Source organism: Desulfopila inferna, from assembly GCF_016919005.1.
Lineage (GTDB): Bacteria > Desulfobacterota > Desulfobulbia > Desulfobulbales > Desulfocapsaceae > Desulfopila_A > Desulfopila_A inferna.
Window position 1 is genome coordinate 519,043 of record NZ_JAFFQE010000003.1, and the last position, 57,671, is coordinate 576,713.

Sequence of the window (57,671 nt, forward strand, 5' to 3'; positions counted from 1 at the left end):
TTTTAGAATATCCATTGTCTCTCCTGTCTATTTGATTTTCCCTATATTCAGATCACTTGACTTTAGAGGAACCTCATCGTTGCCAATCTCCCCTTTTTCCTTTTTTTCTTCTAACGAGGCAATATTTCCTTCCTGAAACAAATAGGTTCTCAGTTCTTCATCCCATCCATCCATATTTCTCCTAAGCCATTCAAGGGCCATGCATGCATGCTCGATTTCCTCATCGCGATTATGAGCTAAAATGGCTTTCAACTCTTCATCCTGGGCAACATCGTATCGCTGCTGATACCAGTTAATCGCTTCAATTTCTTCCTTTAGACTGTTTAGAGCTCTGGAAAAATCCTTGGTTTCATGAGTTAATTCTTCGGCCGGTTCATGATATTCTGACATATTACCCCCTCTTGGGCTTTGGATTTATTGTTCCGGCGGCAGGCATGCCGGTTTATAAAAAAAGAGTTAGTTTTAATATTAGACGGATAGAGAAAAAATCAAACTTAAAATAAGCAATTAATGTGTAAGGACATTGGCAGCCTTGGATATACAGAAGGCATCTTGAAACCAGCCAAAAACTACGATGCAGAGGATCGGGCTTTTTTTTTACGACGTCACCAATGGAGATGATCTCGTAAAAAGTCAGAGAAGATTGCCGAAATGGAATCAGAAAAAAGATTGGTGGACGTATTCTGTTTTTTGATGTGACACAGCGGGTGTCCTGTTACGAGAACGAGAGGGGTATTTCAAATGCGGTAAAGAATAATGCCATCATTCCCGCTGCAAAGTCGTTTTCATCCAGCTGATAACTGCGGAGAGGTAATTTTTACCCTTTTTACCGTCTTCTTCTCTTGCAAACCAGCCAAGTTCCGTAAAGATCGATAAATTCCACAGGGAACCGACCAGCCCCTCATGCAATAGAATCAACTCCGCATGCTGCAGGGCAATGGTTGTATCGCTCTGGCTGTCACGGGTAAAAAAAGTAACATTGCCGTCCTGTGAGGCAGCGATGGCAATAGAGCCCGGCTGGTCATGAGCAAACTGGGCGGCGGATTGATGGCGGGTGCCACTAAGGCTGGAGAACCTGCCGAGACCTTCGGTATAATCTTCAAAAGGATTCACCAACCGAAGCTGAGAAGAAGAGACCATGAGGTTCAACGGGGTGATTTTGGCTCCGAAACAGTAGACGAAGCGGTCAAATGTCATGACCAGGGCGCCATCCACGGCTGTCAACCGGGCGATACGGTTACATTGTTGCTGGACCTGCTGCCATGACCCGATCCAATCCTTCTGCTGCGGCAGGCTCATTTCGTCGATCAGGTGGCTGATCTGGTCGAGGCCGGGGCTGTCGTTCGCCAATGCCGGTCCGGGCATGATGTCTGCATCGAGAAAATTGGCGCCGCCGGTATATTTGATCGGGCTCTTGATTGAAGGTTTCCAGTTGTTGTTTTCCGGAACCACCAGTACCGTTCCTCCCCGCCCATGCGCCCGCATCTGCTGGGCTATTTTCAAAAGAGCGTTGTAGCGCAGCAGATTAAGAAGCCTGAGGTCACTGGTTTTAGCCTGTGCGGAAATCTTCGGCATCAAGGACTGCATAGCCACGTTCTGGTCCAGGAATACCGCCTGGTTCCCTGTTACCGCGGCTAGGCTGCGGCCGCTGTAGAGGACCAGAATAAGCCCGGGCCCGAGAATCTGTACCCAGAAATCAGGCTTGATGAGTTCGTGTCGGGCGGAGGTAAATCCCCATATTCTCAGAAAACCGGACTCGTCCGGCCAGACCCCGATGTCGGTTTTTGGATTTTCCAAAGCCGGTCCGAGCTTCACCAGCGTCCGGTCGGAAAAATCCAGGGGCGTATCGAAACAGAAGGTGTCCGGAGTGTGTTCCGCTTCTCTGAGAATCAAAGAAGCAGTCACGGAATTTCCCTCCTCTGTGGCAAAACTCGCCCAATACGATACCTCTATGATCGAGGTCAGATGTTCCTTTGTCGGAATATTCCCACTGAGGAAAACACTGTGGAAAATCGAGGCATCGGCTTCATCCTTATCCTGTTGTCGGCCGGCTATTTTTTGCCAGAGTTGGTCGATGAAATGTTCACTGAGTTGAAATGCGGATGTGCCCATGATACTCCCTGGAAGAATGAATACGGCCTGCTCATGCACACCCATATTGCCTCGTTTTCGGGAGATAATCAACTGCAAATAAGCATTCGCACACTAGAATCGGGCAACCATTTGAATTTTCTATTTATCCAGCATAGCCAGCCAGCCACCGTGACCTGGGCCGGAATCACTCTTCCGCAACCCGAACAACCATTTTGCCGAAATTCCTGCCTTCAAGCAGGCCGATAAACGCCTGCGGTGCATTTTCAAAACCGTCGACGATATCCTCACGATACTTGATTTTGCCTTCGTTAAACCAGGTGTTCATCTGCTTGAAGAACTCATCAAAACGGCTGCCGTAGTCATCAAAGATGATAAAACCCTGCATTTTGATGCGCTTGGTGAGCAGCGTTTTGGTCAGCAATGGCAGGTGATCGGGACCTGCGGGAAGCTCTGTATCGTTATAGTGCGCAATCAGCCCGCACAGAGGTATGCGGGCTCGGACGTTGAGCAGAGGCAGAACAGCGTTAAATACCGCTCCACCGACACTTTCAAAATAGACATCGATGCCCCGCGGACAGGCGGCGGCCAACTGCTGGGGAAAATCATCGCTGTGATGATCAATACAGGAATCGAATCCGAGTTCATCAACGACAAAACTGCATTTCTCCGGACCACCGGCAATACCGACGGCACGGCAGCCTTTAAGCTTGGCAATTTGCCCCACTACGGAACCTACTGCTCCACTGGCGGCGGCAACAACTACAGTCTCGCCGGCTTCCGGCCGGCCGATGTCGAGCAGGCCCATGTATGCCGTAAAACCGGGCATTCCTAGAATCCCGAGGGCTAAAGAAGGTCTGGGCATCCCGGCATCGAGACTGGTGAGCCCGGTGCCATCTGTAATCTCATAATCCTGCCAGCCACTGTATCCCAGGACAAGGTCGCCGACTCGATAGTCGGGATGCTCGGAAGCAACGACTCTGGAAACGGTTCCCCCAACCATTGTCTCACCAAGCGCCACCGGCGGGGCATAAGACGGCGCATCGCTCATCCGGCCGCGCATATAAGGATCAAGTGAGAGATAGAGGCTGCGCAGCAGGATTTTTCCGGAAGGTATTTTGGGAACGGTGCTCTCTTCAAGACGAAAATTATCGGCGGTCGGTGCTCCGACCGGACGCGAGTTCAGTACAATTCTACGATTGACGATCAATTCCTCAGTCATTGTGCCTCCTTTTTTTGTAAGCGGTTGATCTGCATTACTGCATTATATGCATAGTTGCGGTTTCGTGCAGGGAACAGCTCCTTTTTAACCGAAATGTGCCGCTGACAAGGGCAGCAGGATTGCATGAACGCTTCATACTGATTATTTTTGCTAGAACAATAATGCAACGATAACTGTTTTTAACCTTCAAACAAGGGGCCTGAAAATGGAAAACGTCAAAGTGCGGGAGCTCATGATACCAATGGATCAATTCCCAAGAATATCCTCAAAGGCCTCTCTGCACGAGGCACTTTCAACTCTTGAGAAGGTGCAGGAAGCATTTTTGACAGAAGGCGCTCAACAACGAATCCTGCTGGTCGAAAATACCAGTGGCAAGGTCATCGGCAAAATTTCACCCATTGATATATTTCGTGGACTGGAAACAAAGTACACGGAAGTAAATTATGAGGAAAACCTCCGCAAATTCGGCCTCACCTATGTATGGGATTCGATGCAGGAAGATTATAACCTATGGCATAGCCCGTTTGAGGATCTCTGCCGTAAAGCCGGACAGGTTCATGTCAAGGACTTCGTCAACGTTCCATCCAATGGTCAACTGGTCAATACCGAGAATAAACTTTCCAAATGCTTCCATCTCTTCGTCATAAACCGACATGACGCCCTGTTTGTAAAAGAAGATGAAGAATTTGTCGGAATGCTGCTCTTTGCCGATGTCTTTTCAAAAGTTTCACAAGCAATCAAAACATGCTCTTTTTAAAAAGAGGACGAATTTTGAAAAACGCTCCTTCTTGATTACACGGTGGCAGCGTTGGCCTTCCTTCGTCAGCGCCACCTGCCGGATTACCGCAAAATCAAAACTTCTGTGCAAATTCAAGCATTTACTTTTTCGGGGCGTTTTTTCAAATAGCAAAAACAAGGGCAGATCTCAATTCCCGTTTTTTATCTTGTGTTTTTTTGCGAAAACCTTTCTGGTAAAGATTATTCAGGCTGAGCCGAACAGAGGATTCAGCTTTCAGTCACACCCAATGATCCAGATATCTCCTTCAAAATGTTCCTTCAAAATATTCCCATCCAATCATGACCAAACATATCTTAAAGAAATGCAGCAAATGCGGCCAGAAGTTACGATTTCCTAAGGACATCGGAGGGATGCTCATGAAGTGCCCCTCGTGCGGCAAAAAGTTTTATTCTGATTTCAAGATAGGCAGCGGCAGCAGGAAACAGTCTGTAGCCGTCACTATTTTCGAGATGCCGACAAAAATCATGGAACGTATCATCCGTTTTTTTTCCAGATAACGATAAAAGGAATACTCCCCTCCTCGTTAAACATGAGCAAGCTTGAGGCCAATAATACCGACACATATAAAGCCAATACTCACCAACCTCAGCGGATCCGCTGAATCCCCAAACAGGATGATCCCAAGGATCACGGTCCCCACTGCACCAATGCCCACCCAGACTGCATAAGCCGTTCCAACCGGCAGAGATCTCATCGCGACTCCCAGCAACACAAAGCTTACGACCATCGCAAACACCGTACCAACGGTAGGCCATAATCGTGTAAAACCTTCACTGTATTTGAGACCTACAGCCCAACCAACCTCAAACAAACCTGCTATGACTAGAATTAGCCAATTCATAAACACTTCTCTTTTTAAGGGGCCGTCCCCGTTTGTACTTGAGAGGTGAGGTCGTCCCCACCACGTCAGGAAGGGTTAACGGCGCATCACCGGCACCAAATCACGTGGCCAGGGAACCACGGAAAACGACGACCGATATGATGTCGGTCGGAAATAATGGACACCAAATATCTCACGCTGCAAGATTCTTTTCGTAATGTTTTTTCTCATAAGCAGTTGGTGAAAGATATCCCAACCGTTTTTGCCTTCTCTGTCTGTTGTAAAATATTTCGATATATTCTGTAATGTCCCGAATCGCTTGCTGTCTTGTTTCGCAGGAATGATGATGGACAAGTTCGTTCTTCAAGGTACCCCAAAAGCTTTCAATTGGCGCATTGTCGTAACAATTACCCCTGCGACTCATTGAAGCCTTCATTTTAAACTGTTTCAACATTTTCCTATATCTGTGAGAGCAATACTGGCTTCCCCGATCAGAGTGATGGATCAGGCCTGCAGGAGGATGCTTTTTTGCCACCGCTCTGAAGAGAGATTTCATAACCAGAGCTTTTGTCATTCGCTGCCAGCCAAGGCGCTGTTTCGGTTTCACCGCACAAACCACTTATTATCCATCAGAGCTCTTGCTTCCGATGTCAGAGGGATAATGTCACTTTTGTCTAAAAGGTCCAGGTTGAACTTCCGGTTCAAGGCGGCAAAGTGCCTTAATCCGAAGGCGATCTTGTTGAGATAGGAAAAAACCCCGATCGCCCCCGTGGAAAATGTATTTGCCTGAGTGCCGTATATGGCACGCAAGTCAGGAAGATCACAGAAAATGTCTTCAATGGTTGAACCATAGGGTTTGAATCTTTCCGGCACCTGTCCTTTTTGTATTTGTTCACCAATGGTTTTACCGGTCATGGCAGCGGCCATGGATGCCCGGCACAGCCCGATTCCCTGGACATGACCATCGCCGTATGCCAAACCTTTGAATACCTGATCCTCACTGGCAAATCCACCGGTCATCACCATGGCAGGCAAACGGCATCCTTCAGAGTGCAGTTTTTTACAAATGCGGACCACTGCATCCTCGAGACAGATTGTGGGCAATGACCATTCGTTCATCATCTTTGACGGACTGTAGCCGGAACCACCTCCTGCGCCGTCAAATGTGATCATATCCACTTTCGCCTTACAGGCGATCCGGATCACCTCTTCGATATCCGCCTTGTCGTATCCCGCCATCTTAAAATAAATGTTGTCAGCGCCGATATCCCTTAACATGGCAATATGGTCCATCAAGGATGTCTCGGTCCACAAAGGCAGTCTGCCATAGGTGTAGAAATTGGGACAGATCCCGTCTTCGTACGCTTTCTGGACCAATGGATCACTGGGGTCCGGATGCACCAGATTTCCCTGCCGCTGTTTGACAAGCGCGGTTTCAAGGTTTTTTAAGCGTATGGCCGGCTGGGTTCCTTTAGCGCCCTGCCCGAATTTGATCTCAATGGCTTTGGTCCCATATTTTTTTATGGCGATTTTCGGCACACCCAGCAGATCATCATCCACATTGCACTGCAGGACAATCTGCCCATACCCTCTGTCATATTCAGCAAAGCAGCCAAGGGCTTTTTCCAGCAATGGAAAATCCGTTACCTGTCCCCGATCAATTTTCAGATTCGGTTCATTGTTCCTGGCATGTTCCCCTATGACACAGGTCACACCGGCCATTGCCGCTCCGGCAAAATAGTCTTGCCAGTTAAGCTTGATCAAGGCAGGCAGGATAACGGGCATGGTCATCTTAACCGTGTTGTAAAAACCATAGGATCGTTCCAGTTCAACATTGAAAATGGTGGCTTCATCGCAGGTCTCGTAAACTCCCTGCGCGCCGAACACCCGACCGTTGATATTGAAATGGGAAAAATCAATCGGGTAATCTTTTTCCGATGCAATTTGATTATTGCCTGTCGTGGTCGGGTAAACCGTCTGCGCCCCCAGTACCGATGCCTGTGCCACCTCGCATGTACCGCTGCAATCCTGCGTGCACAATGAGCACATTCCCGACTGCGGAGAGATAAACGCGCTCCTGTTTTTGGCCATGGTAAATCCAGAACTTAATCTCGGTGAGTATGACATTTGTTATATGCCCCCAAAACTGTGTTTTAATTCCGAACCCCAGCTATTCTCCAATGGAAAAAAAGAAATACCAGTTTTTTATTCTTCGCCGTTAATGCCAAGCGCTTCATGAGAACTCCACTTCTTGACATATACATGAAACATACTCCGAGCAATGGAAAACATCAAAGAAATAACATGGTCTGCCCCTGTCCCCTACGGCTCTAAAAAACACCGTGTTATCGATGGGATAAATTAAGTGCTTGCTGTCATCCGACAGTATGTGTTAATTCAGAAGAAGAAACACTGGAAAGAGATACATCGCTGCCTTTGACTGATACTAAGAGCCCCTTTCGTAGTGCTCAATAGAGGTTATTGCATGAACAAAGAACCAAAACCAACAGCAGAATTGATTAAACTCCTGGAAGAGCATGAAAAATCAATAGGCGCTCTCTATGAAGCCTTTGCTTCTTTGTTCCCCCTCTTCAAAAAAGAATGGTTGGATTTTGCAGAAGAAGAATATCTTCATGCCGGCTGGATCAAAAAACTGCACACACACCAGCAGCATGGCAAAATTGCATTTCAACAGACCAGGATCACTATACAATCGATTAAAACAGCTATCAACTACCTTGAAACACAAAAGGATAGGGCCTTAGCGGAAAAACCCGATCTCGCCAAGTGTCTGGATTTGGCCATCAATGTCGAAAAATCGTTGCTCGAGGGCTCATTTTTCAAAGTTTTTCAATTAACAACACCAGAGACGCAAAAGATCCGAGAAAAGCTGGAAAAAGCAACAAGAACCCATATCAACGAGCTTGGCCAGTGGCGGGCAGGAATGCGATAATTGAGCTGATTTATCAACAACAAAGGTGAAACCAGAGGCAACACACGTTTTTCAAAATTTTCATGTGTGAAAACCGTCACCTGTCCCCTGTTTCTCTAAAAATGAGGCCAAATATTTTGCTTGCCTAGCCTTATCTACATACAGAGTCATGCAGAGAATTGATCCCTGTTCTATTTGTGTTCTAAAAAAGATGCCGAGGAAAAAGGTCATGGAAGAAAAAGCCGCATATGAGAAAATGGGACTGTTTTATCTGGGACGGCAACGGGCTTTCGATGGAAGTGAGGGGGAAGCGATGCCTATGCTGTTAAAATCGAAACAGCTGACAACGCATGGCACCATCATCGGCATGACCGGCAGCGGCAAGACAGGCCTCGGGATCGCCCTTCTCGAGGAGGCCATAATGGATGACATCCCCTGCCTTATTATTGATCCCAAGGGAGATATGGCTAACCTTTTGCTTACCTTCCCGGAGCTTCGGGCAGTGGACTTCGCTCCCTGGGTAGATGCGGAGGAGGCGGAGAGAAAGGGAATGACCGTTGACCAGATGGCTGCAGAAAAGGCACAGCTGTGGCGTAACGGACTGTTGGAGTGGGGGCAGCCTGCAGACCGTATAGCCCGACTGCGGGAGAAAACCACCTTTACCGTGTATACACCGGGCAGCAGAGCGGGGACATCGGTGTCTATTCTGGAGGGGTTCGCGCCGCCTTCCGAAGACGTAATGCTCGATGGTGAAACGCTTAACAGTCTGGTCGATTCGGCCGTCATCTCCCTGTTGTCGCTGGTCGATATTGGCAATTCGTCGTCCGGCAGTCGTGAGTATGTGCTGCTGAGCGCTATCTTCCTCTTTTCGTGGAGAGCGGGCAAGAAGCTTGACATGGAGACGATTATCGGCAGTATCGCCAGTCCGCCTTTTGACAAGATCGGCGTTTTCTCGCTCGATACCTATTACCCTCAACGGGAGCGCATGAAACTGGCTTTTGCGCTTAATGGCATGCTGGCCAGCCCTGGTTTCACCTCATGGCTGGAAGGCGAACCGCTAGATATTGGCAGGATGCTTCGGGATGAAGAGGGAAAACCGCGCACGGCGATCTTTTCGATTGCCCACCTTGACGACTCCAAACGCATGTTTTTCGTCACCATGCTGCTGGGCAGGCTCATCGACTGGATGCGCCGACAGCAGGGGGCGTCCTCGCTGAAAACACTTCTGTACATGGATGAAATCTTTGGATTCTTTCCTCCGAGCGCTAATCCTCCTTCAAAAAAACCAATGCTGCTCCTGCTCAAGCAGGCGCGCGCCTATGGAGTCGGCGTGGTGCTTGCCACCCAGAATCCTGTGGATCTCGATTATAGGGGATTGTCCAACATCGGTACCTGGTGGGTGGGCAGACTGCAGACCAGACAGGACCAGGACAGGGTACTGGAGGGGATGGCTTCCGGCAGCAAAGGTGTTGACAAGGCCCTGCTGCGAAAGATTCTCGACAACCTGCAGAGCAGGCATTTCCTCCTCAGTTCCGCCCACCTTGAAGATCCCATGCTTTTTCAGACACGCTGGGTGATGTCCTATCTCAAAGGTCCGTTATCAGGCACCGATATCGGAAAACTCCACGAAGGATATGAGAGCAAACGGCCAGAGAACATGGCTGTCTCGCCCGTGCCAAGCCACGTCGATCAGTCCGGGGAGACTCTGGGGCATTCTCCGGTGATGTCCCAAAAGGTTCTGCAGCTTTACCATCTTCACCCTGTTACAACAGAAACCTACAGTTTTGAAGCATGGCTGCTGGCCAGGGCATCGGTCAGATTTTTTAATGTAAAGCGTAATATCGACGAAGTGAAAATGGTGAATCTCAAACTGTTCGTCGATACGAACTGTCACGAACCCAAGTGGTCTCGTGCCGAGGAATTCGGTTATGCAGCTGAGGAGTTGCTCAGCAAGCCTCCATATGGCGCACGCTACTGTCCTGTTCCGCAGAGTATTGCCGCAATGAAGGACGAACGGCACCTGCAGAAATCTCTTGGCGACTACCTTTACCGGAACGAGGCGTTGGATCTGTATCATGCCGAGGGGCTTGGACTGGAATCGGATCCAGGCGAATCCCTGTCGGCATTTCGGATGCGAATCAGCGATCTGCTTGTTGAAAGAAGGGAAGAAGAACGGCAGGCACTTGAGGAAAAGTATAAAAAAACCGAACAGCGTATCGAAGAGCAGCTTATCAGAGCCATGGAGAAGGTGGAAAAGGAAAAAGGAGATGTTACAGCCCGCAAAACGGATACTCTTCTTTCTTTTGGGACGGCAATCCTGGGCGCCTTTTTCGGGAGAAAGAGCCTCTCAATTTCCTCTATGTCGCGTGCTTCCACCGGTATCAAGAATGTGGGAAGGCTGTCGCGCGATAAAGAGGATGTCAAACATGCCGAAGAGATGGTTAACCGGCTCCGGGAGGAAATCGATCAACTGGCTGCTTTGCTGGAAAAGGAGACAGCCGAAATCGCCGAACGTCTGAAGGCGGAAAATTTTCCCATTGAGACCTTTGCTATCAAGCCGCGCCGGCGGGATATCTTTGACGTCAATGTTTCCATTCTCTGGGAGATGGTACTCTGAGACAAAGCCTGTCGAACGTCCTTCGGAGCATAAAGGAGGAAACCGGCGCCATCCGCGTTTTGCCGGCGTCCACACAAGGCAAGGGCGAATAGAAACCGGCATGTAGTCTCCTTCCTAAAAAGATTTCCTCTTGCCATCCGGACTTCTCCGGCGTAATGAGACTCCGCCAGCCTGCAGGGTGAACAGATTTTTCTCGCCTGCAGCAGGCGCAGCCTCATTAACTTTCCCCGGTTCCCTTTTACAGAGTAACAAGGGGATCCGTCAAACCAAACACATAAATGGCCAGCAAACCAAGAACCCCTGTAAATAAAATATAATACAAGGTAGGAATGATAGTCATGCGTAGTGTCCGGCCTTCCTGGCCGAGAAGACCAACTGTCGCCGAGGCTGCGACAACATTATGAATAGCGACCATATTTCCCGCCGCAGCACCAATTGCCTGCAACGCAACCATGACCGCCCCGGAAACTGTAAGTGCGTTTGCCACTTCAAACTGAAACTGGCTCAACATCATATTACTGACGGTGTTGGAACCGGCGATAAAAGCGCCGAGAGCACCCACCGTCGGGGCAAACAGCGGGTAAACTGAACCGAAGGTTTCGGCAACAAAGCTGGCCATCGCCACAGGCATGGATACCAGGTCGGCGCCGTTGACTCCGGAATTAATCAGAATGCGCACCATCGGAATAGTGAAAACCAGCACAAAACCAGCGCCGATAAGGGTTTTGCCCGCATCTCCCGCAGCAGAAGCAAGTTGCGAGAGCTTCATTCTGTGTAAAAACAAAGTTACAAGGCAGACAAACAGCAGGATGCCGCCAGGCAGATAAAGCGGTTCGATGGAGGCACTGACACCTGTTTCACCAAGGATATTCTGCAGGCCGAAGGAAAAGCTCAACAGCAATGCCTTAAAATCTGCAGAGACCCGGCTGGCGACCAGAATTATCGCAACGAGCAGGTATGGCATCCAGGCCAGGGAGAGGGATATTTTACGCTCATCCGCACGTGGCGGTTTGGGGGTAATGGTACCGAACCACATCTTGGGCCACTCTTCCTGAGGAGCAAAATCCCAGATGGTTTTCGGCAAAAGAAAACCTTTTTTGGCAGCCGGTACGACAATGGCCATGCCGACGAGGGCGCCGACGAGGGAGGGAAATTCAGGTCCCAGAAAAACGCCGGTAAGACCGTATGGTATGGTGAAGGCCAGACCGGTAAAAATAGCGAAAGGTGTCATCGCCAATCCCTCTTTCCAGCTTTTGTTGCGGCCGAAAAAACGTGTAAGCATAATCACCATCATAAGGGGCATCAAGGTACCGACAATGGCATGGCCGATTGCCACCTCCGAGGTGATGAGTTGCAGAAATATTTCCCAGCTCGATCCTCCATCAGCAAGCTGCCGGCTGAGGGCTATGTGATCAAGCCCGTTTGTAACACCAATGAGAATTGGAGTTCCTACGGCGCCAAAAGATACCGGTGTCGACTGGATCATCATACCGATCATAACCGCGCCTAGAGCCGGAAACCCTATAGCGACCAGCAGTGGCGCGGCGATGGCCGCCGGAGTTCCGAAACCTGACGCACCTTCAATAAAACAGCCGAATAGCCAGGCGAGAATGAGAGCCTGGACACGCCGGTCTGGACTGATATTGGTAAAACCTGCCCGAATCGTGGAAATCGCGCCAGAATTTTGTAGAGTATTGAGCAGCATGATGGCTCCGAAAATAATCCAGAGGACGGCGGCAGTAACAACCATGCCCTGAATCGTAGAAGCAAGAACTCGATTGAAGCTCATTTCCCAGAAGAAAAGAGCAATTCCCGCCGCAGTGAGATAAACCACCGGCATAGCCCGTCTGGCCGGCCAGTGAAGACCGACAAGCAGCACAGCTGCCACAATAATTGGTGTTGCTGCCAGTAAGGCTTGTATCGCTGTTGACATAAAACCACCTCCTAACGAAAAATTTATTCTATTGAACGGAAGCGCTGCCATACATGAAAAACCGCTTCAAAATATTCAGCCCAATTCCATGTGCTGAAATATTATAACTGCTTCCATTTCTTTTTATGTTTTTGGTGACAGCACTACGAAAGTTTCGATATTGAACCTGTATCCTGTAAAAATATCGAATTGCAGGATCGATTCAAACAGACTGATTGAAGCGCACGATCACCTGTTCCACTGGATCTATTGAGAAGCCTGCGGATCGATCCAGGCTTCTTTTTGCGACATACCTTTTCGCATACCTGTCTATCACTTCACGCAGATCATGGGATGCCACCTCAATCAACACTGCCACTGCACCTTTCAGAGACAAAGATGTCAAAAAAGATGTGGATCCAAGGCTCAAGCAATCCACCGAGTTTCTCCGGAGTGACAGCAGGGGTATTTTTGGGCAAAGGTTATACCAACACAATACCTATTGTCAACCCATTAAAAATAGGGAGCAACAACCAACCAGTCTACCGACAGGTGAATTGGTATGAAACAGGACCAAAAGATAATTGGACCTACCAAAGAGGCGCAGGGGCTAATTAACTTGGCCCGCACCCTTCCGGCTTCTCGATTCCCTTCAAGCTTTACCGTCCTTCGCAATATTCTGAATTGATGTATCTTAGGCATAACACAGCGAGCTTTCGAGCATCCGCAGCCGAAGGCCGCGCGTAGTGTTGCATTGGATATGTGTCCTTAATGACCTGCCCAGTCAGCCAGTCGGCTTGGTGCGAGGCCGAGAAAATAACGGCATTAGCAATGTCGGAAGGTGCGTCAACTCGCTTGGGAGGATCTGCTTATTTACCTGCTTGGCTACCCTTGGGGTCGGGTCTCAACAAGCAATTAATTTTTAATCGATAATGTTCCAAAGTAGGTATTCTCAGGCCCTGTATCGGTTTTTTTATTATTTCTTATGCCAGCTTTTTCGCACACATAAAGAACGATGTAACCCTCAAAAAGGTTAACTTTTCAAAGATATTATTATTAATTTTAGTTAGTTTGCTTGGCCCGACCCTCTGACTATTGGCCCCAGCGACCTGGAAGAGTCCAGAAAAGCCAAAATTATCATGCCCATCGCGAGCGATTGCCATTAAATGTGATAGCCCCCGAACGTTTCACAGCGGTTGTTATCGGAATTTCACAGCTCTGTGTCGCAGCTCGTCTTAATGTTTATTCCTGTCAGGCAATCTGTAGCTGGTGCTCCTTCCGCCGCCAGGGTTCTGAATGAGTATTCCTCTATCTTTCAAATCCTGAATATCTCTCAGCGCCGTGTCGTTTGAGCACTTGGCCTACTTGGCGTATTTGGAGGTATTCATATCCCCCTTAAAATCATCTTCCAGCATTCGATTGATGATCAGGCGCTGGCGCTCATTGACAGGCCTTTGATTTATTGTGTCCCATAGCTGCGCTTTGAAGAGAACATGATTTTCCAGTTGATCGTAGTAATCCTTACGCTCAGCCTCAATTTGAGAGGACAAGCTGTAAAAGCGATCCTGAGTGGCGTCGGAGCCAGCCAGTGCCATATCACCAATCGCTCTTGCAATCCGCCCATTCCCATCTTCAAGAGGGTGGAGAGTAACAAAAAATAAATGGGCCATGCCTGCTTTCAGGACTGGGTCGATCTCATGGCCGTTATTCGGCTTTTCCGGGCGTTGTATTCCTTACCGGTTCTACCGGCAATTAGCTTTATAGATTGAGGAATTACGTCACGACCTCTTTCATCAAATACGAGTAGATGCATACGTGGCTCGACCCCATTTCGAGATCGCACCCCGATAGAATGAAACCACGAACGGATATCAGCCACCGGCCATAAGAATACCGCCGATCCCGCCTGATAACCCCTGGCAAAAAGCCGCCAACGCCACGAAAGCCGCACTCGCGCTCATTGTTTGATCTTGCCTTTTGGTAATGAAATTAAGACGATTCGCGGCGGCGAGTACCGCACCGCCGAACATGATCTGCTTTTTAAATCCAATGTCCCAAATAACCAGCAAATAAGGAGCGGAATGTAGCGACGTGTAGAATGTGTCTTTATTTGTCTGACTCAATTTGCCCTGTTATAGGTTTTCTACAATCGTGTTTGTGCTTCGAAGTGGCAAAATATTTTCTATATGGAATCATCCATGTAACACAAGATATAATCCACACTAAACTGCCAAGTATTGCTAAAATATCTCCATTTTTAATACCTGATAAAATAAATATTGCGCCAGAAATACAAAATCCTACTAAAGCAAATAGTTCTAGTTTCCAATCTTGTTCATATTTTTTTGTTCTTTCCCAATTTTTAGAATCAAAATTTTTATTAATTTTAGTCATAATTAAAGAAGGGGTCAAATTTTTGCATGACTCTTGTTGAGTTTAAGGTTTATTTTTTCAATCCGGCTACGGAGCTCCTTGTTTTTAGAAAGCTGCTCTTCCATCCTAGTGACAATACTGCTCACCGAACTGTATGTCAAAAGCTCAAACTCCCGCCCAATCTCTTCCAATCGCAAACCGCATCTTTTTCTGGCAAGATATATCGACACGTTGCGAGGCTCGTTCACCTGCCCTCGTTTTGATTGCTTTAAGTGCCTTTGTTCAACCTGATAGTGTTGGCAAACCACCAGTTTTATGTTGTCTATTGTTGGAGCAAGGTGCCTTGATTGAGGGATCTCTTTTTGATTTTGAAGCTGGTGATATGTGGCCTTAACCCACTCGATAAAATCTCGTGAGCCGAAAAACGAAGCAAGGTTTTTCTTGCCGAAAAAATCAGTGACTTCGGCAGAGTCTTCGCCTTTTACAAAGATCTTATACTGTTTTATCGCTTTATGTTGTTCACGGTCAAACATGCCGAGCAGGAATCCTTTATGCAACCAACCCCATTTTTCCGTGGAAAAAATATACCCCTGATGGCTTGACCAGGGATAATCATCAAGGGTATCGCACATGTTTGCCCTTACAGGATTTCTGTGAATGTAACGCAACAACTCCAGCAGATGACTATCTTCTTGTACAAGAACACTCTTATAGCGTCCGCGAAACAATTGTCCATCTATGTTGTGACGTCGGTTGTATCGCTGAGTATAAACACCGTTAAGGTGTCGTATCGCCCGCGACAGGTTTCCGGCAGGTGTCTGCACAAGAATGTGATAATGATTCGACATCAGACAAAATGCAGAAACCATGAGGTCAAACATCTCAGAGGCTTCCTGCAATAGAGCAATAAAAGTCTCATAGTCATCGTTGTCTGCAAAGACATTTTCGCCACGCCTTCCACGGTTCATCACATGATACCAGGCGCCGGGGTATTCTATTCGAAGAGGTCTGGTCATGGAGAAAAGTTTATTATAATCAGCCGAATGAGTCAAGCAAAGACTTGACCCTTATTTCTTATTTTATTGGATGCGTTCATGCCGCAACATTCACGATCATGATTTGATAGACACCGATGATGGCAGTTGCGATGCGGACTGCTCCTTGAGGGTGGCGGTGAGAGCGGCCTGCCTTAATCGGACAGGCAGGGAGAAATGGCAGACGGCACGATAATACTGTTAATCGTTCAGGTCATTTGCCATGTTTATCGAAGTGTAGGGAATTTGGAGATAGCGAAGTACTGTTGCAGTTTTTTTCCAGGAATGGCGATAGAGCAGATCTGTGAGGTTTAAACCGATACCGAGGTAAATATTCCGTTCCCTGTCCTCGTCCGGATCGCCGAAGTTGCGGGCATAATATCCCAGATGAATCTCCACATGGCGCAGGAAGCTCTGCTTCATGGCTGCGAATCCGTTCAGCTTCAGTGCCAGAAGATATTTGGAGTTCTCATAATCGGTAAAAACATCAGTCTGCTCAAATTTTGGTGTGTACTCCCAGCGAAAATCGAGCTTCTCGGCGAGGTCGGGCGTGGTGTAGAGCACATATCCCAGGAGTGCCCCAACACCATTGGCAAGCAGATCCTCGTAGGAAAATCCATAGCTGCTGAAGGAATCTCCCACTTCCATATACCCCATGATGGCAAATGAAGAGACTGCACCGTAGAGCGCAGCTTTATCCTCCGGATATCCCCAATGACTGTAGAGAGCGGCCAGGGCATGGCTGAAGGCATAGTTGCTGTAGGCGTGGCCAATTTTATCGGCTCCGCCGTCGTCAGTCGAATTGCCGAACCAGCCTTCCGATTCAGCATGGGGAGAGCGAGAGAAATAATCCCACTCCAGGACTCCCCACAAGGTCACCAGACCGGTTCCGCTTGCCACGACCGGCAGCATGCCGGTTTTCTGCTCCTGCACAGAGATGGACGATGTCATATCTACCTGTTCAGCATGAAGGGACCGGTACGCAGTCGGCCCGAAATCCTCCGCCCTTAATGATCTCATGCCCAGCAATAGCAGAAGGATGCAGAAAAAGAGACGGAAAAGAGTTGTCATTGCTCTTATCCTTTTGTTTTTTAAATTGGCAGCAAATGTGCCACCTCCTAAAGGTGGCAAGGCATAGGTCCATCACAATAAGCAGTTCTTTCCACGTTGCCGAAACTCCGCAAAGGTTATTTACGAGGCTGGAATGCAAAAAAACCTGGGTGAACAAGGGGAAGACCGTAGGACAGAGCTTTTCTCTGGCCATAGGTTTGCTCCTTTGACATGAGGTTATGGTTGATTGTCAATGGCTCGAACACCATATGCACGGGTAATAGGCCCGGGACAGCATGGTTACCTGAGCATCTTGCTATTTTTTATGCTTTTACAAATTTATGCATATATTCGTTTTACATCAATCCAAAGAGAAAATTCTTTACGCAATCGCCTAGAATATCAGTGTTATATCCACCTTCCTGGCAAACTAAGGTTGGTAATCCCAGTGACTTAAACTGGTTACCAATTGAAATATAATCTTCTGTATGAAGCTTAAAACCACCTATCGGGTCCTTCATATGCGTATCAAACCCGGCAGCAATAATTAAATACGCTGGTTTAAACTCACGTATCTTATCAAGAATTCTATCAACAGCCGCACTATATTGCGCTATTGAGGAGTCCTTGAGTAAAGGTTCATTATAATTTGTGCCAGCTGCCTGTCCCTTTCCTTGTTCATTCGCGTATCCCCAAAAATATGGATATTCATTTGCAGGATCGCAATGAATTGATGCTGTAAATACAGATTTTATTTCATCAAAAAACTCCTGGGTTCCGTTTCCATGATGATAATCGATATCCACAATAGCTACTTTTCCCTCAGGCAATAAATACTCAGCGGCAGTAGCTGCATTATTAAAATAACAATACCCCCCAAAAACCCGCGGGCCGGCATGATGGCCGGAAGGCCTGCATAAGGCATATATAGTTTTCTCAAGCCCTTCGCGCAGCATTTCAGCACCGGTTAATGCGGTCTCAGCTGAAGCCCTGGCAACTTCGTAGGTTTTCTTTTTAATAGGGGTAACGGCATCAGTACACCATATTCCACCCCACAAAGGTGAATCTATCTTTTTCTGAAGGTTGGCACCTTCCCCGGGAAACAGATCCGGATAAAATTCTTCTTCATCGTTTTTTAAACTTAATCCTGTTTTAAGGATGTAATCGTGGTATGGATGAAGCTTGGAAATCAGCCGTTCCGGAAATTTTTTTGCAGTTGTAAATTCGAATCGCTTGTCCCCACGAAGAGCTTTTTTTATGGATTCAACACGAAGAGGAGTGTCCTTAACTTCGTAAGCTTCGGGTCCGAGCTGATACTTCCAATGTGGATTATGTAAGCTGTCGTTATATTTTTCTATTACTTTCATGGATGTATTTTTTGTGGGTTTAATAATTCGAGAATACGCTGATGTGGAACTGCCGGACACTCTCGTTTTTCACGTCCATTCATTCCATTAGAGCAAAAAACGGCATTTATAACTGACTCTTCGGTTGCTTCTACCACTGCTTCGTAAACCAGATTTATATGATTATCCGAAATACACTTTAGATGAATAAAATTACTTTTAGAACTATTGGCCCGGGGCTTACGATTACCGGTGCTAAAGGCAATAATTATTTCACCACTCGTTGAAGCAGCATAAGAACCGGTACGTCCAAGACCAAGGGCAGCTCGTTTTGCCACTCGGTTCAACTGGCTGTTAATCAGAGGGATGTCGGTAGCAACCACTACAATAATCGAACCTTCAGATGCTTCGCGACGTCCGGTTTTATCAAATTCCTTATCGAGAATTCTTCCGACAACACCTCCATCAATTGTCAGATTGCGCATTTTGCCAAAGTTGGAAAGGACAAGCACTCCAACAGTATAGGTGTCATCTTCTGCTATATTGATAATACGGGACGAAGTTCCAATTCCACCGGCAAAATCAAAACTTGTCATACCGGTACCAGCACCTATAGAACCTTGTTTTACAGGACCCGAAGATGCTGACTGGATAGCCTTGATAGCATCCTGTCCCGAACATGTCCCTACTCGAATATCATTCAAAAAAGAATCGTCAGCTTCTCCAACAACAGGCAAAATCACATCGGTTTCGGTACCAAGTTTTGGGTATTTTTTGATTTTGTGATTAACCACCCCGGTGTGTACCCTTCCAACAGAATGTGAGTTAGTTAAAAGAATTGGTGTTTCTAGCCAACCTGTCTCTAAAACCTGTGTCAAACCAGCAACTTCTCCAACTCCATTTAATATAAAACCACCTGCTGCTATCCTATTTGTATACGTTTGTCCGGCAGGCATAATGGCTGTAACCCCCGTGCGTATCTTGCTGATTTCTGTTCCACCGGGAATTTGAACATTATCTTCAACACGTGAGAAATGGCCAACACGTACGCCTTTAACATCTGTAATGGCATTATTTACTCCAGGAGGCATACGTCCAATTTGAATTCCAAGTTCCCTGGCATTAGGCCGTGGAGTTTCATAGGAAAAATCATCTTTTTTAGGTTGCTTTGCAGATTTGATAGCAAGACCGTAACGGCGTGCAGCCGAACGAATAATTAACCGCAAGGCATCGCGAAATTCGAGGTTACGAGATTTGGCCGCAGTCATGAGAGACGCATCTGGGTGAAGACTTGGCAAGGGATTAAGTTCAATAAAATAAGGTTTCCCTTTAGAATTTAATCGAATATCTACCCGGCCAACATCAGGACAAGACATGATTTCAAAAACATCGCGAGCCATTTTTGTTACCGCTTTTTCTTCTTCGGTATTTATAGGTGCAGGACAGATAACACTCACTGATTTTGCAGCTTCGCCACCTTGCTTCATGTCATAATCGTAAATGTTGTATTTACTCCCTGTTTTTTTAACATCAAAAGTATGTTCGACAATGTCAAGAAGCTTTCCGGGGAAACTCTCCAGAAAGGGAACACTAAGTTCGCGGCCGTCGATATACTCTTCAACAACAAGACCTGCAGGATAATGGATCAAAAGACTATTTATTCTTGCGAGAGCTTGCTCCATTGTTTCAACTACTGAATCTTGGGTAATTCCTTTACTTGACCCTTCTGAATTTGGTTTAATCATCAAGGGATAGTGTAAATCGTCGGGTATTATGCGCTCTTTTTCTGTTATTAAAACGCCTCTGGGAACACTAATCCCATGAGAAGACAAAACGGTTTTGGCAAGATGTTTATCAAGATTAAGATGAAGAAGAGAAGCGTTCCCACCTGTAAACGGAATACCCATCTGTTCGTACAACCCGGGATAAAAGGCTTCCCGGGAACTGCCTATCGTTCCTTCTGCCAAATTAAAAACAAGGTCAGGTTCACTTTCAAGCAGGCGCTCAATTACTTTATCTGGTTTACCGGAAACCTCAACCAAGGTAACTGTGTGTTGAAGGCTGCTGATTGCCTCGCTTATTCTGGTAATGTCAGCTACAGTTAAAAGTTCAGCTGTAGCTTCAGTGTCATCGGTGCGAAGGTTGTATGCAATCGTTATTCTCATAGTATTATCTTTATCTGCAGTTTCCTGTGAATTTTCATGGTATCAACCCTGCTCCCTTAAGGCTACCATGTGCAGCAACGTTTTGACCAAAGATTTTTGCTGTCTTTGCCATGGCAGTGGGCAAATCGGTTAAAAATCCTGACCCAATGCTTCCTCTGCTATAATTCTTCGTACATCAGAAAAGGCAAAACCTGATCGTGAAATGGGGTCAAGCCCGCTCTTGGCTTTTATGCACACTCTTGGCAATTACATCATGTTCTTTCATCGCTTCTTGTCGCCATCAAGTCTGGCTTTCATATTCGCCGATCCGTACCAAAAGCATTTTACCCGTCAGGGAGCCAACCGATAACCCCTTTTACAATTGCTCCCTGATGGTTACACTCCTCTATGACAAAGAAGATTTGCCTTATCAGTTGGATCCTCCTGCGTAAAACGGGATTTTGGCGGGTTGAGCTCCTGCATAAGGTGCTTTGAAGCCTTCGGCATCCCAAAACAGGAAAGTTAGCCGAAGTCAGCAACATAAGAGACTTGATTCCAGGTATTCATAGAGAAAATAATCATTATTACGAGCTCATGAGGAGGATCCCATGTATATACTGCTCTTTGGTCTGATATTATTTTTCGCCATCCATCTCCTGCCGGCATCCGTTTCGCTGCGACAGCAGGCGGTACACCGGCTGGGAGAATATGGCTATAAAGGTGCTTTTGCCCTTATTGCACTTCTTGGTCTGGCGCTTGTCGTCTACGGCATGAGCGCAAGAGAATATATCATCATCTACCAGCCGCCGGTCTGGGCACGGCATCTTGCCCTGGTCTTCATGCTGCCGGCTGCTATTCTGCTGGTTGCGGCCTATATGCCCACCAACCTCAAAAGATTCACCCGGCATCCGATGCTGTGGGGAGTGACGATCTGGGCCACCATCCATCTGTTGGCTAATGGCGATCTGGGATCGATTGTCCTCTTCTGCAGTTTCCTCGTCTATTCGCTGTTCGATATGTGGTCGGCTAACAGGAGGGGGGCGAGCAAAAGCAATGAGACCAAACCACTGCGTTACGATGCAGGAATTGTGGTTACCGGTACGGCAGTGTATGGACTACTATATTATCTACACCCGTATTTTTTTGGAGTTCCTGTGATATAAGCCAAATTCAGCTGTGACGCTATTGACTTGATTTGAGAGGAGTGTCCATGACACTTCAAGGTTATATCTCTTTTTCGCTTCGAAGAGCCATCGCAGCCAAACCTGCCGGTCTCGACCAAAACGAAGCAAAAACTCTTTCTGGGATTTCCCCGCTGGATTACATGAACTGGAACGTCTACAGATGCGATTCTCGTGAATCTGGCCATATTGCTCCGATTGTTTACATTTCCAAATAGTAATAAACCAGATTTATTTTACTCTGACCCCATTTACCAGCCCCATTTCACCACCTCTCAGTATAACCGGAAAAATTGCAAGCGTCCGGGGAATGAATACTGTTTACTCTATACAAGCCTACGGAGTACTCAGACGACAGGCTAAGGATCCCGGCTGTCATCCATTGAAACTGTAAATTCCCTTACAAAGGAGATCCTATGGCAAGCGAACTGGCAAGAAAAGAATGCGTCCCCTGCAAAGGAGGCACCTCTCCCCTGCAAGGTGAGGACATTGACTTACTGCACAGGCAATTGGCAGCTGATTGGCAGGTGGTGGATGGTCATCATCTTGCGAAGGCATTCTCGTTCAAGGACTTCCGCCAGGCCCTGGATTTTACCATCAAGGTAGGCCAACTCGCCGAGGACCAGTGGCATCACCCTGATATCCACCTCACCTGGGGGAAGGTCAAGTTAACCATCTGGACTCACACAATTAACGGGCTGACGGAGAGTGATTTTGTCTTTGCGGCAAAGGTGGAGGAATTATTGCGATAGCACATTAAATCATGGGCGATCTCCCAAAGCTCCAAGAATATGATATATGCAACCTGCTATTATCCAAGCAGGCGCGCCAGACTTATTTTAATCTGACCCTTTTTTCTCACCGAATATACCTCAAAATGCGACTGAGGATGGTTAGAAACAGATTATCGTCATGCCGTCGTTATGGTTTCTCACAGGAAAACATCGCATCGCGTTGTATTCATCAGCGCCGATATCGCAGCCGGTCAGCTGGCTAAACCCTGGACGCTTGTCTCCATCAATGTCATCATAGGGTGTTAATTGCTTTCCAGATAGTGGCACAGGGTGAACCACTTGAACCGCAGGATGCAGAATCATTACCAAGTGTACTGACATGGAAAATCGCAGAATACGCCTGTGTCTGAAACAACAATGACACAGCGACACACAGCAAAGCAACTGATAGTCTTCTCATGGTTTGATCTCCTCGAATCAGCAATATTGCCAATGAAAACCGGCGAAAACGTGAATTGCCATGTAACTGCAGAATGTATCGTTGTTTGTTGCACTCCGCAAGGCCGTTAAAAAAGCAAGGATTCCTAAGCGGGTTACCTCGCATACCTTCCGCCACAGCTATGCAAGCCATCTCCTGCAGGCGAATTACGATATCCGCACGATTCAGAAATTGCTGGGCCACAGTGATATACGGACAACGAGGATCTATATTCATACGGTCAAGAGCGTGACGATCAAAGAGGCAAAAAGTCCATTGGATTTGTGAGGTTCCGGTATGTCGTGCGTAAGACCACACTCAGACCGTTGCCGGCCTGGCCGCCTTTCAATGGCTCGAGCACGATATGCACGGGTCATAGGCCCGGGCCAGCATTTCCAGCTGCCGGCCGGTACTCTCTTTGTCCAGGCCCGCAAGAGAAGGTAGCAAGGCATTGAGATCAGCCTCCAGATTTGCCAGATTCTGCGCCGTGGGAATGACCATGTTGGCAGAGGTGCATTTCCCCTTGTCGTTATATTCATATTCGTGAAAGAGAATACCCCGCGGTGCCTCCACCGCGCCGACGCCGCGACCGGAAATCGGCGTAACTGCCGGGATATCAGCATCTGCTGGATAATCAGTGCTTAAAAATTGATCGATAAGATCTATGGAGTCTTCGACACAGTGAATCATTTCAACGATCTGCGCCGTTGTATTACTGAATGGATTGAAGCAGGGCGTCTTAAGACCCAGTTGCACTGCAGCCTCCTGCGCCCCTGGCGACAACTGATCGGAATTGTTGTTGAACCGCGCCAGGGCGCCTACCATATAACTCTCCTTGTGCCAGCGGGCATATTTGGCGGTTGAATAGGAAACTACCTCTTCCCGGATCTGCTGCCGATACTGTTCAACCGGAACGGTCTTGCCCTCACTGGAATAGAGATCGCCTTCATAAAAGGCATAATGATGGGGATGACGGAGACTGACATACTCGGTTTCCCGTTCCATTTGCGGTATCCGGCCGCTAAACAGGGATACGGTTTTGTGCAGATCGACCAGGCCATTTTCCAGTCTATCACGCAAAGCGGTAAAATCATCCTCGTTGTGTACAAAGGTGAAACCATTGAGGCGCATGGCCACCGGATGGGTGTGACGACCGGCCACGGTATCACAAAGCGCGTAGCCCAGTTCTTTTAGACGGTTCCCCCGCCGCATGATTTCCGGATCCGCTTTTGCCAGTTCAAAAATGCTCGCTGCCTTGAAGAAATCGGGCCCCGCCAGAAAATAGAGATGGAGTGCATGGCTGCTTATTATTTCGCCATAACAGGCCAGGCGACGGAGCAATTGTGTCCTCGGGCTTACCTGGATGGCAAAGGCTTTCTCCGTGGCTTTCAAGGCAGCGCAGGCATGGCTGATTGCGCAGATGCCGCAAACACGGGAAGCGATATGGGATACCTCCTGATACCCCCGGTTGCGGACCAGCGCTTCGAAGAACCGCGGTGCCTCGGTGACGGCAAAGCGGACCCTGTTCCCGGATATATCCAGCGTCGCGTGCCCCTCGACACGGGTCAGGGGATTGATGTTAATCTTCATATTGGTAGTCCTTGCGTTCAGCTTTCGGCCAGGTATTGTAGGTGCCGAACATTTCGAGGATGTCCGCTTCCGACAAACCATGCGCCGAGATCACCCGCTCCATGATGGGGTGGCGTCCTGCACCATCGGCGCCGAGTGCCCTGACCGCACCTTCGAGATTGGCGCCGTCCACCAACCCCCGGCAGCCCCGGCAAGCATCACCATAACGGGTACAGATGGCATTGCAGCCGCAACGTGTCAGCGGTCCGAGACAAACCTGATTCTTTTCATAGACGCATGGATAATCATTCAACTTGCATTCCACGCAAACCGGGGAGTTCGGCGGATCATATTTCTGCCGGGTCAGGATGGCTTTAAACACCTTGACAAATTCAGGAGCGCTCACCGGGCAGCCGAGTGTCTGATAATCGACATCGACCACCGCGGTGATCGGTCGTGCCGTGATAATTCCAGCAGGAAATGTTGGATCGCCGTACACCGTTTGTCGTAATGTATCCAGCGGCCAGTCATTACGAATGGCGTTGTGACAGCCGATGGTGGCACAGGTACCCAGCGATACCAGGATATCTGCAGTCTCGCGGATTTTTTGTATCCGCTCGATATCCTTCTGCCAGCGGATACTGCCCTCGCAAAAAGCGATATCGTAGTCATCGGAGGCTCCGGTCATAACCTCACGCCAGTTCACTACCTCCACATGCTCCAGCAGTTCAAAGAGGGTTTCGCCAAGACGGAGAACGGCCAGCTGGCATCCTTCGCAACAGGCGAAATCGAAAAACGCGACTCTGGGCTTTGAACTCATCTAGACCTCACTCCTTTAATTATCGGGCAGCGTCGCCTCAACGGCCTCGCTTCGTGACTTCAACTCCGAATAGGAAAAGACGGGGCCATTCTGACAGACATAAAGATCATTGACCTGGCAATGACCGCATTTGCCTACCCCGCACTGAAAACGTCTTTCCAGGGAGAAATAGATGTCTTTCTCTTCTACACCTTTGTTGAGGAAATTTTGGGCGGCAAACCGGAAGACAACGGGAGGACCGACGACAAAGGCCACGGTATTGTGCGGATCGAAATCGACATCCTTGATTATATCAGGGACAACGCCTACCCTTCCCTGCCAGGAGGCGTCGGGGGTGTCGACGGTTTCATGAAGCTCTGTCCGTACGTCATCGTGCCAGAGTTGAAGGTCCGCGGCAAACAGCCTCTTTGCCGGAGTTTTTACGCCGTTGGCAATGATCAAGCGGCCATAATCAGAGAGATTTTCCCGACAATCGGCAATCACGGAGCGCAGGCAGGCCATGCCGGTACCACCTGCCACGAAGAACAGATCCCGGCCCAGGACCTGCTCGAGGGGAAAACCATGCCCTAAGGGGCCACGGACGCCGACGCGGTCTCCAGGTTTCAGGCGGTGAAGAGCATTGCTGACCCGGCCCACGGCAGAAACACAGATGTCGAAACTATCGCTTTGAGAGGGCGAGGAGCATATGGTAAAGGGAGCCTCGCCGTATCCGAACACCGAAATCTGCACAAACTGTCCCGCAACAAAGGTCATTTTGCCTTGGGGTGCCGTCAGCGCCAGGATTTTCACGCCCGGAGCTTCATCGATCACATTCAGGACATCGACCTGTTGAGGTATATAATCGACAGGTACTTCAAGGCCGGGGACTACCATCACCTCTTCTCCTTTGCTCTTTTTATCAAATCATTGCTAACGTCCACGATATTGATGTCTGCAGTACAGGCTCGGCTGCAACGGCCACAGCCGGTGCAAAACGAGTGACCGAATTGTTTATATAGATAGAGAAACTTGCGATACCATCGGTGTGCCACCCGTTGACGGCGCTCGCCACGGGTATTGGCCCCTCCTGCCAGCAGGGTGAATTCGAGCAGCTGGCAGGATCCCCAGCTGCGATAGCGCCTGCCGCTTGTCAGATTGGTGTCCAAGGTGTCTTCCACATCAAAGCAGAAACAGGTCGGACATGTCGTATTGCAGGATCCGCAGCTATAGCAGCGTTGAGCTGTCTGTTCCCAGACCTCCGTCAAATCCACCGTATCGAGTATTTCGGCGAACTCCTCCGATCCAGCCTGCAGACTGAGAGTAATTGCCGCCTCCTTTTTATGGAGAAATTCCTCGCCTTCCTGGATATCCCGGGGCTGCGCCGGTTCCGTGCGGATTCCCCGGAGCAGGTCTTTACCTTTTTCTGAATAAATTTCTGCCAGGAACCCGGATGTTATCGGAGTTAAAAACAAATCGCAGGCGTCACGACTGCCGGATGTTTCCATGGAGGTGCAGAAGCAATATTGGTCGGGCAGGCAATCTATACCGACAACAGTCGCCGGGCTGCGGCGTTTCCGCCAGGGTCCGTCGGCGGGAGGATGGGCATAGGCGGTATCGAGCAGACTCAGGGCAGCCAGATCGCAGGGATGCACCCCAATCAGAAGAAAAGGTTCCTGATGCTCTTCATTTTTCGGGACAACCGGCCCGGCAGCAGCAAAATTGAATAGTGTCTCTCTGGTTGGGAAAAAGGCTTTTTTCGGGGGGATGGTGGTAGTTACATACCCACTGGCCAACCGTTCCGCCAATCGCTCCACATCTGCGTCCGCAGGATCTATCCAGTCGAAATAATAGAACCCCGGCTGATCCTGCCGCGCAAGTGGACCGATAACCGCTTTGCTCCGCAGCCATTGCCGAAGAAGGATCGGCAGATCGTCGAACGCCAATATATGTTTCTGTGGTTGCATACGTTTCTTTTTGAGCGCTCAAGTGTGAGCGGTTGAGTTGGAATCAGAAACGTGCCGATCATCAGGCTATTTAAAACGTTAGGTCGCGCTGGCATAATGTCAACGGCACAACAGGGTGGCTTCTTTTTGAGGAGACACCTGCCGCGACCTCTGTTGATAAAAACAGTAATAGCAGATTGAAAGATAGTTCAGAAAAAGAGGCCTGCACTGCACATTCTCTACTTTATTCAGGCTCGTATCTTTCACGAATTTCACGGATCTCGCCTCTATGTTCCAAAAATATGGCGACTAGAGATGGGTCGAAAAAGATGCCGTCATTGCAGCGGATATATTCAACCACCTTATCCTCCGGCCAGGCCTTTTTATACGATCTTTCCGATGATAGTGCGTCGTAGATATCGGCCAGCATGGTGATTCTGGCGAAGATATCGATCTCGTTCCCTTTCAATCCATTGGGATATCCGTTACCGTCCCATCGTTCATGGTGCTGATAGGCAATCGAGCGGGCAGAGGCAAGGAGTTTCCGGTTTGAGGTCTGCAGGATGTCCCGGCCTATTGTCGTATGCTTTTTCATTCTTTCGAACTCTTTGTCCGTCAATTTCTTGTGCTTATGGAGGATGCGCTCTGAGACCCCTATTTTGCCGACATCATGTAGCGGAGAAGCTGCCTCCAGAATTTCCAGTTCCTCTTCAGACAGGCCCGCCATTTCCCCAAGAAAACGTGAAATTTTTGCTACACGTTTGACATGATTTCCTGTTTCCTTCGAATGGTTCTCGATTACCTCCCCCAGAATAGTTACCAATTCGCGCTGAGTTTCGATGATTTCCCTGTTGAGATCAATTATAGCACGATCTCTTTTATTTATGTTGAGTTGTTTGATACGATTTTGCAGGAGCAGCAGCAAAAATACGGTGAGCACACTAATTATAAGCACGGCAGGAATGAGAATCTGCTTATGGGTCGCATAGAACGACGGAGGCTTATGCAGAAACTCCACCTCATCAGGAAGACGCTCCAGCGGGATCTGCAGCAACTTCAGAACGTTGTAGTCGTACAAATTCCTGAAAGACGAGGATGGCTCCACAAACATGGACCCATCCCTGATTCCTTCCAATAAAGCAATAAGAGACTGTGCGGCCTTCTCCCCCTGCCTGAAGCCAGAGAGAACACGGCCTCCCACCAGGCCTTCGCCAATCTGGAATTGCCAGGAGCCATAGATCGGTATACCGGTTCTGCGGGCGAGAAAGGTTGCCACATACCCCTGCCTGAATGATCTGCCCGTTCCATCGCTGACATAAGGCAGCAGATAGATGAAGTCATCAGCATCAATTGTGGCGACATGGGACAGCAACTCTTCAAAGGCCATGGGCGAAACGATATTAATTTCAATATCCGCCGACAACTGGGGTAAGAGTTCCACAACTTCTTCAAGAAGCGCATAACCGGTAGTGGAAGAATCATAGATTACATAGGCGTTTTTCGCTTCGGGATTCTGTCGCATAGCCTGCCTCAGGGTTTCGGCATGATCGGCTTTTTCGATTATCACGCTCGAAGCAATTGTGTTTGGCACAACCGAATCAACACCGTTTATTCCTGTTGCTACGAAAGTAGCTGAAGGAAAAAGCGTTTTTCCATATTTTTCTATAAAATTCAAAGCATTATTGTCGGACACGATAACTCCGTCAAAATGCACTATCTGATATTTTGTTAAATAAAGTTCAGCCAGCTCCTGTAGATATTGTTCATCAAAGATATTTTTGCTGTCCATGTATTCGACGCGTACGGTATTGGTCCAGTCAAGGCTCCTGAGCACGGTCATGATGCCTTTGTTGACCTCAACGGTCCAGCCATAATCAGGACCATAGGAGTGAAGAACAAGAATCGACGTATTCCTGAGGGAGGAAAACTCGGGAGGCCGATCCACTGGATATCCCTGATGAAATGGTTGGGATACCGCAATGACCAGAAGGACTGTAAGGATGAATATTTTTACAGACATGGACGTACCCCGAAATCCGACACTTCTAGGTATAGCTGGCCATCTGAGTCTGAGAGCTGCGTGGATACTTTTTACGAATCCGTCATATCTTACTGATTACTACAGAGGCAAGCTCTTTCGATTTTTTCAGGTTTCTCTCATCATCGCCTGTGGCAACCATAACTGTGAAATATGAATCTTTATAGAAAACATGCAGACCGGCACCCAATTTTAATCCAGACCCTCCCCAGTAGGCCTTTTCTCCGACCCCTGAAATTTCCTGCAGGTTATCAAGAAAGCTCATATTGTTTTCGAACATGGCGGAAGCAGTGAAGCCAGCACCGGAAATTTTGGCCCAGGATGAGCGAAACATCTGCAGTTGCGCAAAACGAACAGCCATATCCGCGGGGATATCAAAAAAACAGATATTCTGCCCCATTGGATTTTCAGACTGTGCCTCCACTTCAGCAACTTCGGAGCCCATCACCCTTACCACTTCATTTTTACTCAGATAATCACAGGCATGATTGCCCTCACCAATTGCAGATATCGGTGACAGCGCCAATACACTTCCTGATAAAAGAATAGCAGAAATGCTCATCCTCAATTTCACCCGCAGAAAAATGGCGCTCATGGTGATTCCTCCAGGAGTTCATATAGGCTAGCCCAGCGGAGCTGGATAAGAAGTTTAGCAGTATCAAACGCTGCAAAAAATCGGCATCACAAGTTCTTGACAGGCTTTTGAAATGCTGCATGTATAGTTTATATATATCGCTTATCTCCTCCGGGAACAAGAATCACTTTAAGCAACAGACGGGAAGGAGCCCACCCCACTGCCGGGATGAGAAGGCAGTGCAAACCGGACCTCCGTATCCGTCAAAACTGATAATGTTCCAGTAAAATGTCTGCTGTCTTCGCATTGAGATGAGAGAAATCGTAGATAAGCTCTTCCCTCCGCTTTCCGGCATCGTCGATAAGATGTCTGTAGATATCTATAAACGGTATCTTACCCGCATCGCAATATTGCCTGAGCTGCCGGTTAAGCAGCAGCGTGTATTTCTGCCGTTCGGCAAAAGCGGTGATAAACGGGTAGGTCAGCTTTTTTTTCCAGCCTTCGAACTGCAGACCTCGAAAATCACCGGTAGGGACCACATTAAATACATGAACATCATGTCCCTGATTCCTCAGTTGCCGCACATACTCGGTGTACCTTTTCGCGGTTCTCCCGATAAGGGATTCGATCGGAGTTCCCGTGCGTATATGCTGGTGTTTGATATGGATGCGAACATCAACTTCACCGAAGCAAAAGATCAGGTGTTTGTCCATCAAGGGCGAGAGGATCTTTTGGACTCTTCTGTCGTGGTCTGCAAGCTTGAAGGCGGTTTTGCCATCGAGTCTGTTACGGCCATGATAGAAAGTTGAATCTGCAATTCTATTATGGTTCTCAAAACATCGCAGAGAATGGCTGTCTCCGACGGCAACAATTTCCCGTTCATCCGCTCGAGCATTTTTATATCTGGTTTTATCAGCTATCATTGCCTATGGATATGTTGGAAATATCTTCTCCCAGACATTTCCGTTTCATCTGTCAGCAGGTTTCATGATACAATTATAGCAGAACCCGGTGATATGTTCGAGTCGTTACTTTTCAGGCGCCAAGCGCCAAAAACACATCCCGCTTTTCATTTTTTTTCGGCGAATATAGTTTTCTTCGAGAATTTCCCATTCTGGGGAGAGTCAGATTCCAGAAGATTGGATCGTATGAAAAATATCCGCATTCAGGGTGTTGGCACGGCGGTGCCGGAGCATGTCTGTGATCAGGAGCATGTGCGGCAGGTGGTCAGGGGACTATTTTCAGGAAGTGTCAAAAGTCTGGATCGTCTTCTGCGTGTATTCGATCATCTTCATATATCTCAGCGCCATCTTGTCAGGGAACCGCAGTGGTATGCAGAACATCACACCTTCAGTGAAACCAACAGTGTTTATGCTGAAACAGCGACTATACTCTCCCGTCAAGCCGGCATAAAGGCACTGGAACGGGCCGGAGTTGAGGCAAAGGCCCTCGGAGGAATAGTGGTGGCCTCAAGCACCGGGCTGATGACGCCCAGCCTCGATGCCGTCCTGATGCAGGAAATCGGCTTAGCTCCTGAAGCCCTCCGCCTCCCTCTCTTTGGTCTCGGCTGCGCCGGCGGAGTATCGGGACTGGCCAGAGCCGCCGAAATCAGCTCGGTAATATCGGCGCCCATTCTCTTTATTGCCGTGGAAATTTCCAGCGTTACCTTCCAGCGAAACGATCTTTCCAAAGCCAATCTGATAGGAACCTCGCTCTTTGCCGATGGAGCCGCTGCCGTAGTTGTCGGAGAGGAAGGAGAAGGCCTTGAGATTGCGGGCTCTTTTCACCGCCTGTTTGATAATACCAGGGATATCATGGGCTGGGATTTTACCGATACGGGAATGAAGGTATTATTTTCCCGCAGCATCCCTGCCTTTGTTCGAGAACATATTCCAGCCGCCATAGAGGCTGCCTGCCGCAAGTGGGATATCTCACCGGCAGAAATTGTTTCCTTTGTCACACATCCGGGAGGGGCCAAAGTCCTGGAGGCATTTTCGGAAGTGATCGGCAGACCGGCAGAATATCTTGCCGCTTCCTACAGGGTTCTCCGCGACTACGGCAACATGTCGTCCCCCACCGTCCTTTTCGTTCTCGACGACATGCTGACTAACGGCGGCGTCAAACCCGGCCTTACACTGATGTCCGCCCTGGGCCCGGGCTTCAGTTACGATCAGCTTTTGCTGAAGAAGATATGACATTGCTCTTTGCCGTCACCCTGGCCATCATTATCCAGCGTCTCTTTGAACTTGTACTTTCACGGAAAAATTATCTCTGGGCCCTGGCACAGGGGGCCAGAGAATACGGCGCCCAACATTTCCCGCTGTTCATCGTACTGCACAGCCTGTGGATTCTCTCGTTCAACCTTGAATGGTTCCTGCTGAAGCCACCTGTTCCGCAAGGATGGCCGTTCTTAGCTCTTGCCATTCTGGCGGCTCAGATTCTTCGCTACTGGGCCATCGCCAGCCTCGGCAGGAGATGGAATACACGTATCCTGATCATCCCCGGACTTTCGCCTGTATCCTCAGGACCCTATCGCTACTTCAAACATCCCAATTACATTGCGGTATGTATTGAAATTGCCGCAATACCTGTTCTGCTCGGGGCCTGGTACACGGCCGCCGCTTTTTCTCTTGCTAATGCATCCCTGCTCATTTTCATCCGGATTCCAGCCGAAGAACGAGCACTTGACGGCTGAACAGGAGATGTGCATCTGGAGCAACTATTTGCCCCCCAGAGACTTCAACTGTTCCCAGGTGTCACCACCGATGAAGCTCTCCTCCAGGTTGGATTCCATCTCCTTAAAAAGAGAGAGCGGCATAGCAAAACTCATTACATCGTCTTTCAGTATCCGCTTGAGATAGACCCGGGCAGAAATATCGTTTAATCCCAGAACCGCTCGGGGCTCCGGCCGTTCAGCCTCCCGATAGGGATATATGCCTATGGACTGACAACCGGCGGCAAAGGGGAAGACGACATTCTCATTATTTTCGCGTCCGTAATTGGCAAGAACAGTAAGTGCCGATATTTGATCCATGTTGCCGAAAAAAGACACAACACGGAGGTCTTCTTTCGCCTCATCGATCTCTTTCAGGGGTTTCAACACCACAAATTCAGTGGGGACCGTGGTGATCGGCAGGTTTTCGATAAACTTTCCGACAAGCTCCGGAGACTTTTTATACCTCTCTCCATGCATGAAATGGTTGTAGGCATCCGGGCGCATAAACGGCTTCACTTTCTCGCCTGCCGCTCTTCCCTCCTCCCATTGTTCGTTGCCGGTGGACAGAAAATATTTGAAGCATTCCTGGCCGCCGGGAAAAACAGTGTATTGATTGCCGAATCCCAGACCGGTCCCTCCACCCTGACAGCCGCAGGTGTTTTGATCGAAGACCACAGTCTCTCCCTTTAAGGCGGCGGCCAGCATAAACATGGTACAGCCCCATTTCCCTTCCTGAAACTGCCGGGCGGCTTCTGGTTTATCATCGGTGAAAACAATTCCTATCGGCTCATGCCGAATCTGCAGCTCTTGCGCTATTCCGCTTTTCATGGTTGCCCCCAGATTGAAAAATGTCATCAAAGAATCTGTAGGCATTATTGCTTATTTACGTTTACAACTCAAGCTAAACATGACCGGGATTGTGGTTCACCAGATTGAAGTTTTGCTCAGGCATCGTACCGTAATTACAAAATATGGAGTCAACCATCAGGGGCTTAGCAAAGATGATGATATAAAATTCAGCGCACCAGCAGCACAGGATTTCTGATCCGGCCTATTAATTCCACCAGATCCTCTGGATGATGATCTGCAGCATCTCCCGGCAAAACCAGCAACTGCCGCTGCTTGGCTTGAAGCGCTGCTGTCAGCCCCAGGGATGCAGGAGCATGAACCGGATGATAATTTTGGCGCAGTTCGACCCCTTCCAGCAAAGCTTCCGCCTTTTTCTGCAATTCCAGGAAATGTTCATGGTCTTCCGCAGGAATCAGCACTTCCAGAGGGCTTTGAATGAGCCGCGCAACATTTACTCCTATTTCCAAAGCTCTTTTACCGATTTCCGAATCGATAAATGTCGACAGAATGGGGGGGATCAGCCGGAAACGTTCATCGATCAGCATGGTGAGCCCACGCCCGTGTAAAATGAGGTGCCGAACCGTGGAACCCATGGTCGACTTGAACACGGTACGGCCGAATCTGCCCATGATGGTAAGATCGGCGGTTGCCGACTGTTCCAGGATAATGGTTTTTACTCCGCCCCGTCTGACCTCGAATTTCCAGGTTACCTCCGCGTTGCCTGCAGATCGCGCAATCCATCTGCGGATGCGCTCCGCCTGGAGCCTGAGATCCCTCTCTATTTCACCGCCCTCCTTCCCACTGTACTCATAGGTACGGACTTCCCGGAAAAATGGCTGCCGGGAAATCTCCAGAATCTCGACATCTTCCACAAAGAGACCGTTGATTTCCGCCTGCAGGGCTGCAGCCATGGCAACCGCTGCTTCCAGAGCTGCCCGGCTGTGGGTCGATTCATCAATGGGAACCAGTATCCTCCTGATCATGACTTTGCGGTTTTCAGGACTCACTTTTGCCTCCCTGCTCATTGTTTTCCGTCCCTTTGCCGAATTTACGCATATTATCGGCAAATTCCTGAAGTTTTTCCTGCACACGTCCATTTACCGAATCTTTAGGGTAGCTGCCCTGCTCATCCGGCTCTCCTGCCGGCATACCGGTCAGGAGTTCAATGCCCTGATCAATGGTTTCTATGGGATAGATATGGAAATCATTTTTGCCAACGGCGTCCACCACATCTTTCCTGAGCATCAGGTTTTTTATATTTGTGGCCGGAATCAATACTCCCTGATCTCCACTCAGTCCTTTTTTGCTGCAGACATCAAAGAAGCCTTCGATCTTTTCGTTGACCCCGCCGATGGCTTGAACCCGGCCGTATTGATCTACCGATCCGGTGACCGCAAACTGCTGTTTAATGGGAACATCCGAGATAGCGGACAACAGGGCATAGAGTTCGGTCGAAGAAGCACTGTCTCCGTCCACTCCTCCATAGGACTGTTCAAAAACAAGCGAAGCATTTAACGACAACGGTCTTTCCCTGGCATAACGTGCACCCAGAAATCCCGTGAGAATCAGGACGCCCTTGGAATGGAGCGGCCCGCTCAATTTGGCCTCACGCTCGATATTGATGACCTGGCCTTTGCCTATCTGCACCCTGCCGCTGATTCGGCTGGGACGGCCAAAGGCAAAATCGCCGAGCATCATCACGGAAAGACCATTGACCTGCCCGACAGCGGCACCTTCCGTCTCTATATGCAGAGTGCCGCGGTGAATTTCTTCGTGAATGCGCTGGCGCAGCCGGTCTGAACGATGGATTTTAGAATCGATCGCCTTCTGGACATCATCTCTTTTTACTATATCGCCGCCATTTTGCCTTGCCCAGTAATCGGCCTCCATCATCAGATCGTCTATATCTCTGATTTTAATATTCAAACGCTCTCCGTCCTCCATCATCCTGGAGCTTTGCTCAATAACACGTCCGATGGCATTTTTATCAAAATGGAGCAGGTTCCTGTTGGCAACGACATTGCCCAGCAGGCGGGCGTAGGCATCCTGATTGGCGTCGCTTCTTTCCATCTGAACGTCAAAATCGGCCGCTACCTTGAAGAGTTCGGAAAATTCCGGGTCAATCTGCTGAATGATGTAGTAGATGAAAGGTTCACCTATAATGACCACCTTCACGTTCAGGGGAATCGGCTGGGGTTCAAGCATAACCGTGCTGAGCAGACTGTACATTTCCGCCAGCGATTCTATTTTTATACAATCCGATTTGAGAGCGCGCTTCAAACCTTCCCAGGCACCCGGATGAGTCAGAGCCTTGCGGGCATCGATTACCAACGCCCCTCCATTGGCCCGGTGCAGTGATCCTGATTTGATCAGGTTAAAATCCGTGATCAATGCCCCCATCTGCGACATATGCTCAACTTTGCCGACCAAGTTGGCATAGGAGGGATTGTCTTCAAATATGATGGGTGCACCTTCCTGCTTGCTGTTGTCGACGATGAGATTGACTTTGTAGCGTCTCATGGCCGGTCTATTCATATCGGTCTCATCACCGGAGAGAATCTGCTGCTGTTGCTGTTGCTGCAGTAACCCGGCAAGCTGCCCCGTCTGTTGCTGCTGCTGTCCTCCCGTGAGAAATGTCTGGAGGTTCTCCATGATATCTTTTTTAAGTGATTCAAGATGTTCTGATATGCAGGCTATATCACCGTATTGAGAATTCAGGCCATTGATGAGTTCCGAAAGCGAATATTCGGCAACTTCCCTATTGAGTTTTTCCAGTTTTTCCCGAATCTCCTTTTGCCATTGCGGAATTTTCTGAAAAATTTTCTGGGATTCAGTCTGAAGATTTTCCATTTCCTGTTCATAGCGGTGGCGGGCATCTTCGGGTATCTGCTGATATTCATCCGGCGGCATGACCTCACCGTTATCTTTGATCGGGGCAAAGGCAATGCCGGCCGGGGTACGTACGATTGTCAGTCCTTTTTCCCTGGCCCGGTTATTCATTTCCTCAAAGGCCTTCTGTTGCTTTTCCTTTAACTCCTCCTCCACCGACTGCACCCGGTTCTGGTATTCCTCACTTTCGAAAGTCGCTTTCAAGGCATTCCTGGCATCCTTGATCATTTTCTCCATATCCTTGACAAAACCAGCACCTTTACCTGACGGGAGTCGAAGCGTTTTCGGCCGGGACTGATCTTCGAAATTATTCACATAGCACCAGTCATCCGGAGAAGGGGCGTCTTTGAACTGACCCTTAAGAACCTGCTCGACCATGGAGTGGCGACCAGTGCCCGGCTGCCCCAGAGCGAAAATATTATACCCATGATGCTGCATTCCGGAGCCGAACCTAAGGGATTCGACGGCTCTGGGCTGGCCAAGCGCATCGCTCAGTGATTCGATAGGTTCAAGATCTGCCGTGGTATTGAAGGTAAATTTGTCAAGATCACAGGCATGAAAAACTTGGTCTACTTCCAATCGTTTTACCGACATCGCATATCCCCCTTTTATGTAAGTATTCTAACCCAGCTGGACTGGATAAGAACCTTTAGAAAGATTGTTTTCTGCACAAAAAAATAGAAAAACAATCTGTAAGGTACTGAAAAGGCAGCAGGTACAAACGAAAATAAAGAAGGTATTCTTATTGGAACAACAGCAGATTTTTATTTTTATGGATATAAAAATAATGATATGCATACTTTGCCTGATTATCAAACGAGTCGATGGGCCTTTGTGAAAAAACCACAAAAGCTGATAATCCGGTAAACCTCAGATTTTCCGGAAACCTTCTTAGAAGAAGACTGCAGCTAACCCTCAACTCAAGGTCGGGACTGCTCTTTTCATGGTCTCTGCAGCCCGGATGGCTGCAGCGAAGCCCCCATGGACGGATTTATGGCGTGCCGATGAAAAGAGCACTCCGGCCTGGCCAGAAAATGATGGGTTTCAAAGGTAATCGGATCTTTGAATATAAAAAATTCCTATTCCGGTCGTTTCCGCGGCATCTTATCAGGCCGCAGATCAGGTGTCCCCGATGGTCCATCCGACAGGGTAATGATCTTTTCTGCTATTTGGCGACTCACCTGTCCCAGGGCCTGACTTATTCCCGCAGCCAATGTTTCATAATCCTCATCCGCCAGCCTTACGATGAAGGTTGATAATTGTGTCTCAGCCGTTGATTTGTCCCGGACCGGGGAAACCGTCCATTTCGCTTTCAGAAGCACCTGGTCGCCGAGCCGGGAATCAAGCCGGATAATCGTCATTGCCACACGATAATCAACTTCCCTGATGTCTAAGGGGGGTTGTACATAAACCAGATCGGAACCCAGAAGCAGGCCAAGGTTTTCCGCAAGTACAGCAGTGATGCTATCTCTAAATGAGCCCGCCCAGCGGTCAAATTCAGCGAGCTCCACTGTATTCCGACCCTTTTTTGTCATTATTTCGGGCCGATCCAGGTGGTCGGGAATCTCAACCGGCATGACCCTGATCGCCAGCGGGTATACTCCTTCCGCGAAAAATCGTCCGCTGTCGCCCTCTTCAAGAGGAGTTACCGTATAAAAACTGACTGAGGGTGACATGGTTGTACACGCCACAAGCGCAAGGGACAAAAGACAGACAATCGAGACCTGCAGTAAAGAAAAAATCTTCTTCATGTTTATTCTCCTTGGCCCGGATATTTCACGAGTCCGGCAGGCTTAAGGGGGAGAGATCACTAGCTCGTGATAACACTGGACATGCCTGCCAGGCTCGCCCGAAAGGTAAAAAAGCTGTTTTGTTTATGATTACACTCTGTAAAATGAAAAAACATTCCGCACTAACGCGAAAAATCACTATTCATGAAAAGTTTGGGTTAGTAGCCGGATTTACCGCGGAGCAGCGCCTCCGGGTGACGCTCCAGATAATCGGTGAGTCGGCGAAATGAGCGGGCTGTTTCCGAAAACTCCCGCAAGGTCATAGTCATCTCGGTGACAAGCTGTGAATCACCGGAATAATTCTGGATTATTTGTTCAGACTGGTTCAGTGCGGCCTGGGCCGACGCAAGTGTCTCTTGGGCGGACGTCTCCAGTTTTCTGATGCTTTCCCGGGCCTGGGCCAACGTTACCGTGGCCTCTTTGAAAGTATCTTCTGCAGAACCGGCTGTTTGGGTGAGATTTTCCATCAACGGGTCTACCTGTGCATCGATATGCTTCACCAGGATCTGGAAATCCAAAACAGCGGCCTCTACACTCTGCAGGGTCTGCCTGTTTTCAAGAGATTTTAGTAGCCCGTCGGCTCTGGCAAGAGTACTGTTCAGATTTTCGATCATTTCCCGGAACGGGAGAGTTTCGATGGTTCTCTGCAACTCCTCCAGCGGCGTAGGGACGCTGGGAATTTCTGGATGTTCCTCACTGATCCCCACATAATTGGCTTCCTTATCGGGAAAAAAATCAAGCGCAACCATGAGTTGTCCGGTCAAAAAACTCATGGTCTGCAGCTGTGTCCGCATACCATATTCCTTGATCGCCATCTGTATCGACTCCGGATCATCCTTCATTGCCAGTTCGGCTCCCTCGAACTTGGCCGGTTCAAGGGAGAAGGTTACCGGGATCTTCAAGCCCGAAGTCGAAGGAACAACAGTGATGCTGATGTCATTTACCGAACCGATTTTCACTCCTCTAAACATCACCGGAGACCCTTCGCTCAGCCCTTTGACGGACCCATCGAAATAGGTTATGAAAACATACCGCTCGGTAAATAGCTTGCCCCCGCCGTAAAGAAGTATCATGGCGAAGGACAACCCCACTGCCCCGAGAATAAATGCTCCGATCGCTGTTTTATTTGGCTTTCCGGCCATGCACATTCCCCGCTTTTTAGTACCTGATTCACAAAAACTAATACATCTTTTTTTGTTTTTCGTGACAGCTTTTGGCAGTAAGGCCAAGGCCATTATCCAACTCCGCTGGGTTAGTGGCGTACCGCTTTTATCCAGCCCGGCCGGGACAGTCAGTGTCTGTCTTCGTCCCGTCCATTTTCATCTCTACTTTCTTCGTTCTGTCCGCTTTCTCCCCGTGTCAGGAATTTGATCACTTTCTGGTTGCGCGACTCCCTGAGAAGCCGCTTGGGATCTCCGTAAGCAGTTATTCCTTTTTGGTCCGCATCGAGAAAAATCGAATTAGTGCCGATCGCGAAGATGCTGGCCAGCTCGTGGGTCACCATCACCACCGTTGTGCCAAGGCTTTCCCGCAATTCCAGGATAAGATCATCCAAAAGCCGAGCACTGATCGGATCAAGACCGGCGGAAGGCTCATCGAAAAAGAGCAGATCCGGATCGAGGGCAATCGCCCGTGCCAACCCCGCCCTTTTCTTCATGCCCCCGCTCAGTTCGGTGGGATAGAAGTCTTCAAAACCTGCCAGCCCTACCAATGACAATTTATATGACACCAACTCACGAATCTGTTTCGACGACAGCATAGTATAATGCTCCAGCGGCAGGGCAACATTTTCCGCCAGCGTCATGGAACTCCACAGCGCCCCGCCCTGGAAGAGAATACCGAAACGCTGCTTGAGCCGATTCTGCTCCCGGGCTTCAACTTCCCAATAACTGACGCCGTCATAGATTATCCGCCCCCCTGCAGGCTGCTTAAGTCCTATCATTTGTTTGACCAAGGTACTCTTGCCGCTGCCACTCACTCCCATGATGACAAAGATGTCCCCCCGATTGATGGTAAAGTTGAGATCATGCATCAACACAAAACTGCCGTAGGAGATCTCCAGATTCAGAACCTCAACAAGAACATCGTGTTGGTCATTCGATTCTGCCGGCGTCATATTTATATTCCCAGGACCTGGCAGGACAGAGTGATTATCAAGGTAGCCACTACCATGGCGACAATGGCTGTAACCACCGCTGAGGTGGCGGCATTGCCCACGGCGGAAGCGCTCCCCTCGCATTTAATGCCGCGCAGGCACCCCGAAACAGCAATGAGAATCCCAAATACAAAACTGTGGAACAGCCCGACGCTGAAATCAGTTAAAGATATAGCAGCTCTTGTCTGATTCATGTATTCCACAGCTCCCAGATTGAGCACTCCAACCCCCACCGTCATCCCACCCAGTACTCCCATAAGGTCCGCATAGACACAGAGCAGGGGCATCATCAGCGTCAGGGCCAGCACCCGCGGCAGCACCAGGAACTCAATCGGTGACAAGCCTAGAGTCTGGAGGGCGTCCACCTCCTCGTTGACCTGCATGGTGCCGATTTGCGCGGCATAGGCGGCACCGGTCCTGCCCGCCATTATCACCCCGGCCATTACCGCACCCATAACCCGCACCGTACCAATTCCCACCACATCGGCGACATAGATCTGCGCACCGAAAAGCTTCAACTGGATAGCAGCTATAAAAGCAAGGATCATGCCGATCAACAGACTGATAAGTGTAATTATGGGAAGCGCCTGCACTCCGGCTTCCTGAATATTAAGGATCAGATCGATGCGCCGGTAGCCTGCCCTGCCCCGCAACAGCCTGAACAGGGCCAGCGTCACTTCACCGATGAAGGCAAGTGCTTCTTGCACACTTGCGGCCAGTTCCAGAGTTATACCTCCAATGCGCGCCAGGAAAGGTTGGCGTTCCGCGCCGTGCGCTATTCCGGTGCGCTGATTTTCCGGGGAAGACAGCACCATGAGCCGGCGGACTCCTGCCGGCAATCCAGACTGGTCCATGGAGACTTTATGGCGACTGCAGGCCTCGGAAATCCTGGTGATGAATACCAGCAGCATGCTGTCCCAATCATCAAGTTCATTGGTATCGAAGGTAACACGATTCACCTTCCGTTCCTCGAGCTGCTCAAGGAGGCCTTGCGCTGAAGGCTGCACATTTCCCAGCTTCCATTCTCCGGCCAGTGTCAGTCGAAGAGTGTCGTCCGGCGCTGTATCGATCTCGAAGATACTTGTGGTCATGATTTGTTTCTGCTCATCCTCCGGTCTAATCCTGCTCAGCCTGTGCCTTTGCTTTTCCGTTGTTAGCAAAAAATAAGGGTCGAACACGTAATCAACAAGCCCAATTTCTAAAATAATCCATAGAGATCGTGATTATACTTCTGCCAGACTCTAAGTCATTATACCACCGCGGCCCGCAATGCGGCACCGCTTATTCCAAGAAAGCTGAGCACCATGGGTTTTGGCATCTTCACAGGATTAGCCCCGCTCCTGGTTCGATCTAATGAATAATCTTGCCGTGAAAGCGTAAATATTGTAACACTGAGCGGAAAAACCTGTGCTACATTGTGACGCACTATAATTTCGGCTGTTTCCGCGCTGTCCTCTCTTCAAATTTTTACCGCGATAGCTTTGCGGGTTTCCGAACCTGATCTTTTCTGCAGGAAGCGCGCAGAGAACTTTCCAGGTCACACTCCCGGAGCTTTCGGCTAGACCTGTGAACCTGTGGAGAAAGGTGTTCGAAATACCCCGGAACCGTCCATGTCGGAAAAACTATTTAACAAGCTGGATTGCTTGAGGAGCTTTGAACATGAAGAAACATAGAACGGGAAAGAGTACATCCTCTGTCTGGGCAGGCGAGGAAGAATACATAATGTCAAATGTGACGCAAGTGCCGGTTGTACACAGCGTCTCCTTTGGGTATAAGGATATCGACGAGTGGCAGCAGGTTGCTCTAGGCCTTAAGAAAGGTCATATCTACAGCCGCAATACCAACCCGACCGTTGCAGTTTTCGAAGAAAAAATCCGCTGTCTTGAAGGAGCCGAGGCCGCCACCAGCGCCGCCACCGGTATGGGTATAATCAGCAGTGTTCTCTTTGGCCTGCTGGCACCCGGTCAGCGGGTTGTATCGGTAAAGGATACCTATGGGGGAACCAATAAAATTTTTACGGAATTCCTACCCCGCTTCAATGTCGAAGTCTGCTTGTGCCCCACCACGGATCATGAAGCAATAGAGGATGAAATACGCAAAGGCTGCGACCTGCTCTATCTGGAGACGCCGACCAATCCGACCATTAAAATTATCGACCTTGAGCGTCTCAGCAGAGCAGGCAAAAAGGCCGGCGCAGTGGTTGTGGTCGATAATACCTTCGCCACCCCGATAAACCAGCAGCCTCTGGCACTTGGGGCAGATCTGGTTCTGCACTCCGCCACCAAGTTTCTGGGCGGTCATGCAGACGCTCTGGCCGGTGTGGTCTGCGGCCGCAGGGATTTGATCGACAAGGTATATCATTACCGTGAAATAAACGGCGCCACACTTGATCCCATGTCCGCCTATCTTATCCTCAGGGGCATGAAAACACTGGCGCTGCGAATTGAGCGGCAAAATCAAAATGCACTGGAGATCGCCAGATATCTGCAGACCCATCCTCAGGTGAAAACGGTTTACTATCCCGGTCTAGAGACCCACGAAGGCCATGAAATCGCGAGAAAGCAGATGTCAGGCTATGGCGCCATGCTCAGCTTTATGCTCAAGGAGGAAACTCTTGCCGCCGTAGGCAAGGTGATCGGCGGATTCCGCTACGCCCATGCCGCTGCCAATCTCGGCGCGGTCGAAACCATTGTCGGACCACCCGCTACCACCAGCCATGTCGAATGTTCAGAAGAGGAACGGGCGGCGATGGGCATCCCGGAAAGTCTGATCCGCTATTCAACTGGCATCGAGGACGCCGAGGACCTCAAAGAGGATCTGCAAAGAGCCCTGGCACGTCTTGGATGATGGACTCCTAAGAAGATCGATCTACTTTGCAGAGCCGGATCATCTTGAATGATATTTTAGTTCCTGATTACCCCTGATCCTCAGCTCAAGGCCAGGGGATGCTGAGTTTCAGGGTGATTAGATTTTAATTTTTTCATCAGACTACCAAAGACCTAACACCGAAAATCATAACATTAAAAGGGGATGATATTGCCATTGCCATATCAGGCTCATCAGGATGAGGTTTACAATGGCTGCAAAAAGTGCGGGTATCCTGCTCTTCAGGTATAGGAACCAGAAACTTGAAGTTTTTCTGGTTCATCCGGGAGGACCTTTTTGGGCGAAAAAGGATACAGGCTGCTGGTCTATACCCAAAGGAGAGTTCAAAGAAGACGAGACACCGCTGTCAGCGGCGCAACGGGAATTCAGGGAAGAGACAGGCTTCAACATCGAAAAGCTGCTCCGCCGGAAAGAATTTATTGCGCTCGCTCCGTTAAAACAGCCCGGCGGCAAAACAGTCCATGCCTGGGCGGCTGAAGGTGACTGCGATGCTTCCACCATACGGAGCAATACCTTCAGGCTTGAATGGCCGCCCCATTCAGGAAAACAGGCTGAATATCCGGAAGTTGATCGTGCAGAGTGGTTTCCGGTGAGGATCGCATACGAAAAAATCCTCAAAGGACAGACAGGCTTTCTGGATCAGCTCTGTGTCATTTTGGACCGAGAAGAATAGCATTGCGCCTGGTGTTTCTCGAAGTCTGCGCTTATCGCAGTGGGCCAACTCTGCAAATTCAATGACTTATGAGCTATCAGGCCTGCTATCTACGCAAAAAGCAATGAAAGAATTCTCTCATTGCTTTTTGCTGTGCTATGCTGCACACGGGCTGGAAAGGGGCTGCCAGATCCGGAGACAGAAGAACCGCAGCAGACGAAGCAAAATAACATGCTCGAAGAATGTGAGAAAGTTCTCATTGCTTCGCAGGCGGCCCTTCCTTTTTCCAGCATTACTCTTTATAGCCCAGCTCCTTGGCATCTTCCTTGTGGCCGAGATCCCAGAGGACGGAACGGTAGATTTCCAGGAATTCCTGCCCTTCAGGGCTTTTCTGCGCCTCCTCGAAGACAATTTTGTGGCCGATGCTGCGGGCTCTCGCTTCGTCTTTTGGGCTCCAGCTGACTATATTGATGTTGGGCATTTCTTTCCATTGCTCACGGGCCATAATCTCCCGGTTATACACCATGGCGGATAGATAGCGGATTCTGTCCCGAGCTGCGATTATAATGTCTTGCTGTTCCGGGGTAAGGGCCTCCCAGCTGCGGGTGTTTACCACCAGCGGGAAGTATTCAGTGGTTCCGTTATGAACGGCCGGATCGAGCACATGGGAAACGACCTCGTGAAATCCCATCCGCATGTTTTCATCCCAGAATGTCCATTCCGCGGCCTCTATGCCTTTGGTCTGGAAAGCCGTATAGATATCAGGAGCGGAAAGAGAAACTGTGGTAGCCCCTAGAGCCTGATAGAATTTTCCTCCCATACCGGAAGAACGAACTCTCAAACCCTCCAGCTTATCGATGGAATCGATGGGAACAACCGCCATAAGCTGCTCATAGATCGGGCTCACCATGGCGTGCCCCAGATAGGTCATTCTGTGCTTTGCATAGAGTTTTTCGAACCAGGGCTCGAGTTTTTCAATAAGGTAGGCGCCTTCGGCGTAGGTGCTCAGGGGAGAGCCCGGCTGAGTGGTAAAATTAAAGAGTGGATCTTTGCCGGGCCAATAGGCGCTATACACCATACCGACATTCACTATGCCGTTGGCAAGACTGTCGAAGGTCTCAAAAACAGGGAAAAGTACACCGGCCGGGTAAGGGGTAATGGAAATCTCTCCCCCCGAGAGGGTTTCCACCGTCTCGCAGAACACTTCGGCTATTCGCTGCTGTTCTGTTCCGGGCATGGCATGCGTCACCAGTCTCCATTTCACTTTAGCAAAAGCTGTCTGTGTTCCCAGCATCAACACAAATACCGAAACAAAAATCATTAGAGTCTTTTTCATGGCTTTATACTTTCCTTTTTGAATAGTGTTCAGTGCAGGCTCCTTGTGAAACGGCCTTCTTGTCCAAGCCGCCGGCCCGGGATTTTTTCGTCTCAGGTGTAACAGAAATTCCCCGATTTCCAGTGCAGCCTGCAATAATTTCATGCGCGTTGGCGCCGCTCATCCTTTACTCAACCATGCACTCCTGTCACCTCACCATATACATCGTCCCTCCTTTAAGCTGAATTCAAAAAGTTATAGATTAAGCAGATACTTTGGTAACCACAAAACGATTTGAGGAAAAATGAAAATCAATGCAACACATATCACCTGCAGAAGCAGAAGAGGCACGCTGGACTTGTAGATCTCAATTATATCTATGCCGGCAGGTGCGCATCCTTGCAGGTAGAAAAGGCTGAACCCGAAAGGCGGGGAAATATAGGCACTCTGCAGAATGACATTAATGACGAGGCCAATCCATAGCGGTTCAAATCCAAGATTGGCAAGGATGGGCGCAATTATAGGAACAGCAAGAAAAATAACGGCGCCGGGTTCGAGGAACATACCCATGAAAAAGACGAAAAGTGCCGCGACTACAAAGACCATATGTGCCCCGCCCGGCATATTCATGGCAAAATCAGCCACCAGAGCGTTTCCGCCGAGACCGGAAAAAACCGAACCGAAGGCAGTTGCCCCGATCATCATCCAACCAACCATGGCCGTAACGCTGAGAGTCTCATAACAGGAAGAGTAGATTATATCCCAGGTCAGCCGCCTTTTTACCAGTCCGATAAAGAGGGCGCCGGCAGCGCCGAATGCCGCTGCTTCGGTGGGGCTGGCCATTCCCAGAAGGATGGAGCCAAGAACGATAACGACAAGGAGCAACGGAAAAAAGACGCTTTTTAAGGAAAGAACTTTATCTTTCCAGGTGGCCCTCTCCTCCGGCGGGAGTGCAGGAGCGAAAGAGGGATCGATCAGCCCCCTGATTAACACGTAAACGATATACAGCGAGGCAAGCAGAACACCTGCGGAAATACCTCCTGCGAAGAGTCCACCGATGGAAACACCTGTTACAGCGCCGTAGAGGACCATATTGGTACTGGGGGGGATGAGCTGGCCAAGGGTTCCTCCCCCCAATACCGAACCCAGAGCAACCCTGCGGTTGTAGCCGTGCTTGAGCATTTGCGGAAGGCCGATGAGTCCCAGGCCGATAACCCCGGCTGCCACTACACCCGAAACAGCCCCGAGGGCCGCGCCGACCAGAATTGTCGCTATGGCGAGACCACCCCGTAAGGCCCCCGACCATTTATAAAAGGTATCATAGAGATCCTCGACAACATTGGTCTTCTGGAGGACATATGCCATGTAAATGAACAGGGGAACAGCGATTATGACGAAGTTGTTCATCGTCCCCCAGGCTGCGGAAACCAGAATACTCAGGGCACCCGGCCCCCACAGAAAATAGGAAAACACAATTGCCACCGCGGCAAGTGAAAAAGCGATGGGAACGCCTGCGATAAGCAGAACGAACAGGGCCAGAAACATGATAAGAGGGGCCGATTCACCAACCATAAAAATCTCCTGTTATATCAACGAGACGACGTATTATCAGGTTTTTTCAATATAAGAGCAAGAATATCCACAAAGGCCTGCAATGCTATCAAGGCGCAGGAAATTGGAATAATCCACCGGAACCACCAGACCGGGGGGTTGAATGGAGTCTGGTGGACCGACCGTTCCCCGATAAGAGTCGCCTGCCAGGCAGTGGGAACGCTGACATAAATAAAAACGAGGGCCACAAAAAGCACAACGACCTCTGTAAAGATGCCGAGGGCCTTTTGGTATTTAACGGGAAGATGGCGACTGAGCACATCAACAGCCACATGCTTTTTCTCCAGGTGGCAATACGCCGCGCCAAGCATGAAAAAAGAGCCGAAAAAGAACATGGACATCTCGAATGTCCACATAGGAGGGGATTTGAAAAAATACGACATCAGAGCGCTATACACGATAATAGCGATAAGAGGTAGAATGAGAAGTGAGACCAGCTTTCCAAATCGCTCCATAAGATTCCTCGCCTATATTTAAAATAGCCTGGACGGCAATATCCTACTGATTAGCACATTCAGCCAGAAAAAGACTTCGGCAATACCAGCGTTGAGCACCCGCTCACTTTCGAATAGCCTATATTTTTTTTGTTCGGATATCAAGAGGATTTGAATAGTTAATGATCTGCCTTAATGAAAAAAATCAAGATTCACTGATCGATAAAGCCGCACTTTCAGTGAAATATAATCATGTCCTGAAGAAATGTATTTGATTCTTTCACGCTCTTTTTCAGGTGTATCATTCCCTCTCACCCTTTCAGATTCTTGCCGACACTCCAAGCTTTACCGACATTTTCACCCACTTTCCAATAGTTGTTGTCCGGCATGCTAAGGGTAAAGGGATCAATCTTGCGGATGTCGGGTTTACCGTCGGTGAGATAGCGTTCTTCAGAATAGGCGTCGATGATTTCACCGATATAGAGAGTATCAGCAGGAAGCTGCACCTTCTCATACACTTTGCAGGCAATGCAGACAGGACATTCACTGATCAAGGGTGCTTTTTCCAGTTCACCGTAAAAAATATCGAACATTTGTGATTTATCCGTCTTTCCTCCAGAAACCAGACCGCAGTAGTCTGTCTTCGTTATCAGCGCAGTGCTCGGAATATTGACGCTGAAGACATCATTCTCTTCTATACCCTTATTGGTGTGGTGCCTTCCCCCCAGAGCAACCACCAGCAGCGGCGGCTTCATGCAAACCCTGGTAACCCAAGCCACAGCCATGAAATTAGCCTTGCCGGCCACCATTGCCCCGACAAGAACCATGGGCATCGGGTAAACAAAGGCGTTGCTGTCTATTGGTGTTTTTTCCATAGCGTTCTATCCTCTCTAAGGCTGACTGTTATTAAAAATAATGGAAATATATCCTTCGGGTTTTTTTAAAGAGCCGCTACAGTTTTGTCACCGGCAGAAAGATCTGAAAATTCGTCCCCCTGCCCGGCTCACTGCAGATTCTTATATTGCCGCCGTGCTGTTTGACAATGCCGAAAACCATAGCCAGCCCCAGGCCGGTGCCGCTCCTGCCTTTGGTTGTAAAAAAAGGCTCGAAAATCCGGGCCTGGGTCTCGTTGTCCATACCGCAGCCGATATCGCTGATGGCCAGCATGGCATATTGGCCGGGAGAAACTTCCAGATACATTCCCCCAGAAGCTTCATCCAACAGGCGCAGGGCTGTTTCAATGGTCATTGTACCACCGCCCGGCATGGCATCGGCCGCATTAACAGCGACATTCATGAGAATCTGCTCTATCTGGCCCGGATCGGCCATGACGGGCTCAATCTCCGGCGACAGCAGTACCCTGATCTCGATATTTGCAGGAACCGCCGTGCGCAGCAGTTTCTCGAAATCTTCTACCGCCTCGTTGAGGTTCCATGGCCTCACTTTCAGGTGCTGCTTGCGGCTGAAGCTGAGCAGCTGACTTACCAAATCCCGGGCATGATTCCCCGCACGCCGGATTTGATCAATATACTGTTTATGCCGATCACTCAGATCAGAATCTGCAGAGAGAAGTTCACAGTAACCGAGGATGGGAGAGAGCAGGTTGTTGAAGTCATGAGCCACGCCTCCAGCCAGCCGTCCGATTGCTTCCATCTTCTGAGCCTGGAACAATTGATCTTCCAACCGATGTTGCTGGCTCTCCGCCTGCCTCCTTGCATCGATTTCCTCCTGCAGCCTATTATTCAGTTCGGCAAAACCATCCCGTTGTTCTTCTGCCTGTTTTCGCGCCGAGATTTCGGTTCTCAGCTGAATTTCGGTCATGACTGCCGCAGCCAGATTCTGCACAATGCTCACCTCTTCCTGTTGCCATTGCCTCGGTACCGAATCGATGATACAGAATGAACCGAGGATGTAAAGGTCGGAAGTAACGAGTGGAATACCCAGGTAGGCGATCACATGCAGATCCCGGATCGCCGGGTTATCCCTGAAGAGCGGATGCCGCCGGGCGTCCTCGATAAGAAGGGGTTGTCCCGCAATCCTGTTGTGCTTACAGAAGGAATGCGACAGAGGCGTCTGGCGAAGCGATTGCCACGGTTCGGGAAGACCTATGCTGCTCTTGAAGAATTGCCGGTCTGCGTCGATAAGTGTTACCAGAGCGACAGGGGCTTTAATGGAATGCACCGCCAGCCAGGAAAGCCGGTCGAAGGCTTCCTCTGTGGGAGAATCCAGAAGCGCGGTGGCGTGGAGAGCGGCAAGCCTTGCGGGATCCTTAATATGAGTGGAGAGATCATTGGTCTGCATTGTCGATCCTCTCTTTGGAAGAATTTTATCTGCCTGCCGATGTGGTGGAAGATGTTTCGTCCTCTTCAAACCGCTTGAGACTTAATAAAGCAATGATAATTACTTTTTTGGATTACCCGGCAATTTCAGGCAATGATACCTGTTTTTTCTCTTATTACTTATATGAACGATCTTACCGTAAAGAAACAGTAAAACACTTTATGGAGATTTCCCAATGAACGACAACGGAAGGACTGAGGGAATATGGTAGAGAGGTTCTCCATAGGACGTCCTCTTTACCTCGGATATCTTCTTGACTCTCATTCATCATAGAAATATATATACAGTCATAAAAACAACCAGAAAGGGTAATCACCCTCTACAATTTCAACGCTATACAGAAAACGTTATGCAGTCAGAAGCACCTGTTTTTAAAAAAATCCTGAACGATTATCTAGCCGAAGTGGCTGCCCTTGATTTGACAAAAAAGTCGGAACTGCTTGGAATCGAAGTCGATGGAAAGACGGTGAGAGTTCCTTTTTTTAATGATAAGTATACGATCACGCCGGAAGCCATCACCGACCGACAGGGAAAACAACCCCGGCACTCTGTCTGCGTCATTCTCTGCAAATATCTCCTGCTGTGTCCGGATACCCCCGACACTGACAGGAAACTGGTGACATACAAGGATTTCCCGGATGCCGCACCCTATGTCCTTGGATTCGGGAACACGGCTGAAAAACCAATTTCCCGGACCTTTTCCGGCAAATTGGATGCGCTGGAAAAACAAAGCCGGGAATTGGGGGGCATCCCCTGCAATCTTGGTATTTCCTGTGACCTGTCCTATATTTTTCAGCCTCTTCCGGAAGTACCGATTTACCTGTTGTACAACGACCAGGACGAAGAATTTCCAGCTGATTGCTCTCTGCTTTTCGAGAAGCGCGCAAAGTATTATCTCGACATGGAGTGCCTGGCAATAATCGGGATGGTGCTGGCCGAATGGCTTGCAGGAGCGGTACAGCAGGATCTCGCCCGTCTTGTTTAGTTCGCAGCAGAGAGCATCGTGACACAGGCTCCGCTTCAATCATCCGTCTCGATTGCTCTGCCCGGTTGTTCTCGTACATTGCCTCTTCCAGAGGATGGTTTATGTATGAACAATGCCTGCGCCTAGCCTCAGGATGCATGACGACCAGGCAATTTTGTAAAAAGAATCTATATAAACCGGGAGCTTGTGTTACTGAAGAATCATTTCGACTCTTTTTTTGTGCAGTTCTACTACTTCATCAGCCTCCTGATGTATCCGTGTGGCCGACTACCCGTATGTACCCAGGGGCTTCTCTCTTGAATGCATCCATGATTCCGGGCAGCACCCTGCTGGATTGATCGATCAAATTTGAAATAGAATCCTCCGCTGGTACTCCTGAAAATCACTTATGAATTTTCCTGACCAGGAAGCTTATGAATAATATAGTAGGTCACGCCTGTGGCAATCAGAACGGCGCCTGTGGCAAAAACATACATCGGTTCCATTTCGTCATAGTCGAGAATGATGACTTTCCGGGCAACGGCCATAAGGGCCGTGGAGAGAACTATTTTAACATGAATGACGTCCTCGCGCAGATACAAAATGATATTTTCAAAGATTTCGATGGCAATAAGAACCACCATGAATGCGCCGAAAGTCGCCAGCAGATCTCCGATGGTCAAAATGAAGGCCGGCGGTGTGATCAATCGTTGATACAGTGTCCAGCCAACATCCACCACACCGGAGATAATGACAAGTATCATCAGCAGGCTGAGTATCTTAAGACAAATGTGGATGGTTTTTCTCAGCAGTCGGAGAAAGACATCATCTGATGGATTCAGCTTCATAGACATGTGATATTTACTGACGATGTTAATCCGTCAGCTTTGACGGCAAAGCAATGCAATTGATGTGAAAGAATACGACTATTCTATAACACGAAATTGTGTATGAAAAGAAAATACGCAGGCAAGATGAACCGAACCTTCCTTGCTGCACCGTTTTTCAGTGGCAACATGTTCCAAATTCTTCCTGAATTCCGGGCAAGAGTTGAAGCTGATAGGTATCAAATCTCCGAATGCGTGAGGCGGATAGTCTAGGCGAAAATTCATGCAGATTGGCGGTTTCCTTTCTCCGCTTTTCCGGGCAAAACAGAAGACATTTGTAGAAAATGACTCAAGGCAGTGTTGGAGCAGCCCTTGTTGAGGCGAAATGTATTCTGTTTGAAATAATAATATCAAAATTGCTAATCGGATCGACAGGAGGAACTTCCTTGCCGGAAGGATCAAAATTCAATTCCGGGAGAATCTTTACTTCTGATCCTGCTGCCTGCAAATCACCTGCTCCAGGACTTCCTGCAGTTTCTCCGGGGCAACAGGTTTGGAGATATAGCCATTCATGCCGGATTCCAGGAACTTCTCTTCGTCGCCGCGCATGGCATACGCCGTCATTGCGATGATGGGAGTTCCCGCATGTGCTTTGAAGTCTGTATGGTTTCGTATTATACGGGTAACCTCGACGCCATCCAGGACTGGCATCTGAATATCCATGAGCAACACGTCATAAGGGTCGTTCCGGTAACGCAAGGCAGCAAGAACTTCCTCTCCGTTTTCAACCATATTGACCTGATGCCCCAGTTTCTTGAGCAGCCCGGACATCACCAATCTGTTTATTCTGTCGTCTTCGGCCAGGAGAATTCTCAGCGAATGGCCTGCTTTCGAGCGGGACCCATCAATCTCAGGTATTATTTCCGACTGAACCGCAGGCGCAAAGGGAATGGTGAAATAAACTGAAGTGCCGGCTCCTTCTCTACTGGAAACAGCCATATTGCCACCCAGCAGGGAGAGGAGCTGCTTTGAGATGAAAAGCCCCAGTCCGGCCCCCTGGTAGCTGCGGGCATAGCTGGTCTCCCCCTGGATGAAGGCGTCAAACAGCGAGGGGAGCTTATCGTCCGCTATGCCGATTCCGGTATCGCTCACCGTAAACAATATCCGCACCTTCCCGGAATCCGCCTGCCCCACCGGCCAGACACCAACTGACACCGATCCGGTCCGGGTAAACTTCAGTGCATTGCTGATAAAATTACAGAGAAGCTGCTGCAGGCGTGCGCAGTCACCAACAAAGGCTTTGGGGATATCGGGTGCGATATCGAACAGCAGGGACAGTCCCTTTTCCTGAAAGGATGGGGAAAAGATTTTCTCCACTGTTTCAAGTGCCTCCCTGAGAAGAAAGGTCGAAGGCTGTATTTTCATCCTGCCGGCCTCGACCTGGGAGAGATCGAGGATATCTCCGAGCAGATGGCTCAGTCGCTCAGAGGCCTGCAGGGCATTGTGAACATAATCTTCAACCTCCTCTGTCAGAGTGGCTGACTGCATGAGCCTGAGCATACCCATGATGCCGTTGAGCGGCGTGCGTATTTCATGACTCATATTGGCCAGAAATTCTGATTTATACTGGCTGGCGCGTTCTGCCGCCTTTTTGGTGCGGAGAAGTTCCTCTTCTACTTCTTTGCGCTCGGTTATATCCCTGGTGATGGCAATGAACAGTGGTTCGCCCTCGATCATGGCACCGTTGGCGCGAACTTCAGCGTGATAGACGGAACCGTCCTTGCGTCTGTGGAGCGTTTCCTTGAAGCCATCAAGGGAGGCAGTAACACGGAAATTTTTCCTGATTTCCTCTTTGTTGAATTTTTCTTCAAAATCCCAGAGATGCAGGGTTTGTACCTCATCCAGGTCGTAGCCCAGCATCTCGGCAAAACGCTGGTTTGCCTCAATTACCCGGAAATCCTTGTTCAATATGGCGATGCCGTCACCACTATTGGCCATGAGAATAGCGCGGCGTTTAGCCTCACTTAGGAACTTTTTCTCGGTCTGCCTGCGGAGGGTGATATCCCTGAGGGCTGTTATCCTGATCGTATGCCCTTTGTACTGCTCGACCCGGGCCTGGATCTCGCAGGGAAATGTTGAGCCGTCCTTACGCAGCGCAGTGACCTCGTAAGGTTCTTCTATGTCAGCGAGCATGTTCGCCATCACCGTGTCCCTGTCGCCGGGATGGATCCACTCTGTTCCCATTCGCCCGATGGCCTCTTCATCGGTATAGCCGAATATTTCTCTGGCGCTCCGGTTCTGGCCAAGGCAGACGCCCTTATCCGAAAGGAAAATTGCTTCAAAAGTGGCTTCTGATAATTGGCGGAAATAGTCGCAGCTATTGTGTCGAAGATCCTGCAGAACCGGACGAAAATCGCCATGGTCGGCGAAAGCCGAGAGGTGCGGTGGTATTTTTTTGTCATGTTTGGAAAAGCCCATGGCAATCTCCCTTTTCATGCCAAATTTACGGCAATCCTATCTTAATATCTATTATATCTTCAGCGGTTTTTCCAGGAAATTTCGACGAATCTCTTTGTAGCGGCGATATTTTTCAAAAACCATTATTACGCATTGCCTCGAACCTCGATCCACTTACCGAAAGATCTAGAGAAAACTGAAAAAATCAGATAAGCTCTCCTTTGAATCCGGAGGAATCGTGTCAGAAACAACATTTGAGTTGCCTATTGCTTATGCATTTGGTAAGTGCACTAAATTCACACTATGAAACCATCGAAGTTGATAAGGATTTTTATTCTTGTAGTATGTGCCAATACAGCAGTCGCACTCTCCGCGCAAGCCCGGGACAGCATCAAAATTGCTTCCCTCTATGCCTTCACCGGAGCCGCGGCAAAAGCTAATCTTCTCTCTGTTCAAAGCATCAGATTCGCGGTCGATGAAATAAATGCCCATGGCGGCGTACTGGGCCTGCCCCTTGAATTGATAGAAATAGACAACCAAAGCAGCCCGATAGGCTCCAAGGTAGCGGCCGAACAAGCCGTAGCTGCAGAGGTAGTAGCTATTCTTGGCGCATCCTGGAGCTCCCACACCCTCCAGGCGGCAAAAGTGGCCCAGGCCCACGGTATTCCTTTGATAAGCAATGTTTCCACCCATCCAGGGATTACCGGGATAGGTGATTTCATTTTCCGGGTCTGTTTCAACGACTTGTATCAGGGCTGGGCAATGGCTCGATTTGCCCACCAGGATCTGGGACTACATCGAGCTGTCGTTTTAATTGACATAACAAGTGATTACAGTATCGGCCTGGCCCAGTCTTTTGCATCAACCTTTGAAAGTATGGGTGGTGAAATTCTCACGGAATTAAATTACAAACGACGCCAGCAAAACTTTACGGATCTAGTGGCCCAAGCGGCTCGGCACCAACCTGATATTCTTTTTCTACCCGGCCATGACGAGAGTGCACTCATATTGACGGAAGCACAGCGCAGCGGACTTCAGGCAGTTTTTCTGGGTGCGGATGGCTGGGATGTGGAAAACTTCTATGCCATGGGCGGGAATAAAGTAAAGCAAGCATTTTTCACTACCCACTGGTCGGAAGAGATGAACAATGCAGCCTCTCTTGCGTTTGTGCAAAAGTACAAAAAGCAGAAACCTATTTTTGCACAGGAAGCACTTGGCTATGATGCCGTCAATCTTTTGGCAGACGCTCTGGAAAGAGCCGGCCGGCCCGAGCCTGAGGCACTGCGAGACGCCTTGGCACAAACCACTGCATTCCAAGGAGTCACAGGCGTAGTGGCATTCGATGCAAATGGCGACCCTATCAAAGGTGTTGTAATAATGGAAATGAAAGAAGGCGTCCCCCGTTATCTTCAGTCCATTCAACCTCTGCAACCACCCGATTTTTCAGTGCCCTCTTCCCAACGGCAATTTCCCGATAAATAATGCGAAACATGATAATAAACAGGTTTATTATGTTCACGGCTAAAGGGGGAACACGAGGGCTTGTCTGCACAATTCTATTTTTTTATGCAGTCGCCGGCCTCTTTTCCGGCTCTTTAAACAATACCGACTGCCAGGCTGCAGAGGCCATTAAAATTGCTACAATTCTTCCACAAAGCGGCAAAGCAGCGGTTTATGGACGCTCGGCACTGGAAGGGGTAAAAGTGGCCATAGATGATATTAACAGGACCGGAGGCATCCGGAACCGATCTCTGGAGTTAATCGTCATCGATAACGGCAGCTCGCCGCTCGGCTCCATACAGGCAGCGAAAAAAGCCATCGACCTGAATGTCTCTCTGGTGATTGGTGCCGTGTGGAGCACCCATTCCCTGGCCATAGCGCCACTGCTGCAGGAAGCAGGGATACCTATGATCAGCCCGGGGTCCACTGCTCCGCAAGTTACCCATGCCGGTTCCTATATATTTCGTGTCTGCTATACGGATTCCTTTCAAGGCCGACTGATGGCGGACTTCGCTTACCATTATATCGGAGCACGAAGCGCAGCCGTTCTGATCAACCTCAATGAGACCTACAGCCAGGAACTGGCATCCCAATTTTCTACCATTTTTCAGCGAATCGGCGGAAATATCACTCTAAAAAAAGGCTACAGAGGTTCGGCGGTAGATTTCCAGGAGATTTTAGAATCAGTCAAAGCTGCCTCACCCGAAGTTGTCTTTATCCCAGGCTATTCCAAGGATAGCGGCTTTATTATCCGGCAGGCTCACGCCATGGGAATACGTACAATATTTTTAGGTGGAGACGCCTGGGATAAAACCATTGCCGAGTATGCCGGATCGGGGCTTGAAGGAAGCTATTTTTCCACATTCTGGCATCCTGACAGATTTTCCAGCGAAAATCTGCGTTTCATCAATGCTTTTCAGGAATATTATAGCAAAACTGAAATAAGTCCCTATGCCGCCCTGGCATATGACGCTGTCAATGTATTTGCCGATGCTGTTCGGCGCGCAGGGAGTGTGAAGCCTGAAGACATTCAGGGGGAATTGCTGAAAACTAAAGGTTTTAAAGGGGTTACCGGCATTATATCTTTTGACGAATTCGGCGATCCTCTGGACAAAGGGGCATCTATTCTTACATACATTAACGGTCAATGGTCATTTTATAAATGGGTGGGGTCATCTACTTGGTACACATCGATGGTCAAATGATGAATCGGAAAAGTCTTCTCTCGAAAATTGCTCAAGCCATCTGGACTGTATTTTCCATTGTTTTGATAGTTTCTCTTCTTCTCTTCTACAGCTTTGAAAAGGGACGACGCCAGGCCCGTCTCGATCAGGTCAAGGTGCTCTTAGGTGCCGTATATCAGGAAAAAAGAGAGGATCTTGCAAATGAAATCTTTTCCGGTCACAGGGATGCACTTTCTCTAAGCTTAGAAAGCATGGAAAAGATTGAAGGAGTTACAGGCGTGGAATTATTCCAGCTTGACCGGCTCTTGCTGGCCTCGACGGGAACCTTGCCGCAAGAAGAATTCAACCTCGGCGATATGAGCCGAAACAGTGGTTATTTCTGGCAGGAATATACCCGCGGCAACCAACATTATATAGCACTCTCGACAATAATTGAAGTTGTTGGAGAACGTGTGGGATATTGCCGGATCTGGTATGATCTCTCCGCATCTTCCTCAGCAGCGCAACTGCGCATGTGGCTCATCACGGGTATCTTCTTTTTTACATTGCTGTCGTTGTCGATAATCCTCTCGTTATTGCTGACCCGCTGGGTGACCAGGCCGGTCTTGCTCTTACATGATGCTATGAATCGCGTGATGGACGGTCATCTTGGAGAGCAGCTCAACCTCACCCAGGACGATGAAATCGGACGCATGGCAACTGCTTTCAACTCCATGTCGGAAAAGCTTAAACTGCAGAATCAAAAGCTTATCACCTCCATTGACACACAAAACTCCTATGCCCGGCAGTTGGTAAGTACAAATCAGCAGCTGGCTCAGCTCAATGCCCAACTGGAGACTATTGTCGAAGAGAGGACTCAGGAATTACGCAACAGCTACAAAAAACTCGAAAAAGAGATAGACGAGAGGCGAAAATCCGACAATGAGAAAAGGATCCTGAAAGAAAGGCTTGTTCGTTCCGAGAAAATGGAGGCTCTGGGTTTGTTGGCCGGAGGAGTGGCGCATGATCTCAATAATGTTCTCTCCGGAATTGTAAGTTATCCTGATTTAATTCTGATGCAACTCGGAAAAAACAGTCCTCTGCTGCCCATGATTCTCACCATTCAGCAATCCGGTCAGAAGGCCGCCGCGATTGTCGAAGATATGCTGGTCCTGACACGACGAGGAGTAACCAACAACGAGGTGGTCAATTTTAACGACGAGGTAATAGCCGACTATATGGAATCGCCGGAGCTAAAGAAACTTCAATTTTTTCATCCTGAAGTGGCAATCGAGACCGAACTAGCTCCGGATTTGTTGAACATGCGCGGCAGCGCCGTCCATTTGAGAAAGGTGATAATGAATCTTGTTTCCAACGCGGCTGAGGCTCAACCACATGGCGGGCGAATCATCATCACTACTGAGAACCGCTTTGTCGACCAGCCATTTCAAAATTACACTCATGTCA

At 48.9% G+C, this 57,671-nt stretch carries 51 protein-coding genes and 2 pseudogenes (2 of these 53 only partly in view); 17 read left to right on the plus strand and 36 right to left on the minus strand.

Features of this window, described 5'->3' with window-relative positions; all coding sequences use genetic code 11:
* The 4 genes from JWG88_RS10475 to curA form a co-directional block, all read right to left on the minus strand.
* Positions 1–15, minus strand: the 5' end (the start) of a protein-coding gene (locus tag JWG88_RS10475) for a family 1 encapsulin nanocompartment shell protein (protein ID WP_205233675.1). 780 nt of this gene lie to the left of the window's left edge; the window shows 15 of its 795 coding nt (coding positions 1–15); its start codon is at positions 13–15; the stop codon falls past the left edge of the window.
* Positions 16–27: 12 nt separating this feature from the next.
* Positions 28–390, minus strand: coding sequence for an encapsulin-associated ferritin-like protein (locus JWG88_RS10480; protein WP_205233676.1), 363 nt, complete (start codon positions 388–390; stop codon positions 28–30).
* Between the two features lie 372 nt (positions 391–762).
* Entirely contained in the window at positions 763–2,157 is a 1,395-nt protein-coding gene (locus JWG88_RS10485) for a putative sensor domain DACNV-containing protein (RefSeq protein ID WP_205233677.1), read from the minus strand.
* 121 nt (positions 2,158–2,278) lie between these two features.
* Positions 2,279–3,313 (minus strand): NADPH-dependent curcumin/dihydrocurcumin reductase, encoded by a 1,035-nt coding sequence (gene curA, locus JWG88_RS10490; protein ID WP_205233678.1) that lies wholly within the window; start codon positions 3,311–3,313, stop codon positions 2,279–2,281.
* Between the two features lie 205 nt (positions 3,314–3,518).
* On the opposite strand from curA, the gene JWG88_RS10495 reads away from it, so the two are divergent.
* On the plus strand, positions 3,519–4,070 hold the full coding sequence (locus JWG88_RS10495; protein WP_205233679.1) for a CBS domain-containing protein: 552 nt from the start codon (positions 3,519–3,521) through the stop codon (positions 4,068–4,070).
* Positions 4,071–4,468: 398 nt separating this feature from the next.
* Positions 4,469–4,609 (plus strand): hypothetical protein, encoded by a 141-nt coding sequence (locus JWG88_RS10500; protein ID WP_205233680.1) that lies wholly within the window; start codon positions 4,469–4,471, stop codon positions 4,607–4,609.
* Positions 4,610–4,635: 26 nt separating this feature from the next.
* On the opposite strand, the gene sugE is transcribed toward JWG88_RS10500, so the two are convergent.
* The 3 genes and pseudogenes from sugE to JWG88_RS10515 form a co-directional block, all read right to left on the minus strand.
* Positions 4,636–4,953, minus strand: a complete 318-nt coding sequence (gene sugE / locus JWG88_RS10505; RefSeq protein ID WP_205233681.1) for a quaternary ammonium compound efflux SMR transporter SugE — start codon at positions 4,951–4,953, stop codon at positions 4,636–4,638.
* A 172-nt stretch (positions 4,954–5,125) separates the two neighbouring features.
* Positions 5,126–5,512, minus strand: a pseudogene (locus tag JWG88_RS10510) (IS3 family transposase); the annotation flags it as partial.
* A 23-nt stretch (positions 5,513–5,535) separates the two neighbouring features.
* Entirely contained in the window at positions 5,536–7,059 is a 1,524-nt protein-coding gene (locus JWG88_RS10515; protein ID WP_205233683.1) for a glutamate synthase-related protein, read from the minus strand.
* Between the two features lie 358 nt (positions 7,060–7,417).
* Between JWG88_RS10515 and JWG88_RS10520 the strand changes: the two genes are divergently transcribed.
* Together JWG88_RS10520 and JWG88_RS10525 are read left to right on the plus strand one after the other, a co-directional pair.
* On the plus strand, positions 7,418–7,885 hold the full coding sequence (locus JWG88_RS10520; RefSeq protein WP_205233684.1) for a hypothetical protein: 468 nt from the start codon (positions 7,418–7,420) through the stop codon (positions 7,883–7,885).
* Positions 7,886–8,093: 208 nt separating this feature from the next.
* Positions 8,094–10,481, plus strand: coding sequence for a helicase HerA domain-containing protein (locus JWG88_RS10525; RefSeq protein WP_205233685.1), 2,388 nt, complete (start codon positions 8,094–8,096; stop codon positions 10,479–10,481).
* Positions 10,482–10,719: 238 nt separating this feature from the next.
* Here JWG88_RS10525 and JWG88_RS10530 read toward each other — a convergent pair whose 3' ends face one another.
* The 8 genes and pseudogenes from JWG88_RS10530 to JWG88_RS10565 all read right to left on the minus strand — a co-directional run bounded on the left by JWG88_RS10530 (position 10,720) and on the right by JWG88_RS10565 (position 20,361).
* The gene (locus JWG88_RS10530; RefSeq protein WP_205233686.1) at positions 10,720–12,414 is read right to left on the minus strand and encodes an L-lactate permease; all 1,695 of its coding nucleotides are present in this window, start codon (positions 12,412–12,414) and stop codon (positions 10,720–10,722) included.
* A 1,214-nt stretch (positions 12,415–13,628) separates the two neighbouring features.
* A pseudogene (locus JWG88_RS10535) lies at positions 13,629–14,090 on the minus strand (Fic family protein); the annotation flags it as partial.
* Between the two features lie 174 nt (positions 14,091–14,264).
* Positions 14,265–14,516, minus strand: coding sequence for a hypothetical protein (locus JWG88_RS10540; protein WP_205233687.1), 252 nt, complete (start codon positions 14,514–14,516; stop codon positions 14,265–14,267).
* Positions 14,500–14,805, minus strand: coding sequence for a hypothetical protein (locus JWG88_RS10545; protein ID WP_205233688.1), 306 nt, complete (start codon positions 14,803–14,805; stop codon positions 14,500–14,502). The genes JWG88_RS10540 and JWG88_RS10545 overlap by 17 nt, the downstream gene beginning before the upstream one ends.
* Complete coding sequence (locus tag JWG88_RS10550; RefSeq protein ID WP_205233689.1) at positions 14,802–15,782, minus strand: transposase; 981 nt, start codon at positions 15,780–15,782, stop codon at positions 14,802–14,804. The genes JWG88_RS10545 and JWG88_RS10550 overlap by 4 nt, the downstream gene beginning before the upstream one ends.
* 219 nt (positions 15,783–16,001) lie before the next feature.
* A complete protein-coding gene (locus JWG88_RS10555) occupies positions 16,002–16,871 on the minus strand; it encodes a DUF2279 domain-containing protein (protein ID WP_205233690.1) in 870 nt (289 codons plus the stop codon).
* A gap of 335 nt (positions 16,872–17,206) precedes the next feature.
* A complete protein-coding gene (locus JWG88_RS10560) occupies positions 17,207–18,217 on the minus strand; it encodes a histone deacetylase family protein (protein ID WP_205233691.1) in 1,011 nt (336 codons plus the stop codon).
* On the minus strand, positions 18,214–20,361 hold the full coding sequence (locus JWG88_RS10565) for a P1 family peptidase (RefSeq protein ID WP_205233692.1): 2,148 nt from the start codon (positions 20,359–20,361) through the stop codon (positions 18,214–18,216). The genes JWG88_RS10560 and JWG88_RS10565 overlap by 4 nt, the downstream gene beginning before the upstream one ends.
* A 587-nt stretch (positions 20,362–20,948) precedes the next feature.
* On the opposite strand from JWG88_RS10565, the gene JWG88_RS10570 reads away from it, so the two are divergent.
* From JWG88_RS10570 to JWG88_RS10585, 4 genes are all read left to right on the plus strand, one after another.
* Positions 20,949–21,503 (plus strand): NnrU family protein, encoded by a 555-nt coding sequence (locus JWG88_RS10570; RefSeq protein ID WP_205233693.1) that lies wholly within the window; start codon positions 20,949–20,951, stop codon positions 21,501–21,503.
* A 47-nt stretch (positions 21,504–21,550) separates the two neighbouring features.
* A complete protein-coding gene (locus JWG88_RS10575; protein WP_205233694.1) occupies positions 21,551–21,739 on the plus strand; it encodes a hypothetical protein in 189 nt (62 codons plus the stop codon).
* A 198-nt stretch (positions 21,740–21,937) separates the two neighbouring features.
* On the plus strand, positions 21,938–22,273 hold the full coding sequence (locus JWG88_RS10580) for a 4a-hydroxytetrahydrobiopterin dehydratase (protein WP_205233695.1): 336 nt from the start codon (positions 21,938–21,940) through the stop codon (positions 22,271–22,273).
* 523 nt (positions 22,274–22,796) lie between these two features.
* Positions 22,797–23,021, plus strand: a complete 225-nt coding sequence (locus JWG88_RS10585) for a tyrosine-type recombinase/integrase (RefSeq protein WP_306793088.1) — start codon at positions 22,797–22,799, stop codon at positions 23,019–23,021.
* 57 nt (positions 23,022–23,078) lie between these two features.
* Here the strand turns inward: JWG88_RS10585 and JWG88_RS10590 are convergent, their stop codons facing one another.
* The 7 genes from JWG88_RS10590 to JWG88_RS10620 form a co-directional block, all read right to left on the minus strand.
* Positions 23,079–24,323, minus strand: a complete 1,245-nt coding sequence (locus JWG88_RS10590; RefSeq protein ID WP_205233696.1) for a Ni/Fe hydrogenase subunit alpha — start codon at positions 24,321–24,323, stop codon at positions 23,079–23,081.
* Positions 24,313–25,122 carry an NADH-quinone oxidoreductase subunit B family protein gene (locus JWG88_RS10595; RefSeq protein ID WP_205233697.1) on the minus strand — a complete coding sequence of 270 codons (810 nt, stop codon included), beginning with the start codon at positions 25,120–25,122 and terminating at the stop codon, positions 24,313–24,315. The genes JWG88_RS10590 and JWG88_RS10595 overlap by 11 nt, the downstream gene beginning before the upstream one ends.
* Before the next feature lie 15 nt (positions 25,123–25,137).
* Positions 25,138–25,995, minus strand: coding sequence for an FAD/NAD(P)-binding protein (locus JWG88_RS10600; protein WP_205233698.1), 858 nt, complete (start codon positions 25,993–25,995; stop codon positions 25,138–25,140).
* Positions 25,995–27,065, minus strand: coding sequence for a 4Fe-4S dicluster domain-containing protein (locus JWG88_RS10605; RefSeq protein WP_205233699.1), 1,071 nt, complete (start codon positions 27,063–27,065; stop codon positions 25,995–25,997). Before JWG88_RS10605 ends, JWG88_RS10600 begins: the two co-directional genes overlap by 1 nt.
* 223 nt (positions 27,066–27,288) lie before the next feature.
* On the minus strand, positions 27,289–29,064 hold the full coding sequence (locus JWG88_RS10610; protein ID WP_205233700.1) for an HD domain-containing phosphohydrolase: 1,776 nt from the start codon (positions 29,062–29,064) through the stop codon (positions 27,289–27,291).
* Between the two features lie 82 nt (positions 29,065–29,146).
* Positions 29,147–29,677, minus strand: coding sequence for a hypothetical protein (locus JWG88_RS10615; RefSeq protein WP_205233701.1), 531 nt, complete (start codon positions 29,675–29,677; stop codon positions 29,147–29,149).
* 242 nt (positions 29,678–29,919) lie between these two features.
* The gene (locus tag JWG88_RS10620) at positions 29,920–30,579 is read right to left on the minus strand and encodes an SGNH/GDSL hydrolase family protein (protein ID WP_205233702.1); all 660 of its coding nucleotides are present in this window, start codon (positions 30,577–30,579) and stop codon (positions 29,920–29,922) included.
* A gap of 225 nt (positions 30,580–30,804) precedes the next feature.
* Between JWG88_RS10620 and JWG88_RS10625 the strand changes: the two genes are divergently transcribed.
* Positions 30,805–31,851, plus strand: a complete 1,047-nt coding sequence (locus JWG88_RS10625; protein ID WP_205233703.1) for a type III polyketide synthase — start codon at positions 30,805–30,807, stop codon at positions 31,849–31,851.
* Positions 31,848–32,351, plus strand: coding sequence for an isoprenylcysteine carboxyl methyltransferase family protein (locus JWG88_RS10630; RefSeq protein ID WP_205233704.1), 504 nt, complete (start codon positions 31,848–31,850; stop codon positions 32,349–32,351). The genes JWG88_RS10625 and JWG88_RS10630 overlap by 4 nt, the downstream gene beginning before the upstream one ends.
* Before the next feature lie 24 nt (positions 32,352–32,375).
* Here the strand turns inward: JWG88_RS10630 and JWG88_RS10635 are convergent, their stop codons facing one another.
* A complete protein-coding gene (locus JWG88_RS10635; protein WP_205233705.1) occupies positions 32,376–33,200 on the minus strand; it encodes a DUF169 domain-containing protein in 825 nt (274 codons plus the stop codon).
* 13 nt (positions 33,201–33,213) lie between these two features.
* Between JWG88_RS10635 and JWG88_RS10640 the strand changes: the two genes are divergently transcribed.
* A complete protein-coding gene (locus JWG88_RS10640; RefSeq protein ID WP_205233706.1) occupies positions 33,214–33,417 on the plus strand; it encodes a hypothetical protein in 204 nt (67 codons plus the stop codon).
* On the opposite strand, the gene JWG88_RS10645 is transcribed toward JWG88_RS10640, so the two are convergent.
* The 6 genes from JWG88_RS10645 to JWG88_RS10670 form a co-directional block, all read right to left on the minus strand.
* Complete coding sequence (locus JWG88_RS10645; RefSeq protein WP_205233707.1) at positions 33,389–34,228, minus strand: universal stress protein; 840 nt, start codon at positions 34,226–34,228, stop codon at positions 33,389–33,391. The two genes, JWG88_RS10640 and JWG88_RS10645, sit on opposite strands and share 29 nt — an antisense overlap.
* A complete protein-coding gene (locus tag JWG88_RS10650) occupies positions 34,218–36,704 on the minus strand; it encodes a Lon protease family protein (protein WP_205233708.1) in 2,487 nt (828 codons plus the stop codon). The genes JWG88_RS10645 and JWG88_RS10650 overlap by 11 nt, the downstream gene beginning before the upstream one ends.
* Before the next feature lie 485 nt (positions 36,705–37,189).
* Complete coding sequence (locus JWG88_RS10655; protein WP_205233709.1) at positions 37,190–37,861, minus strand: PqiC family protein; 672 nt, start codon at positions 37,859–37,861, stop codon at positions 37,190–37,192.
* Between the two features lie 197 nt (positions 37,862–38,058).
* Positions 38,059–39,042, minus strand: a complete 984-nt coding sequence (locus JWG88_RS10660; protein ID WP_205233710.1) for an MlaD family protein — start codon at positions 39,040–39,042, stop codon at positions 38,059–38,061.
* A gap of 149 nt (positions 39,043–39,191) precedes the next feature.
* Positions 39,192–40,016, minus strand: a complete 825-nt coding sequence (locus tag JWG88_RS10665) for an ABC transporter ATP-binding protein (RefSeq protein WP_205233711.1) — start codon at positions 40,014–40,016, stop codon at positions 39,192–39,194.
* Positions 40,017–40,018: 2 nt separating this feature from the next.
* Positions 40,019–41,146, minus strand: coding sequence for an MlaE family ABC transporter permease (locus JWG88_RS10670; protein WP_205233712.1), 1,128 nt, complete (start codon positions 41,144–41,146; stop codon positions 40,019–40,021).
* 568 nt (positions 41,147–41,714) lie between these two features.
* Between JWG88_RS10670 and JWG88_RS10675 the strand changes: the two genes are divergently transcribed.
* Positions 41,715–42,902: a cystathionine gamma-synthase family protein gene (locus JWG88_RS10675; RefSeq protein WP_205233713.1), complete on the plus strand. Its 1,188-nt coding sequence runs from the start codon at positions 41,715–41,717 to the stop codon at positions 42,900–42,902.
* Positions 42,903–43,131: 229 nt separating this feature from the next.
* The gene (locus JWG88_RS10680; protein ID WP_205233714.1) at positions 43,132–43,614 is read left to right on the plus strand and encodes an NUDIX hydrolase; all 483 of its coding nucleotides are present in this window, start codon (positions 43,132–43,134) and stop codon (positions 43,612–43,614) included.
* A 271-nt stretch (positions 43,615–43,885) separates the two neighbouring features.
* On the opposite strand, the gene JWG88_RS10685 is transcribed toward JWG88_RS10680, so the two are convergent.
* The 5 genes from JWG88_RS10685 to JWG88_RS10705 all read right to left on the minus strand — a co-directional run bounded on the left by JWG88_RS10685 (position 43,886) and on the right by JWG88_RS10705 (position 49,254).
* Positions 43,886–44,929: a TRAP transporter substrate-binding protein gene (locus tag JWG88_RS10685; protein ID WP_205233715.1), complete on the minus strand. Its 1,044-nt coding sequence runs from the start codon at positions 44,927–44,929 to the stop codon at positions 43,886–43,888.
* A 234-nt stretch (positions 44,930–45,163) separates the two neighbouring features.
* Positions 45,164–46,480 carry a TRAP transporter large permease gene (locus tag JWG88_RS10690; RefSeq protein WP_205233716.1) on the minus strand — a complete coding sequence of 439 codons (1,317 nt, stop codon included), beginning with the start codon at positions 46,478–46,480 and terminating at the stop codon, positions 45,164–45,166.
* A gap of 17 nt (positions 46,481–46,497) precedes the next feature.
* Positions 46,498–46,974, minus strand: a complete 477-nt coding sequence (locus JWG88_RS10695) for a TRAP transporter small permease subunit (protein WP_205233717.1) — start codon at positions 46,972–46,974, stop codon at positions 46,498–46,500.
* A 290-nt stretch (positions 46,975–47,264) separates the two neighbouring features.
* Positions 47,265–47,828 (minus strand): flavin reductase family protein, encoded by a 564-nt coding sequence (locus JWG88_RS10700; protein WP_205233718.1) that lies wholly within the window; start codon positions 47,826–47,828, stop codon positions 47,265–47,267.
* 76 nt (positions 47,829–47,904) lie between these two features.
* On the minus strand, positions 47,905–49,254 hold the full coding sequence (locus tag JWG88_RS10705; protein WP_205233719.1) for a sensor histidine kinase: 1,350 nt from the start codon (positions 49,252–49,254) through the stop codon (positions 47,905–47,907).
* 388 nt (positions 49,255–49,642) lie between these two features.
* Here JWG88_RS10705 and JWG88_RS10710 point away from each other — a divergent pair, with 388 nt between their 5' ends.
* Complete coding sequence (locus JWG88_RS10710; RefSeq protein ID WP_205233720.1) at positions 49,643–50,278, plus strand: DUF3786 domain-containing protein; 636 nt, start codon at positions 49,643–49,645, stop codon at positions 50,276–50,278.
* Positions 50,279–50,664: 386 nt separating this feature from the next.
* On the opposite strand, the gene JWG88_RS10715 is transcribed toward JWG88_RS10710, so the two are convergent.
* Together JWG88_RS10715 and JWG88_RS10720 are read right to left on the minus strand one after the other, a co-directional pair.
* Positions 50,665–51,111 carry a phosphate-starvation-inducible PsiE family protein gene (locus tag JWG88_RS10715; RefSeq protein WP_240194380.1) on the minus strand — a complete coding sequence of 149 codons (447 nt, stop codon included), beginning with the start codon at positions 51,109–51,111 and terminating at the stop codon, positions 50,665–50,667.
* Between the two features lie 456 nt (positions 51,112–51,567).
* Complete coding sequence (locus tag JWG88_RS10720) at positions 51,568–53,562, minus strand: PAS domain-containing hybrid sensor histidine kinase/response regulator (RefSeq protein ID WP_205233721.1); 1,995 nt, start codon at positions 53,560–53,562, stop codon at positions 51,568–51,570.
* A 282-nt stretch (positions 53,563–53,844) separates the two neighbouring features.
* On the opposite strand from JWG88_RS10720, the gene JWG88_RS10725 reads away from it, so the two are divergent.
* The 3 genes in view from JWG88_RS10725 to JWG88_RS10735 are tightly spaced (at most 29 nt apart) and all read left to right on the plus strand, a layout consistent with a single transcriptional unit that may run on beyond the window.
* Complete coding sequence (locus JWG88_RS10725; RefSeq protein WP_205233722.1) at positions 53,845–55,023, plus strand: ABC transporter substrate-binding protein; 1,179 nt, start codon at positions 53,845–53,847, stop codon at positions 55,021–55,023.
* 29 nt (positions 55,024–55,052) lie between these two features.
* Positions 55,053–56,246: an ABC transporter substrate-binding protein gene (locus tag JWG88_RS10730; RefSeq protein WP_205233723.1), complete on the plus strand. Its 1,194-nt coding sequence runs from the start codon at positions 55,053–55,055 to the stop codon at positions 56,244–56,246.
* Positions 56,243–57,671, plus strand: the 5' portion of a protein-coding gene (locus JWG88_RS10735) for an ATP-binding protein (RefSeq protein WP_205233724.1). It continues 674 nt past the right edge of the window; the window shows 1,429 of its 2,103 coding nt (coding positions 1–1,429); the start codon lies at positions 56,243–56,245; its stop codon lies off the right edge, out of view. Before JWG88_RS10730 ends, JWG88_RS10735 begins: the two co-directional genes overlap by 4 nt.

Excerpts from the sequence above, each read along its gene's own strand:
- JWG88_RS10495 (WP_205233679.1), top strand. The coding sequence starts at position 3,519 with ATGGAAAACGTCAAAGTGCGGGAGCTCATGATACCAATGGATCAATTC.
- JWG88_RS10485 (WP_205233677.1), bottom strand. The coding sequence starts at position 2,157 with ATGGGTGTGCATGAGCAGGCCGTATTCATTCTTCCAGGGAGTATCATG.
- JWG88_RS10730 (WP_205233723.1), top strand. The coding sequence starts at position 55,053 with ATGTTCACGGCTAAAGGGGGAACACGAGGGCTTGTCTGCACAATTCTA.
- JWG88_RS10500 (WP_205233680.1), top strand. The coding sequence starts at position 4,469 with ATGAAGTGCCCCTCGTGCGGCAAAAAGTTTTATTCTGATTTCAAGATA.
- JWG88_RS10670 (WP_205233712.1), bottom strand. The coding sequence starts at position 41,146 with ATGACCACAAGTATCTTCGAGATCGATACAGCGCCGGACGACACTCTT.
- JWG88_RS10570 (WP_205233693.1), top strand. The coding sequence starts at position 20,949 with ATGTATATACTGCTCTTTGGTCTGATATTATTTTTCGCCATCCATCTC.
- JWG88_RS10590 (WP_205233696.1), bottom strand. The coding sequence starts at position 24,323 with ATGAAGATTAACATCAATCCCCTGACCCGTGTCGAGGGGCACGCGACG.
- JWG88_RS10575 (WP_205233694.1), top strand. The coding sequence starts at position 21,551 with ATGACACTTCAAGGTTATATCTCTTTTTCGCTTCGAAGAGCCATCGCA.
- JWG88_RS10625 (WP_205233703.1), top strand. The coding sequence starts at position 30,805 with ATGAAAAATATCCGCATTCAGGGTGTTGGCACGGCGGTGCCGGAGCAT.
- JWG88_RS10655 (WP_205233709.1), bottom strand. The coding sequence starts at position 37,861 with ATGAAGAAGATTTTTTCTTTACTGCAGGTCTCGATTGTCTGTCTTTTG.
- JWG88_RS10720 (WP_205233721.1), bottom strand. The coding sequence starts at position 53,562 with ATGGGCTTTTCCAAACATGACAAAAAAATACCACCGCACCTCTCGGCT.
- JWG88_RS10700 (WP_205233718.1), bottom strand. The coding sequence starts at position 47,828 with ATGGAAAAAACACCAATAGACAGCAACGCCTTTGTTTACCCGATGCCC.
- curA (WP_205233678.1), bottom strand. The coding sequence starts at position 3,313 with ATGACTGAGGAATTGATCGTCAATCGTAGAATTGTACTGAACTCGCGT.
- JWG88_RS10650 (WP_205233708.1), bottom strand. The coding sequence starts at position 36,704 with ATGTCGGTAAAACGATTGGAAGTAGACCAAGTTTTTCATGCCTGTGAT.
- JWG88_RS10610 (WP_205233700.1), bottom strand. The coding sequence starts at position 29,064 with ATGTCTGTAAAAATATTCATCCTTACAGTCCTTCTGGTCATTGCGGTA.
- JWG88_RS10620 (WP_205233702.1), bottom strand. The coding sequence starts at position 30,579 with ATGATAGCTGATAAAACCAGATATAAAAATGCTCGAGCGGATGAACGG.
- JWG88_RS10525 (WP_205233685.1), top strand. The coding sequence starts at position 8,094 with ATGGAAGAAAAAGCCGCATATGAGAAAATGGGACTGTTTTATCTGGGA.
- JWG88_RS10605 (WP_205233699.1), bottom strand. The coding sequence starts at position 27,065 with ATGCAACCACAGAAACATATATTGGCGTTCGACGATCTGCCGATCCTT.
- JWG88_RS10725 (WP_205233722.1), top strand. The coding sequence starts at position 53,845 with ATGAAACCATCGAAGTTGATAAGGATTTTTATTCTTGTAGTATGTGCC.
- JWG88_RS10665 (WP_205233711.1), bottom strand. The coding sequence starts at position 40,016 with ATGACGCCGGCAGAATCGAATGACCAACACGATGTTCTTGTTGAGGTT.
- JWG88_RS10600 (WP_205233698.1), bottom strand. The coding sequence starts at position 25,995 with ATGGTAGTCCCCGGCCTTGAAGTACCTGTCGATTATATACCTCAACAG.
- JWG88_RS10520 (WP_205233684.1), top strand. The coding sequence starts at position 7,418 with ATGAACAAAGAACCAAAACCAACAGCAGAATTGATTAAACTCCTGGAA.
- JWG88_RS10695 (WP_205233717.1), bottom strand. The coding sequence starts at position 46,974 with ATGGAGCGATTTGGAAAGCTGGTCTCACTTCTCATTCTACCTCTTATC.
- JWG88_RS10710 (WP_205233720.1), top strand. The coding sequence starts at position 49,643 with ATGCAGTCAGAAGCACCTGTTTTTAAAAAAATCCTGAACGATTATCTA.
- JWG88_RS10595 (WP_205233697.1), bottom strand. The coding sequence starts at position 25,122 with ATGAGTTCAAAGCCCAGAGTCGCGTTTTTCGATTTCGCCTGTTGCGAA.
- JWG88_RS10630 (WP_205233704.1), top strand. The coding sequence starts at position 31,848 with ATGACATTGCTCTTTGCCGTCACCCTGGCCATCATTATCCAGCGTCTC.
- JWG88_RS10675 (WP_205233713.1), top strand. The coding sequence starts at position 41,715 with ATGAAGAAACATAGAACGGGAAAGAGTACATCCTCTGTCTGGGCAGGC.
- JWG88_RS10480 (WP_205233676.1), bottom strand. The coding sequence starts at position 390 with ATGTCAGAATATCATGAACCGGCCGAAGAATTAACTCATGAAACCAAG.
- JWG88_RS10555 (WP_205233690.1), bottom strand. The coding sequence starts at position 16,871 with ATGACAACTCTTTTCCGTCTCTTTTTCTGCATCCTTCTGCTATTGCTG.
- JWG88_RS10615 (WP_205233701.1), bottom strand. The coding sequence starts at position 29,677 with ATGAGCGCCATTTTTCTGCGGGTGAAATTGAGGATGAGCATTTCTGCT.
- JWG88_RS10565 (WP_205233692.1), bottom strand. The coding sequence starts at position 20,361 with ATGAGAATAACGATTGCATACAACCTTCGCACCGATGACACTGAAGCT.
- JWG88_RS10715 (WP_240194380.1), bottom strand. The coding sequence starts at position 51,111 with ATGTCTATGAAGCTGAATCCATCAGATGATGTCTTTCTCCGACTGCTG.
- JWG88_RS10550 (WP_205233689.1), bottom strand. The coding sequence starts at position 15,782 with ATGACCAGACCTCTTCGAATAGAATACCCCGGCGCCTGGTATCATGTG.
- JWG88_RS10690 (WP_205233716.1), bottom strand. The coding sequence starts at position 46,480 with ATGGTTGGTGAATCGGCCCCTCTTATCATGTTTCTGGCCCTGTTCGTT.
- JWG88_RS10560 (WP_205233691.1), bottom strand. The coding sequence starts at position 18,217 with ATGAAAGTAATAGAAAAATATAACGACAGCTTACATAATCCACATTGG.
- sugE (WP_205233681.1), bottom strand. The coding sequence starts at position 4,953 with ATGAATTGGCTAATTCTAGTCATAGCAGGTTTGTTTGAGGTTGGTTGG.
- JWG88_RS10680 (WP_205233714.1), top strand. The coding sequence starts at position 43,132 with ATGGCTGCAAAAAGTGCGGGTATCCTGCTCTTCAGGTATAGGAACCAG.
- JWG88_RS10580 (WP_205233695.1), top strand. The coding sequence starts at position 21,938 with ATGGCAAGCGAACTGGCAAGAAAAGAATGCGTCCCCTGCAAAGGAGGC.
- JWG88_RS10635 (WP_205233705.1), bottom strand. The coding sequence starts at position 33,200 with ATGAAAAGCGGAATAGCGCAAGAGCTGCAGATTCGGCATGAGCCGATA.
- JWG88_RS10685 (WP_205233715.1), bottom strand. The coding sequence starts at position 44,929 with ATGAAAAAGACTCTAATGATTTTTGTTTCGGTATTTGTGTTGATGCTG.
- JWG88_RS10660 (WP_205233710.1), bottom strand. The coding sequence starts at position 39,042 with ATGGCCGGAAAGCCAAATAAAACAGCGATCGGAGCATTTATTCTCGGG.
- JWG88_RS10530 (WP_205233686.1), bottom strand. The coding sequence starts at position 12,414 with ATGTCAACAGCGATACAAGCCTTACTGGCAGCAACACCAATTATTGTG.
- JWG88_RS10705 (WP_205233719.1), bottom strand. The coding sequence starts at position 49,254 with ATGCAGACCAATGATCTCTCCACTCATATTAAGGATCCCGCAAGGCTT.
- JWG88_RS10515 (WP_205233683.1), bottom strand. The coding sequence starts at position 7,059 with ATGTCATACTCACCGAGATTAAGTTCTGGATTTACCATGGCCAAAAAC.